General features: G+C 72.6%; 39 protein-coding genes and 1 pseudogene. 18 read left to right on the top strand and 22 right to left on the bottom strand.

The features are described 5' to 3' along the window. Nucleotides 1-575: 575 nt before the first annotated feature. The 4 genes from ACWGKT_RS39820 to ACWGKT_RS39805 form a co-directional block, all read right to left on the bottom strand. The gene (locus tag ACWGKT_RS39820; protein WP_453277513.1) at nucleotides 576-1304 is read right to left on the bottom strand and encodes a T4 family baseplate hub assembly chaperone; all 729 of its coding nucleotides are present in this window, start codon (nucleotides 1302-1304) and stop codon (nucleotides 576-578) included. Nucleotides 1305-1336: 32 nt separating this feature from the next. After that, nucleotides 1337-1861, bottom strand: a complete 525-nt coding sequence (locus tag ACWGKT_RS39815; protein WP_004003113.1) for a phage tail protein — start codon at nucleotides 1859-1861, stop codon at nucleotides 1337-1339. 34 nt (nucleotides 1862-1895) lie between these two features. Continuing rightward, the gene (locus ACWGKT_RS39810) at nucleotides 1896-3755 is read right to left on the bottom strand and encodes a phage tail sheath family protein (RefSeq protein ID WP_453277512.1); all 1860 of its coding nucleotides are present in this window, start codon (nucleotides 3753-3755) and stop codon (nucleotides 1896-1898) included. A 728-nt stretch (nucleotides 3756-4483) separates the two neighbouring features. After that, nucleotides 4484-4906: a secondary thiamine-phosphate synthase enzyme YjbQ gene (locus tag ACWGKT_RS39805; protein WP_356152428.1), complete on the bottom strand. Its 423-nt coding sequence runs from the start codon at nucleotides 4904-4906 to the stop codon at nucleotides 4484-4486. Between the two features lie 89 nt (nucleotides 4907-4995). Here ACWGKT_RS39805 and ACWGKT_RS39800 point away from each other — a divergent pair, with 89 nt between their 5' ends. After that, a complete protein-coding gene (locus tag ACWGKT_RS39800) occupies nucleotides 4996-6078 on the top strand; it encodes an NAD(P)-binding domain-containing protein (RefSeq protein WP_453277511.1) in 1083 nt (360 codons plus the stop codon). A gap of 12 nt (nucleotides 6079-6090) precedes the next feature. Here the strand turns inward: ACWGKT_RS39800 and mltG are convergent, their stop codons facing one another. Then, nucleotides 6091-7023 carry an endolytic transglycosylase MltG gene (gene mltG / locus ACWGKT_RS39795; RefSeq protein WP_453277510.1) on the bottom strand — a complete coding sequence of 311 codons (933 nt, stop codon included), beginning with the start codon at nucleotides 7021-7023 and terminating at the stop codon, nucleotides 6091-6093. 146 nt (nucleotides 7024-7169) lie between these two features. Beyond that, nucleotides 7170-9017 carry an ABC transporter ATP-binding protein gene (locus ACWGKT_RS39790; RefSeq protein WP_356152433.1) on the bottom strand — a complete coding sequence of 616 codons (1848 nt, stop codon included), beginning with the start codon at nucleotides 9015-9017 and terminating at the stop codon, nucleotides 7170-7172. A 115-nt stretch (nucleotides 9018-9132) separates the two neighbouring features. Here ACWGKT_RS39790 and ACWGKT_RS39785 point away from each other — a divergent pair, with 115 nt between their 5' ends. Continuing rightward, a complete protein-coding gene (locus ACWGKT_RS39785; protein WP_235454434.1) occupies nucleotides 9133-9582 on the top strand; it encodes a MarR family winged helix-turn-helix transcriptional regulator in 450 nt (149 codons plus the stop codon). Between the two features lie 97 nt (nucleotides 9583-9679). Here the strand turns inward: ACWGKT_RS39785 and ACWGKT_RS39780 are convergent, their stop codons facing one another. Together ACWGKT_RS39780 and ACWGKT_RS39775 are read right to left on the bottom strand one after the other, a co-directional pair. Further along, entirely contained in the window at nucleotides 9680-11362 is a 1683-nt protein-coding gene (locus tag ACWGKT_RS39780; protein ID WP_453277509.1) for a peptide-N4-asparagine amidase, read from the bottom strand. A gap of 54 nt (nucleotides 11363-11416) precedes the next feature. Then, nucleotides 11417-12220 (bottom strand): L,D-transpeptidase family protein, encoded by an 804-nt coding sequence (locus ACWGKT_RS39775; protein WP_453277508.1) that lies wholly within the window; start codon nucleotides 12218-12220, stop codon nucleotides 11417-11419. A gap of 182 nt (nucleotides 12221-12402) precedes the next feature. Here ACWGKT_RS39775 and ACWGKT_RS39770 point away from each other — a divergent pair, with 182 nt between their 5' ends. The 4 genes from ACWGKT_RS39770 to ACWGKT_RS39755 all read left to right on the top strand — a co-directional run bounded on the left by ACWGKT_RS39770 (nucleotide 12403) and on the right by ACWGKT_RS39755 (nucleotide 17225). Next, a complete protein-coding gene (locus tag ACWGKT_RS39770; RefSeq protein WP_453277507.1) occupies nucleotides 12403-14280 on the top strand; it encodes an ABC transporter transmembrane domain-containing protein in 1878 nt (625 codons plus the stop codon). Continuing rightward, nucleotides 14277-16058 (top strand): ABC transporter ATP-binding protein, encoded by a 1782-nt coding sequence (locus tag ACWGKT_RS39765; protein WP_453277506.1) that lies wholly within the window; start codon nucleotides 14277-14279, stop codon nucleotides 16056-16058. Before ACWGKT_RS39770 ends, ACWGKT_RS39765 begins: the two co-directional genes overlap by 4 nt. 372 nt (nucleotides 16059-16430) lie before the next feature. Next, complete coding sequence (locus tag ACWGKT_RS39760; protein WP_235454429.1) at nucleotides 16431-16901, top strand: DUF5709 domain-containing protein; 471 nt, start codon at nucleotides 16431-16433, stop codon at nucleotides 16899-16901. 45 nt (nucleotides 16902-16946) lie between these two features. After that, nucleotides 16947-17225 (top strand): type B 50S ribosomal protein L31, encoded by a 279-nt coding sequence (locus ACWGKT_RS39755; protein WP_453277505.1) that lies wholly within the window; start codon nucleotides 16947-16949, stop codon nucleotides 17223-17225. 59 nt (nucleotides 17226-17284) lie between these two features. Here ACWGKT_RS39755 and ACWGKT_RS39750 read toward each other — a convergent pair whose 3' ends face one another. Continuing rightward, nucleotides 17285-18079, bottom strand: coding sequence for a metal-dependent hydrolase (locus ACWGKT_RS39750; protein ID WP_356152443.1), 795 nt, complete (start codon nucleotides 18077-18079; stop codon nucleotides 17285-17287). A 145-nt stretch (nucleotides 18080-18224) separates the two neighbouring features. On the opposite strand from ACWGKT_RS39750, the gene ACWGKT_RS39745 reads away from it, so the two are divergent. Beyond that, the gene (locus ACWGKT_RS39745) at nucleotides 18225-20738 is read left to right on the top strand and encodes a DEAD/DEAH box helicase (RefSeq protein WP_453277504.1); all 2514 of its coding nucleotides are present in this window, start codon (nucleotides 18225-18227) and stop codon (nucleotides 20736-20738) included. 19 nt (nucleotides 20739-20757) lie between these two features. After that, nucleotides 20758-21624 (top strand): acyl-CoA thioesterase, encoded by an 867-nt coding sequence (locus tag ACWGKT_RS39740; RefSeq protein ID WP_453277503.1) that lies wholly within the window; start codon nucleotides 20758-20760, stop codon nucleotides 21622-21624. 10 nt (nucleotides 21625-21634) lie between these two features. On the opposite strand, the gene ACWGKT_RS39735 is transcribed toward ACWGKT_RS39740, so the two are convergent. Together ACWGKT_RS39735 and ACWGKT_RS39730 are read right to left on the bottom strand one after the other, a co-directional pair. Continuing rightward, entirely contained in the window at nucleotides 21635-22612 is a 978-nt protein-coding gene (locus ACWGKT_RS39735) for a DUF6397 family protein (RefSeq protein WP_453277502.1), read from the bottom strand. Between the two features lie 125 nt (nucleotides 22613-22737). Then, nucleotides 22738-23151 (bottom strand): roadblock/LC7 domain-containing protein, encoded by a 414-nt coding sequence (locus ACWGKT_RS39730; RefSeq protein ID WP_356152451.1) that lies wholly within the window; start codon nucleotides 23149-23151, stop codon nucleotides 22738-22740. A gap of 93 nt (nucleotides 23152-23244) precedes the next feature. On the opposite strand from ACWGKT_RS39730, the gene ACWGKT_RS39725 reads away from it, so the two are divergent. Then, entirely contained in the window at nucleotides 23245-23673 is a 429-nt protein-coding gene (locus ACWGKT_RS39725; RefSeq protein ID WP_235454422.1) for a PPOX class F420-dependent oxidoreductase, read from the top strand. Nucleotides 23674-23686: 13 nt separating this feature from the next. Here the strand turns inward: ACWGKT_RS39725 and ACWGKT_RS39720 are convergent, their stop codons facing one another. The 5 genes from ACWGKT_RS39720 to ACWGKT_RS39700 form a co-directional block, all read right to left on the bottom strand. Continuing rightward, nucleotides 23687-24292, bottom strand: coding sequence for a GTP-binding protein (locus ACWGKT_RS39720; RefSeq protein WP_235454421.1), 606 nt, complete (start codon nucleotides 24290-24292; stop codon nucleotides 23687-23689). 198 nt (nucleotides 24293-24490) lie between these two features. Beyond that, nucleotides 24491-24904: a DUF742 domain-containing protein gene (locus tag ACWGKT_RS39715; protein ID WP_356152455.1), complete on the bottom strand. Its 414-nt coding sequence runs from the start codon at nucleotides 24902-24904 to the stop codon at nucleotides 24491-24493. Between the two features lie 22 nt (nucleotides 24905-24926). Continuing rightward, the gene (locus ACWGKT_RS39710) at nucleotides 24927-25364 is read right to left on the bottom strand and encodes a roadblock/LC7 domain-containing protein (RefSeq protein ID WP_453277501.1); all 438 of its coding nucleotides are present in this window, start codon (nucleotides 25362-25364) and stop codon (nucleotides 24927-24929) included. Continuing rightward, nucleotides 25361-27904 (bottom strand): sensor histidine kinase, encoded by a 2544-nt coding sequence (locus tag ACWGKT_RS39705; RefSeq protein WP_453277500.1) that lies wholly within the window; start codon nucleotides 27902-27904, stop codon nucleotides 25361-25363. The genes ACWGKT_RS39710 and ACWGKT_RS39705 overlap by 4 nt, the downstream gene beginning before the upstream one ends. Nucleotides 27905-27955: 51 nt before the next feature. After that, nucleotides 27956-28732, bottom strand: coding sequence for an MHYT domain-containing protein (locus tag ACWGKT_RS39700; protein ID WP_453277499.1), 777 nt, complete (start codon nucleotides 28730-28732; stop codon nucleotides 27956-27958). 152 nt (nucleotides 28733-28884) lie between these two features. Between ACWGKT_RS39700 and ACWGKT_RS39695 the strand changes: the two genes are divergently transcribed. Then, nucleotides 28885-29484 carry a class I SAM-dependent methyltransferase gene (locus tag ACWGKT_RS39695; RefSeq protein ID WP_453277498.1) on the top strand — a complete coding sequence of 200 codons (600 nt, stop codon included), beginning with the start codon at nucleotides 28885-28887 and terminating at the stop codon, nucleotides 29482-29484. A 135-nt stretch (nucleotides 29485-29619) separates the two neighbouring features. On the opposite strand, the pseudogene ACWGKT_RS39690 reads toward ACWGKT_RS39695, so the two are convergent. Further along, nucleotides 29620-30281 (bottom strand): annotated as a pseudogene (locus tag ACWGKT_RS39690) (alpha/beta fold hydrolase). Between ACWGKT_RS39690 and ACWGKT_RS39685 the strand changes: the two are divergent. The 3 genes from ACWGKT_RS39685 to ACWGKT_RS39675 all read left to right on the top strand — a co-directional run bounded on the left by ACWGKT_RS39685 (nucleotide 30265) and on the right by ACWGKT_RS39675 (nucleotide 32294). Continuing rightward, entirely contained in the window at nucleotides 30265-30831 is a 567-nt protein-coding gene (locus ACWGKT_RS39685; protein ID WP_453277497.1) for a hypothetical protein, read from the top strand. The pseudogene ACWGKT_RS39690 and the gene ACWGKT_RS39685 overlap by 17 nt on opposite strands. A gap of 136 nt (nucleotides 30832-30967) precedes the next feature. Next, nucleotides 30968-31264, top strand: a complete 297-nt coding sequence (locus ACWGKT_RS39680) for a hypothetical protein (RefSeq protein ID WP_356152464.1) — start codon at nucleotides 30968-30970, stop codon at nucleotides 31262-31264. A gap of 142 nt (nucleotides 31265-31406) precedes the next feature. Next, nucleotides 31407-32294 (top strand): hypothetical protein, encoded by an 888-nt coding sequence (locus ACWGKT_RS39675; RefSeq protein WP_356152466.1) that lies wholly within the window; start codon nucleotides 31407-31409, stop codon nucleotides 32292-32294. A gap of 21 nt (nucleotides 32295-32315) precedes the next feature. Here the strand turns inward: ACWGKT_RS39675 and ACWGKT_RS39670 are convergent, their stop codons facing one another. Together ACWGKT_RS39670 and ACWGKT_RS39665 are read right to left on the bottom strand one after the other, a co-directional pair. Beyond that, the gene (locus ACWGKT_RS39670; protein ID WP_453277496.1) at nucleotides 32316-35732 is read right to left on the bottom strand and encodes a hypothetical protein; all 3417 of its coding nucleotides are present in this window, start codon (nucleotides 35730-35732) and stop codon (nucleotides 32316-32318) included. A gap of 246 nt (nucleotides 35733-35978) precedes the next feature. Next, nucleotides 35979-36161: a hypothetical protein gene (locus tag ACWGKT_RS39665; RefSeq protein WP_054228918.1), complete on the bottom strand. Its 183-nt coding sequence runs from the start codon at nucleotides 36159-36161 to the stop codon at nucleotides 35979-35981. 259 nt (nucleotides 36162-36420) lie between these two features. Here ACWGKT_RS39665 and ACWGKT_RS39660 point away from each other — a divergent pair, with 259 nt between their 5' ends. The 3 genes from ACWGKT_RS39660 to ACWGKT_RS39650 all read left to right on the top strand — a co-directional run bounded on the left by ACWGKT_RS39660 (nucleotide 36421) and on the right by ACWGKT_RS39650 (nucleotide 42158). Further along, nucleotides 36421-39333 carry an SNF2-related protein gene (locus ACWGKT_RS39660; protein WP_453277495.1) on the top strand — a complete coding sequence of 971 codons (2913 nt, stop codon included), beginning with the start codon at nucleotides 36421-36423 and terminating at the stop codon, nucleotides 39331-39333. Next, entirely contained in the window at nucleotides 39330-40631 is a 1302-nt protein-coding gene (locus ACWGKT_RS39655) for an SWF or SNF family helicase (RefSeq protein ID WP_453277494.1), read from the top strand. The genes ACWGKT_RS39660 and ACWGKT_RS39655 overlap by 4 nt, the downstream gene beginning before the upstream one ends. A 183-nt stretch (nucleotides 40632-40814) precedes the next feature. After that, entirely contained in the window at nucleotides 40815-42158 is a 1344-nt protein-coding gene (locus tag ACWGKT_RS39650) for an esterase-like activity of phytase family protein (RefSeq protein WP_453277493.1), read from the top strand. A 9-nt stretch (nucleotides 42159-42167) separates the two neighbouring features. Here ACWGKT_RS39650 and ACWGKT_RS39645 read toward each other — a convergent pair whose 3' ends face one another. Further along, nucleotides 42168-42443, bottom strand: coding sequence for a hypothetical protein (locus ACWGKT_RS39645; protein WP_453277492.1), 276 nt, complete (start codon nucleotides 42441-42443; stop codon nucleotides 42168-42170). A 330-nt stretch (nucleotides 42444-42773) separates the two neighbouring features. Further along, nucleotides 42774-43940 (bottom strand): xylose isomerase, encoded by a 1167-nt coding sequence (gene xylA / locus ACWGKT_RS39640; RefSeq protein WP_453277491.1) that lies wholly within the window; start codon nucleotides 43938-43940, stop codon nucleotides 42774-42776. Nucleotides 43941-44141: 201 nt separating this feature from the next. On the opposite strand from xylA, the gene xylB reads away from it, so the two are divergent. Both xylB and ACWGKT_RS39630 read left to right on the top strand, forming a co-directional pair. Next, nucleotides 44142-45587, top strand: coding sequence for a xylulokinase (gene xylB, locus ACWGKT_RS39635; RefSeq protein WP_453277490.1), 1446 nt, complete (start codon nucleotides 44142-44144; stop codon nucleotides 45585-45587). Nucleotides 45588-45642: 55 nt separating this feature from the next. Then, on the top strand, nucleotides 45643-46848 hold the full coding sequence (locus tag ACWGKT_RS39630) for an ROK family transcriptional regulator (RefSeq protein WP_356152482.1): 1206 nt from the start codon (nucleotides 45643-45645) through the stop codon (nucleotides 46846-46848). Between the two features lie 27 nt (nucleotides 46849-46875). On the opposite strand, the gene ACWGKT_RS39625 is transcribed toward ACWGKT_RS39630, so the two are convergent. Further along, nucleotides 46876-47231, bottom strand: a 356-nt coding sequence (locus ACWGKT_RS39625; protein ID WP_453277489.1) for an alpha/beta fold hydrolase, incomplete at its 5' end; no start/stop codon positions are given.

Here is a 47231-nt window from a genome sequence, read left to right as displayed (position 1 = left end):
CCCGGGGGGGCGGCGGGGGCGGCGGGGGGGGGCGGGCCGCCGGGGGGGGGGGGGGGGGGGGGGCGGGGCCCCCCCCCCCGACGGTGGGGGGAGCGGCGCCCGTGCCGGGGGGGAAGGGCACGGGTGCCGCGGCCCGGTCCACGCCCGGTTCCGGGCGACCTCGCCCGGACGTGCGCGGCCCGGTCCGGGGCGCCGACAGCGGTCCCGGCGCCAGGGGCGCGACGGGACGCAGCAGCGGCGCGGCCGGCGTGACGGGCGCAGCGGGGCGCGCCTGGGACTCGGCCGCCGCGCGCTCGGTGTGTACGACGGTCCGCTCCCGTTCCGTGTGCCGCCGGACCTCGGCGGCGGCCCGGCGCGGCGCGTCCCGGTCCGGTACGGCGGTCGGCGGGGCGGACGGCCGGGCCACCGGGTCGGTGGCGTCGGGGTCAGGGGTCCGGGACCGTACCGCCTCCACCCGTTCGAACGGGCCGGGCAGCCGAGGGCGTACCCGCACCGCGTCCGGACGAGGGGCGGTGTGCCGGGCGATCAGCCGGTCCAGGAAGTCGGGCTCCGCCGACGGCGCCCCCGAGGAGGAGTCAGACATCCGCACACAGCTCCAGGTAGTAGCGGCGCCGCAGCGGGCTGAGCGCCAGGATCTCCGGCTCGCTCCAGCCGTAGGCGGTGGCGAGCAGGTGGACGTCGAGGAGCACGTCGCGTGCCCAGGTGTCCAGTTCGGTCCACAGGTAGGAGGCGATGTCGAGTTCGGCGCGGGTGGCCGTGCCGCACTCGGGGCAGCCGACGTTGAGCGTCACGTCGGCGCCCGGGTCGGCCGCCTCGACGGCGTCGGCGATCCGCCGCTGGACCGGCGCCGGGAGGGCGTCGGCGGTCACGGCCGTTCCGTCGCGGACGGCCGAGACCAGGCAGCCGGCGAGCAGCGCGGCGCGCGGGTCGGCCGCCCGGGCCGCCGCCGTCAGGTCGGCGGCGGCGGGGAGCCGGAACGCGAGGTCCCAGCCGTCCTCCGACAGCCGGACGACCGACTCCCCCGCCGCGCCCAGCGACTTGGCGAACTCCCCGGCGTCCAGGTCGAACTCCATGTCCGCACTGCATGCGTGGCACTCCATCCGCACCTGCATGCGCTCGCCGAACAGCGCCCGGCGCAGTGCGAACAGGTCGGACTCGCGCTCGCCCACCGGCACCGTCAGCAGTGCGGCGGGGTCGAGGTCCGGACGCGCCGTGCCGTGCAGCAGCACGGCGCGTCCGGCGGGCGCCTCGGCGAGTCCCGCCTCCCAGGTGGCCAGCAGACCGGCCGCCCCGGTGATCGCCATGTCTTCCCCCGATTTCCTCGACTACCGCCCTTTCACGCCGGGTTGAGGAAGGAGGGCTCCTCGGGCTCGGGGACCTCGTAGTCCCGCTCCCAGCCCTCGCACTCCAGCTTCAGCGACTGGATGGCCACCGCGTTGGCGTTGGCGTCGAGTTCGCCGAGCACCTGGTACTCGCTCGGCCAGGTCCGGTAGAGCTTGTGCGAGACGGCGACCTGGCCGGCCTCGTTGAGGACCTGGATCACGATGTCCTTGCGGAAGTCGGCGAGGGACACCTCGGAGCCGAGCCCGGCGCCGACCTGCCAGACCTTGTTGGCCCAGCGGTCGAACTCGGGGTCGTGGGTGACCCCGCGCTCCAGGGTGATGCCCTCGAACTCGGAGCGTCCCGGCGACTTGCGCGGGGAGGACGGGTCGCCGCCGTGGCGGTGCTTGACGACCTCGGTGGTCCGCTTCAGTGGACTGATCTTGCTGATGCCGGCGACCGTGCGACCGTCCCACAGGACCAGGAACTTGAAGTTCTTGTAGGGGTCGAAACGATGGGCGTTGACGGTGAACTCTGCCATCGGATTCCTTCAGCTCTCCAAGATTCCCGCGGGCCTACAGCTCGAACTGCCCGGACGTCTGCTGGATTTTGACGATCACGAACTCCGCCGGGCGGACCGGTGCGATGCCGACGAGCACGTTGACGATCCCGTTCGCGACGTCCTCGTCGGTCGTGGTGTCGCTGTCGCACTTGACGAAGTAGGCCTCGCGTGGAGTGCCGCCCTTGAAGGCGCCCTGGCGGAAGAGCGTGTGCAGGTACGAGGAGGCGCTGAGGCGGATCTGCTGCCACAGGTTCTCGTCGTTGGGCTCGAACACGACCCACTGCAGGCCGCGTTGGAGGCTCTCCTCCACGTGCAGGGCGAGGCGCCGCACGGGCACGTACTTCCACTCGCTGTCGAGGGCGTCGGTGCCCTCCAGGGTGCGGGCGCCCCACACCACCGGGCCGGTCAGCGGGAAGCCGCGCAGGCAGTTGACGCCGAGGGGGTTGAGCAGGCCGGTCTCGCGGTCGGTCAGGTTGACCGTGAGCGAGTGCACGCCCGCGAGCCGCGCCTCGGTGCCGGCCGGTGCCTTCCACACGCCGCGCTCGGAGTCGGTGCGCGCGATGACGCCCGCGACGGCGCCGGACGGCGGGAAGGAGCGCAGCCGTCCGGTGAGCGGGTCGGTGAGCTGCAGGTGCGGGAAGTACAGGCCCGCGTGGTTGCCGCGTACGGCGTCGAAGGCGGCGATCCCGGCCCGTGCCGTGTCGACGCTGACCCAGGTGCCGGGCGCGTCGACGAGGAGGAAGATCCGCCGTTCCTGGCAGAGCCGCTGGGCGGCGGACACGACCGTGATCGCGTCCTCGGCCTTCTCGTACGCCGCGAGCTCGGGCAGCACCAGGAGGTTGACGTCGGCCACCGAACGCAGCGCCTGGATACCGGTCTTGTCGGCCTCGGAGCCGATGAGGTCGCCGGGACCGGGTGCCTCGCCGTCCTCGCCACCCGCCAGCGGGAAGACCGGCGGGTTGACGGAGGCCTCCAGGCCGAGGTCGTTGGCGCACTCGCCGAGGAAGCGGACGACGTCCTCGGGGTCGGTGGAGCCCGCGACGACCTGGATGCGGCGGCCGAAGGCGGTGACCTCGGCGCCGGCGAAGGCGTGCTTGCCGGGCGCGTCGGGCAGGGCGCGCAGCTTGCGTTCGAGCAGCAGCGCCAGTTCGGCCACGGAGCACAGGGCCTCTCCGTCGCAGTCGGGGTCGTAGAGCGTGAACTCGCGCTCCACGTCACCGATCTTGACGGTGAGGTCGACGGCCAGGTCGGGCAGGTCGTGGCCGAAGGGCTTGGAGACGGTGCCGGACGGGTCGGGGCGGCCCTCGCCGACCACCTCGACGCGGATCAGCCGGGAGCCCGCGTTGACGACGGTCTGCGCGTAGCGGCCGTTCGAGGGGTCCATGGACAGGCCGGTGAAGCTCTCCCGGGCCTCGCCCCGGGCGTCGTACACGCGCAGGTTGAAGGTCTCGTCGGGGCAGGGCGTGTCGTGGTCGACGGCGACGCGCAGGCCGTTGCCCCAGAGGCCGGGCTCCTTGGCGTGCACCTCGAGGACCGGGCTGTCGCTGTGGCCCTCGGTGGACTTGAGGGTGACGCAGGCGGCCTTGCCGCTGCCGGTCTTGGTGACCCGGACGATGACGGCGACCGTGCCGCCGTTGCCGAAGAACTGGTGGACCGCGTAGCCGACGGCGCTGCGTGCGCTCAGGCCGCCGAAGCGGCGTTCGAACTCCGCGAAGCTGGTGACGCGTACCGGCTCGTTCAGCGGACCGCGGCGGGTGTGCCCCACGAAGGCGGTCACCGAAGTGGTCAGGGTCGAGATGGTGCGGGTGCTGCTGGGAAGCTCTTCGACGTAGACGCCGGGGTACGTCGGCTTGGCGGCGCTCACCGCGCTCATCGGCTTTCCCCCTCCTAATCACTGTCTCGGGCACCGGACGAAGGCACCAAGAGAAAGACAGCGGAGGGACGTTGTTCCGGATCGGCGCGACAGTCGGGCCCCGTACGCGTGAACGACGTGGCCGAGCGCACCGCAACAGTTCCCCCGTCAGTGCCCGGACGGTCGGTGTCCGGGTCAAGCAGCGCGCTTGTGACTCCTGATGCTCAAGTGCTCAACCCACCTTGGTGCTTGTGAAGTTGAGCGAACAAGGCACCTTCTGGCCAGCCCACGAGAAGGTTTCGTGAAGGTCGATCACCGGTATTCCCACACCTCACCCGCGCGCCCCCGACAGAGGGTCCACACCTTCTGCACACGCCACGTCGGCAAAGAACGAAAGCCGAACCCCGGCACACCCCGGGGCCCAGCAGCCACCGCACCTCCGACCTCGTGCGACCCTTCGCGCGCCCTCCAGGACTTCTCCAGCCGCACACAACCCACCGTGGCCGGTTCCGCCCGAACGCACCCACACCTGGCGGCTGGGGTCGCGGCGGCGTCCCGGATCACCGAGGACGGCCCGGTCACCCCTGGCACTGACGCCGACACCTACGAGCGGCCTCGTCGCGGGAAGCCCCCCGGCGGCACGGTCAGGCACACGGGGCCTGGGGGCGTCCGCCATTGACACCACACCGGTCGATGAAGAGGACACGCAAGGTACGGAGATCCGGCGGCCGCCCCCAGGGCGATCTTGCTCAGCCGAGGAAACTCAGCCGCACCTGGCGGTCGGGGTTGTCGCGGTTCGTGTCCACCAGGCAGACCGACTGCCAGGTACCCAGTTCCAGTTGTCCATGCAGGACGGGCAGCGTGGCGTGGGGTGGTACGAACGCCGGGAGGACGTGGTCGCGGCCGTGGCCGTGGCTGCCGTGGCGGTGCTGCCAGCGGTCGTCGGCGGGCAGGAGGGTGTGCAGGGCGGCCAGAAGGTCGTCGTCGCTCCCGGAACCCGTCTCGATCACGGCGATGCCGGCGGTGGCGTGCGGGACGAAGACGTTCAGGAGGCCGCTGCGGCCGGCCGCCGCCTCCCGCAGGAAGGCCTCGATGTCGTCGGTGAGGTCGACCACCCGCTCCCGGGTACCGGTGGCGACGTGCAGCACTCGTGTGGTGAAGGCATCTGACATACCCCCATCCTGGCCCCAGTGAACCCCCGCCTGCCGGGGTCGGCGCACCGCGCGGGAAGATCCATGGGCGTGGCGCTGTTGGTGGAAGCGTGAACAACACGCGCGCGGTCGAGGTAGTGGTCATCGGCGCTGGTCAGGCGGGTCTGTCCAGCGCCTATCACCTGCGCCGCACCGGTTTCGAGCCGGACCGCGACTTCGTGGTCCTCGACCACGCCCCTGCCCCGGGCGGAGCCTGGCAGTTCCGGTGGCCGTCGCTGACGTACGGCAGGGTCCACGGAATGCACTCGCTGCCGGGGATGGAACTGACGGACGCGGATCGGGCCAGGCCGTCCGCCGAGGTCATCGGCGGGTACTTCGCCGCCTACGAGCGCGCCTTCGACCTGCGGGTACGGCGGCCCGTGGACGTCCGCACGGTCCGCGAGGGCGACGGCGGGCGGCTGCTGGTGGAGTCCTCGGACGGGACCTGGTCGACGCGTGCGCTGATCAACGCCACCGGCACCTGGGACCGGCCGTTCTGGCCGCGCTACCCCGGACAGGAGACCTTCCGCGGGCGCCAGTTGCACACCGCGCAGTACGCGGGGCCGCAGGAGTTCGCCGGCCTGCGGGTGATCGTGGTGGGCGGGGGCGCTTCCGGCACGCAGCACCTGCTGGAGCTCGCCCCGTACGCGGCAGCCACCACCTGGGTCACCCGGCGCCCGCCGGTCTTCCGCGAGGGGCCGTTCGACGAGAACGTGGGCCGCGCGGCGGTCGCCCTCGTGGAGGAACGGGTGCGGCAGGGACTCCCGCCCAGGAGCGTGGTCTCGGTCACGGGGCTGCCGCTGAACGACGCGATCCGACAGGGGCTGCGGAACGGTGTCCTGGACCGGCAGCCGATGTTCGACCGGATCACTCCGGACGGAGTGGAGTGGAGGGACGGTAAGCGCGTCGAGGCCGACGTCATCCTGTGGGCGACCGGGTTCCGGGCCGCCCTGGACCATCTGACGCCGCTGCGACTGCGCGAGCCGGGCGGCGGGATCCGTGTCGAGGGGACCCGTGCGGTCGCCGATCCGCGCGTCCACCTCGTCGGCTACGGCCCCTCGGCGAGCACCGTCGGGGCCAACCGGGCGGGCCGCGCGGCCGTACGGGACATCAGGCGGCTGCTCGCCGGGGAGCCGCTGCCCGCCGCCGCGTGACGTCCCGTCGGGTCACCTCGGCGTCGCCGTCTGGGCCTGCCGGGACTGAGCGGGGCTCTGCTGGGACTGCGTGGGGTTCTGCGGCGCGGTCTGCGCCGGACTCCGGCTCGGCTGGGTCGGGGACTTCTGCAGGGCGTTGAACTCGGCCACATTGCGCTGGTGCTCCGCGTAGTCGGAGGTGAAGCGGGTGTCGCCGGGCTTGACGGTGACGAAGAACAGCCAGTCGCCCGGCGGCGGGTTGATCGCGGCGCGCACGGCGTCCTCGCCCGGGTTGTCGATGGGCGTGGGCGGCAGCCCCATGCGCTGGTAGGAGTTGTAGGGGCTGTCGATCCGGGTGTCGTCCATGCTCGTCCTGAGCGTGTTCCGGTTCAGCGCGTAGTTGATGGTGGAGTCCATCTGCAACGGCATGCCGCGGTTCAGCCGGTTGAAGACGACCCGGGCCACCTTCCCCATGTCGGCCTTGCCGGCGGCCTCGGCCTGGACGATGCTCCCAATGGTGACCGCCTGGTAGATGTTCATCGCGTTGCGCTGCGCACCGGCCGCGATGGGCGCCCCGTTGAACCTCTTGTTCGCGGTGTCGACCATGCTCTGCAGCACCGACTGCGGGGTCGCCCCCTCGGGGATCGGATACGTGGCCGGGAAGAGAAAGCCCTCGGGGTTGCCCCCGGCGTCGCCCGGCAGCCTCAGACCGGCTTTGGCGATGGACATACGGGTGGTGCCCGTCGGCACGGCGAGGGCCTTGTCGATGGCGTCGTACACCTGACTGGCGCGCCAGCCCTCCGGGATCACCAGGGTCTTGGGCTTGGTGTCCTTGCCGCCGGCGAGGTGGTTCAGCAGCGGCACCGCCACGGCGGTGCCGGCCACGACGGCGCCGGTCACGACGAGGGCGAGCTTGCCCCGGCGCGTCAGTCGAATCGTGCTCCGTGGCGGAGTGTTCATCTGCATGCGGGCACGTTAACCCGCATAACTCCGCAAATCCGGCATATCGTCAGCTTGTCGACGCAGTTGCGCGTCGCCGCGCCCGGTCGCGCGTCAACTGTCCGGTCGTGCGGCACCGCGTCCGGTCGTGCGGCACCGCGTCCGGTCCTGCGTCATCCCGTCGGTTCCAGTCGCGCGTCCCGGCGGACCAGGGCCGCGTACCGCCCCTCGCGCTCCAGCAGCTCCTCGTGCGTACCCCGTTCGGCAACCTGCCCGGAGTCGAGGACCACGATCTGGTCCGCGCCGCGGACGGTGGACAGCCGGTGCGCGATGGTGAGCGTCGTCCGGTTGGCCGACAGGGCGTCGATGGCCTCCTGGACCGCGTGTTCGGTGCGCGTGTCCAGGGCGCTGGTGGCCTCGTCGAGGATGAGGACCGGCGGGTCGCGCAGGATCGTGCGGGCGATGGCGAGGCGCTGCTTCTCGCCACCCGAGAAGCGGTGGCCGCGTTCGCCGACGACCGTGTCGTAGCCGTCGGGCAGCGCGGCGATGTGGTCGTGTATCTGGGCCGCCTTCGCGGCCGCGTGCAGTTCGTCGTCGGTGGCGTCCGGCTTGGCGAAGCGGAGGTTGTCGGCGACCGAGGCGTGGAAGAGGTACGTCTCCTGGGAGACGACGCCGACCGCGCGGGCGAGGGTGTCGAAGTCGAGGTCGCGGACGTCGACGCCGTCCAGGGTGACGCGGCCGCCGGTGACGTCGTACAGCCGGGGCACCAGGTAGCCGAGCGTGGACTTGCCCGCGCCGGTGGGCCCGACGACCGCCAGGCTGCTGCCCGCCGGGACGGTGATGTCGATCCCGTCGAGCACGGGACGAACAGGGCGCACGGCGCGGACGGAACCGGCCTTGTCGGCAGTGTCCTCGCCGTTCTCGTACCGGAACTCGACGCCCTCGAAGCGGACCTCGCCCTTGACCTGGTCGAGGTGGACCGGCTGGTCCCGCTCGGTGATGTCGATGGGCAGGTCGAGGTACTCGAAGATGCGCTGGAAGAGCGCGAGCGAGGTCTGTATCTGCACGCCGGTCGACAGGAGGCTCACGGCCGGGCGGAACAGGCCCTGCTGGAGCGAGACGAAGGCGACGATGGTGCCGAGCGACACCTGGGGGCCGCCGAGCTGGAGGGCGACACCCGCGGTCCAGTAGATGACGGCGGGCAGGGCGGCCATGACGATCGTGATCACGGCCATCCGCCAGCGGCCGGCCATGCTCGACCTCACTTCGAGGTCGACGAGCTGCTCCGACTCCTCGGCGAAGGACCTGGTCAGCGAGTCGGAACGGCCCATGGTGCGGCCGAGCAGAATGCCGCTGACCGAGAGCGACTCGGTGACCGTGGCGGCCATCGCGGCCATCTGCTTCTGGCGCTGGGTGGTGATCTTCTTGCGCTCGTCGCCGACGCGGCGGCTGATCCACACGAACACCGGCAGCAGGACCAGCGAGACGACGGTCAGCCGCCAGTCGAGGGCGACCATCGCGACGATCGTGGCGACGACGCTGGTGACGTTGGAGACCAGGGAGGTGGCGGTGGAGGTGACGGTGGCCTGCATGCCGCCGATGTCGTTGGCGATGCGGGACTGCACCTCGCCGGTGCGGGTGCGGGTGAAGAAGGCGAGCGACATGCGCTGCAGGCGGCCGTAGACGGCGGTGCGCAGGTCGTGCATGACGCGCTGGCCGACGGTCGTCGAGATCAGCGTCTGCAGGACGCCGAAGACACTGGTGAGGACGGCACTGAGGATCATGCCGAGCGCGAGCAGGCTCAGCAGGCCGGTGCGGCCGTCGGGTATCGCGACGTCGAGGATCTCCTTGAGGAGGAACGGCGTGGCGACCGAGACCAGCGACGAGGCGCCGACCAGCAGGCCGACGACACCGAGCCGGCCGCGGTAGGGGCGGAAGAGGCGCAGGATGCGGCGCACCTGCCGGGGCTGTTCCTTCGCCTCGGCGGGCGGTGTCCAAGAGGGTTCACGGTCGGGATGCATGGGCTCCTACGGAGGTGAGCGGGCGTCGGCACGGAGGCCGGCCGACGATGACTGACGGATCGTAGCTCATTGTGAGTATAGGTAACAATGAACTAGGTCCTGATATTGTTCCCGCATGACCTCCCCCGATCCCGAGGGCCTGCTCGCCGAGCAGTTGCTGCGGCTCACCCGCCGGGTGCACCGCATCCAGAAGCGCCATCTGGAGCGGCGCGGCCTGGGCGTCACCCCGGCCCAGTCGCGCCTGCTGCGCACCCTCGCGCACTACGGCTCCCCGCCGCGCATGGCCGACCTCGCCGAGCGGCTGGAGGTGGTGCCGCGGGCGGTGACGACCCTGGTCGACGGGCTGGAGGCGAGCGGCAAGGTGCGGCGGGTGGCCGATCCGACCAACCGGCGGGTGACCCGGATCGAGCTCACGGACGAGGGCCGGACGACCCTGCGCGAGTTGCGCGGGGCGCGCCGGTCGGCGGCGGAGGAGATCCTCGCCCCGCTCACGGAGGAGCAGCGCGAGCTGCTCGGCGGCCTGCTCGACACGCTCGTGGACGGAGCGGCGGCCGAGCGCTGCTGAACGCGCGGCGAGGGGGCGATCCGCCGTCCGGCTGCGGTGCGCGGCAAGTGTGCGGCGCGTCGCGGCGGGGCCGGGGACGCGTCGCACACCCGTCGGCTCAGCAGCCGGCGCGATCCTCGGTGAGCATGCCCTGGACCGTGGTCAGGGAGCGGTCGTAGCAGCCGCCCGAGCCGTACAGCCGGTAGCGCTCGCCCGTCGTGCCGACCGCGTGCCGCTGATCGCGCGGCACGTTCAGGGTGTACGAGGCGTCGCCGGTGTAGGTGTCGTCGAGCCGTGACCACGCGGTGCGCCGCCCGCCACGGGTCTCCACGACGGCCGCCCGGTCCCCGAGGGTGAGGGTGGTGCGCAGCCGGTCGCCCGCGCTGAGCGTCGTGGCACCGTCCATCGTGTACGTCCGGTGCGTGTGCGTCGTCCGGGCCGGTCCGTGGCCGTCGACCGTGACGGTCTCGTCGTCCGTCCAGGTGGCGTCGAGTCCGTCGGTCGTCTCACCCTCGGTCCAGCGATGCGCGGAGGTGTGGGCCAGCGTCCGGCGGACGGTGGTCGTCACGCGACCGTGCGAGGTGTCGACGTATCCGGAGACGGTCAGCCGGTGACCGGCCTCGGCGTCGACCCGGTGCTCCTCGGAACCGTACGTGTACGTCGCCGAGTTGGCCAGGTCGGTGGCCTTGTCCACGGTGAGCCCGCCGGTGACGTGCGCGCGATGCTCGTCCTGCCAGACCAGCACGTTCACCGGAGCGCTCCACCCTGCCTGCCCCTCGGGGACGCCGGCGACGGAGACCTCGACCTTGTGCGGGTGGCCGTCGTTGAGGATCCCGGCGAAGGGGGTCAGGTCGTACTCGATCGGCTTGACGTCGAAGGCGCGCGGCGCCGGGACGACATACCAGAGGAACGGGTTGGACCAGCCGCCGGTCCACACGTTCGGGAACGGGGCGGCGATTCCAGCCAGTTGCCCGTCGACCTTGATCTGCACCTCGCGATAGGGGCCCTTGTCGGCCTTGCAGGAGTACGGTGCCGGGTCGGGCGCGGTCAGGTACCAGAACTCCTCGCAGCCGCCGCCCGATCCGGTGGCGTACACCTCGGCGACGATGCGCTCGCTGTTGCCCGGCGTGGTGAGGGTCGTACCGGACAGGGGCAGGACGCGGTCGGGGACGGCGCCGGAGAGGCTTCGACCGATCGCGGAGTCGCCTTGGCCGGCCTCGGAGTTGGCCCGACCGACGGTGAGACCGCCTTGGTGGAGCACGGGGTCGGCCCGGTAGAAGGTCAACGTCACCTTGACGTCGATGACGCCCGTGTACGTGTCGTCGACGACGTTTCCGATCAGCATCTCGACGTCCTGCGCCCGGCGGAAGGTGTCGCTGTAGCGAGTGACGTCCTTCTCCACCGACCACTCGACGCCGTCCGGGGACGGCTCCGGCGTCGACGTGCGCAGGACCTCGACGCCACCGACGTGCAGATAGCCGAGCCGGTCGTACTGGCGCCCCTTCACCTTGCCGTCGAGGCGTAACACCACCTTGCTCCAGCGATCCCCGCAGCCGTCCGGCGGTGTGTACGCGCCCTTGTACGGCGTGAAGTCACGGAACTGGGCCTCGGCGAGGGTGACGCGGCAGGACTTGGCGTCCGGCTTGGCGATCGGCGGGGCGGCGGTCACCGGGTCGTGCCAGTCGGTGCCGAACTCGGCGGGGGCGTCGGCGGATCGGGCCGGAGCGGCTGTCGCTCCGAGGAGGGTGCCGGCCAGGAGGGTCACTCCGGCAAGCATGGACATGACTATCCGGCTTCTCATGGACCGCTGTTCTACGGGCACGGACACGCTCCCCGCAACGACGCCACGCGCCAATCAGGCCGTCAACTCCGCCCTGTCCCCCATCACCACCACGGGATGCCGGTCCGGATCCAGCGTGCGCAGCAGGTACTCCATGTCGGACTTGGACATGCTGACGCACCCCGACGTACCGCTGCCATGGTCCATGTGCAGCCAGATGCTCCCGCCCTTCTCCTCTCCCCGGGGGCGCGTCGGGTCGTTCGGCGGTGTTCCCGCGACCCGGTTGTAGTCGATGGCGATGACGTAGTCGAAGTCGTGCCAGTGCGTCGCGGGCCACCAGCGCGGTGCGGCGAAGGCGGAGTCCCGGGTGTACGGCAGTCGGGCACCCGGATCGTCGAGCACCCCACCCGCGTCGGTGAGGGTGAACACGCCGACCGGGCTGCGCCGGTCGCCCGAGCGGTGATAGGTGGTCCAGCCCCTCTTGCCGTTGTGCGCCGGCCAGGCGCGGACGCGCCGCCAGTTCGCGCCGTACTTGGCGTACAGCACGACCGTGGAGTCCGCCGAGTCCCTGCCGTCGCCGTAGACCGCCACCACCTGGCCGGAGTCGACCGGAATCCGCCGCTGCAGACGGTCGCCGACGTCCGGAATGCGGGTCGGGTCCTGAGGGCCGGGGCTGGGCGATCCAGGGCGGGGGGATCCGGCATCGGGTGATCCGGCTGGGCCGCCGGGCTCGGCGCCGCTGCCTCGGTGTCCCGTCGCGTCGGTGTCGCGGTGCTGCGCCGAGCCGCAGGCGGTCGGGCCTGCCAGGAGGATGCCGAGGGCCGCCACCGCGAACGCCACTCTCCGCACACCGTCGATCCACACCCCGTCGATCCGCATCCGGACATCCTGGCACCACGTACCACCGCATTGCGCGAACTTCCGGACATCGCCCCGAACGGCGCACCGAAGCCCGCCGATTCTCGCCGTCCAGGAAAACCGTTTGATTTCGACCACGCTCCGACGCGAACCTTTCACGGCTTGTTGCCGCTTCCCCGCCTGACGAGAGCCGCTGGGACGTCATGCAGATTCAAGACCTTCCGTATCCCGACCCGGGTGTGCCCGACGCACGCTCGGGTCCCCGATTCCTGTGGTGGCTGGGGCGGAACCAGTTGGGCGGACAGCTGAAGGCACTGGCCTGGGGCCTGCTGCACTTCGTGTCCGTCTCCGCCCTGCCGTTCTGTGTCGGCCTCGCCGTCCAGGCCGTCGTCGACCGCTCCGGCACCCGGCTGGTCCGGACCGGCGCGCTGATGGCGCTGTGCGGCGTGGCCATCGCCGTGGGCGACACCTTCCTGCACCGGACCGCGGTCACCAACTGGATCACCGCCGCCGCCCGCGTCCAACAACTGCTGGCCCGTCAGTCCGCCGAGCTGGGCTCCGCGCTGACCCGGCGGGTCGCGGCCGGTGAGGTGGTGGCCGTCTCGACCGGCGACGTGGAGAAGATCGGCTGGTTCGTCGAGGCCGTGTCGCGCTTCACCGCCGCCGCGCTGACGGTCGTCGTGGTCTGCGTCGGCCTGGTCGTCTACCAGCCGGCGCTCGGCGTCATCGTCGCGGTCGGGCTGCCCGTGCTGGCGCTCGCCGTCCTGCCGCTGCTGCCCCGGGCGACCCGGCGCGCCGACTTCCAGCGCGAGAAGGCGGGCCGGGCGACCGAGCTGGCCTCGGACACCGTCGCCGGTCTGCGGGTGCTGCGCGGCATCGGCGGCGAGGAACTGTTCCTCGACCGCTACCGCCGCGCCTCCCAGGAGGTACGGCGCGCGGCCGTCCGCAGCGCCCGGATGTGGTCCCTGATCTCCGCGATCCAGGTGTCGCTGCCGGGGCTGCTGCTGATCGCGGTCGTCTGGCAGGGCGTCCATCTCGCCCGCCAGGGCCGGATCACCGTCGGCGAACTGGTCACCGTCTACAGCGCGGTCATGGTCCTCACCTACCCGCTGCGGCACTTCGAGGAGATCGCCATGGCGTACTCCTTCTCGCGCCCGTCGGCCAAACGTGCCGCCCGCGTGCTGTCCCTGCGCCGGACCACCGACGCCGGAGGATCGCGCGAGGCCGACGCCCCGAGCGGCGACCTGTACGACCCGGCCACCGCTCTGCTCGCGCCCAGCGGCAGCCTCACCGCCGTGGTCTGCGGCGACCCGGACGCGGCGGGACGCCTCGCCGAACGCCTCGGCGGGCATCCCTCCGAGGCCGGCCCGTCGGTCCTGCTAGGCGGCGTGCCGCTCGACGAGCTGCCCCTCGACACCGCCCGCACCGCCGTCCTCGTCCAGGACAAGGACCCGGTCCTGCTGTCCGGTTCGCTGCGCGAGCTGCTCGACGTCCCCGCGTCCGGCGGGGTCGGGGCCGAGGAGGCGCTGGCGGCCGCGCAGTGCGGGGACGTCCTGGACGCGCTCGTCCAGGGGGCCCTGGACGAGGGGGATCCGATGGACGCCCGCATCACGGAGCGCGGGCGCTCGCTGTCGGGCGGCCAGCGCCAACGGCTCGCGCTCGCCCGGTCCCTGATCACCGACCCGGAGGTGCTCGTCCTGGACGAGCCGACCTCCGCCGTCGACTCGCACACCGAGGCGCGGATCGCGGAGGGGGTGCGGACGCTGCGGACGGGACGCACCACCGTGGTGTTCACCTCGTCCCCGCTGCTCCTGGACCGCGCGGACCGGGTCGTCATGGTGCACGAGGACGAGGTCGTCGCGGTCGGCACGCACCGCGAACTGGTGCACACGGATCCCCTGTACCGGGCGGTCGTCACACGTGAGACCGATGACGAAGCCGCCCTGCGGACCAGGTTGGACGACCACGAGGCAGCTCTACGGAAGACGCGGCACGACGACCGGGCAGCCCTGCGCAACGGGCTGGACGACGAGGCCGCCAACCGGCTGGACACGTTCGAAGAGATCGAGGAGAGCGCATGATCGGCGTTGCGCCACCGGCGTACGACCCGGCGGCCCCGACGACGGCCACCACCCTGCCCGTCGGCGCCACCGCGACCGTGCGCGCCTACGTGGCCGAACTGTTCCGGCGCCACCGCCGCGCCTTCCTGCTCCTCATCGCCGTCAACACCGTGGCCGTGGTGTCCTCCATGGCGGGCCCGTACCTGCTGGGCGGGCTCGTCGAGCGGGTGTCCGACGGAGCACGGGAGCTGCATCTCGGTCTGACCGTCGGGCTGTTCGTGCTCGCGCTGGCCGTGCAGGCCGTGTTCGTGCGCGAGGTGCGATTGCGCGGCGCGATGCTCGGCGAGCGGATGCTGGCCGACCTGCGCGAGGACTTCCTCGTCCGGTCGGTGGGACTGCCGCCGGGTGTCCTGGAAAGGGCGGGCACCGGCGACCTGCTGTCCCGGATCACCACGGACATCGACCGGCTCGCCAACGCCATGCGCGAGGCGGTGCCGCAGCTCGCGATCGGTGTGGTGTGGGTCGTGCTGTTGCTGGGCGGCCTCGTGGTCACCGCGCCCCCGCTGGCGGCTGCGGTGCTGCTCGCCGTACCGGTGCTGGTCGTGGGCTGCCGCTGGTACTTCAAGCGAGCGCCGTCCGGCTACCGCTCGGAGTCCGCCGGATACGCGGCCGTTGCCGCCGCGCTGGCCGAGACGGTCGACGCGGGCCGGACCGTCGAGGCGCATCGTCTCGGGGCCCGCCGCGTCGCCCTGTCGGAGCGCCGGATCAAGGAATGGACGGCCTGGGAGCGCTACACACTGTGGCTGCGCTCGGTGCTCTTCCCCGTCATCAACGCCACGCACGTGGTGGTGCTCGGCTCGGTGCTGATGGTCGGCGGTGTCTTCGTCCTGCACGACTGGATCGACGTGGGACAGCTGACCACCGGGGCGCTCATCGCGCAGTTGCTGGTCGACCCGGTGAACCTGATCCTGCGCTGGTACGACGAGGTGCAGGTCGCCCAGGTCTCGCTGGCCCGCCTGGTCGGCGTGCGCGACATCGAGCCGGACGCCGGGGACAGTTCGCTCGCCCCCGACGGGCGCACCGTGCGCGCGGACGCGGTGCGATTCGGCTACCGCGAGGGCGTCGACGTCCTGCGCGAGGTGTCCCTCGAGGTCGCGCCCGGCACCCGGGTGGCGCTGGTCGGCCCTTCGGGTGCGGGCAAGTCCACCCTGGGCCGTCTGCTCGCCGGTATCTACGCGCCCGGGGCCGGCCGCATCACGCTGGGCGATGCCGAACTGTCCCGGATGCCCGCCGAGCGGATCCGCTCCCACGTGGCCCTGGTCAACCAGGAGCACCACGTCTTCGTGGGCTCCCTGCGCGACAACATCCTGCTGGCCCGGGCGGACGCCGTCGACGCCGAGCTGTGGGCGGCCCTGGGCGCGGTCGACGCGGACGGCTGGGCGCGGGCACTGGACGACGGCCTGGACACCGAGGTCGGCTCGGGCGGACTCGCGCTCACCCCCGCCCAGGCCCAGCAGATCGCGCTGGCCCGCCTGGTGCTGGCCGACCCGCACACGCTGGTCCTGGACGAGGCGACCTCGCTCCTCGACCCGCGCGCCGCGCGGCACCTGGAGCGCTCCCTGGCCCGCGTCCTCGACGGCCGCACCGTGGTCGCCATCGCGCACCGCCTGCACACCGCCCACGACGCGGACGTCATCGCGGTCGTCGAGAACGGTCGTATCAGTGAGCTCGGCAGCCACGATCAGCTGGTCGAGGCGGACGGCGCCTACGCGGCACTGTGGCGTTCCTGGCACGGGTGACCGGCCGGAACCGACACCGGCGGGTGGCTCGGTCCGCGGGACCGGGCCCCGGCGGGCGGGCGTGTCGGTGGGGGCCTGGCGGGCCTCGGCCTGCGGCGCCGCAGGGCTGGGCGGTGGGCCGTGCGTGATCGTGGCCGGGGCGGGTACTCGCGCTGCCGGGACGCGGAGGGGACCCGAGACGGGCCGCGCACCCGCAGGCCAGTGCCCGTGCCGTTGCGCAGTGCCGATCAGGGGTGGAAGGCTGGATAGCGGCACCGGTTCGGGGGACGCCCGGAAACCGTCCGGTTCGAACCGGGTGACACCCGTGCCGCGCGCGCCGGCGGACCTTCGCCGACCGCGGTGAGAACGGGCCGTCTTCACCAGGAGGTACCCGTGGACAGCGCCGACGGATGGGGAGACGACGTCTACCAGCCCGATGGATCCGAGATCCGGGAGGACTCGGGGCTGCTCGACGCGGAGGACACACTGGTCGACGACGGTGTCGACGATCCCCTGGACCGCGGCTGGTCCCCTCCCGAGCGGCCGTGGGCAGTGGAGCACAGCGGTGTCACGGCGGCGGAGCGCCACCAGGGCGAGAGCTTGGACCAACGCCTGGCCGAGGAGTTGCCCGATCTTGTCGTGCCCGACGGCGACGGCATCGGTGACTGCCAGGGCACCGACGGCGAGGCGCTGGACAACGAGGTCGGCGCCCTCCGCTCCGGCCGCCTGGTGGCCCCCGACGAAGGGGCGCACGAGGACGAGGAGAGCGCCCTGGTCGCCACGGACGTGGGCATCGACGGCGCGGCCGCCTCCGCCGAGGAGGCCGCGATGCACATCGTGGACGAGGACACTTTCTACAGCTGACCCCGCAGTCCCCTGCCCGCCGACCGCCCCGTGCGAGGAGCAGCCATGCAGCAGGACAAGCACCCCGACTACCACCCCGTGGTCTTCCGTGACCGCTCCGCCGGATACGCCTTCCTGACCCGGTCCACGGCGGCCAGCGACCAGACCATCGAATGGGACGACGGCGCGACGTACCCGGTGGTCGACGTGGAGATCTCCTCGGAGAGCCACCCCTTCTACACCGGCAAGGCCCGCACGGTCGACTCGGAGGGCCGCGTCGCCCGCTTCGAGCGGCGCTACGGCGGGGCCGCGCAGGACTCCGGGGGAGGCGGCGGGCCCGCCTGACCCGGGCCCGCCCGCCGGAGGCCGACCCCGGCCGCCCGCCGGACGACGAGGCCCGTCCGTCAGATCACGTTGAGCGCGGCCGCGCAGCCCACTCCGCCGAGCAGCATGAACACCGGCATCAGCACCTTGAGCTCGACCCAGCTGCCCGCCCGGAACCGCATGACCTTCGGCGGACCCACCGGGTACCAGCGCTTGCGGCCGATCGGGATCGGCCACAGGACCGGGCAGCCGGAGACCGTCAGCGCGTCCCCGAGGTCGTGCACCAGCGCGCCCAGCACGATCGGCAGCCCCAGCCACAGGTACTGCTGCCCGGGCTCCGTGAACAGCCAGTGCGAGCCGTTGCCCGGCTTGTCCAGCACACCCGCGAGGATCCAGGCGCTGGTCGCCGCCAGCAGCCAGACCAGGACATCGCTGCTGGAGCCGCGAGCCGCCCGCCACAGCAGACCCTCGATCGCCAGCACCATGTGCACGAAGAGGATCGCCAGCACCGCCCAACGGCCCCCGGCGATCGCCAGGGCCGCGGTCCCCGCGCCGATGAGGACCGCCCACAGCCAGGTGTGGGTCAGGGTGCGGTGCCCGCCGGAGCGCCGCGGGTCGCCCTGCTTCCTGGTCGCCTTGTAGACGGCGTAGGACAGCTTGTCCACGATCTCGCAGACCCAGCGCGACAGCGGCCCGAAGGCGCGCGAGATGGTGGCCGCCTTGTGGTCCAGGTCGGGGGCGAGTGCCGCGCCCGCGCAGATCAGCGCGCCGGACAGAACCACCGGCCAGGGCATCGCATGCCCCGCCGCGGCGGCCGCCGCCCCTACGCCGAGCCAGGCCGCGGCCCCCGACAGTGAGTGTGCTGGTCCCATCATGGCCGTTCCCCGCCCCATTCCTCGTGTGCCGCTGTCCAGTTGACCGGGTGCATTGACGCTCCGTCGGCGACACAGCGTAGCGGCCATGATCTTCGTACTCGCAGCCGATTCCCCCATAGGCCGGGACGCCAGGCAAGATGGGTGCGTGACCCTCATCGATCAGCTGCCGCCGACCGCCGACCCCGACGCCCTCTACGAAGCCTTCGAGTCGTGGGCCCAGGAGCGCGGTCTCACGCTCTACCCCCATCAGGAGGAGGCGCTGATCGAGGCGGTCTCGGGTGCGAACGTGATCGTTTCGACGCCCACCGGCTCCGGTAAGAGCATGATCGCAGCGGGCGCCCACTTCGCCGCGCTGGCCCGCGACGAGGTCACTTTCTACACGGCTCCCATCAAGGCGCTGGTGTCGGAGAAGTTCTTCGAGCTGTGCAAGCTCTTCGGCACCGAGAACGTCGGCATGCTCACCGGCGACGCGTCCGTCAACGCGGACGCGCCCGTCATCTGCTGCACCGCCGAGGTGCTCGCGTCCATCGCGCTGCGCGACGGCAAGGACGCGGACGTCGGCCAGGTCGTCATGGACGAGTTCCACTTCTACGCGGAGGGCGACCGCGGCTGGGCCTGGCAGATCCCGCTGCTCGAACTTCCGCAGGCACAGTTCATCCTGATGTCGGCCACGCTCGGCGACGTCTCCTTCTTCGAGAAGGACCTCGCCCGCCGCACCGGCCGCCCCACCGCCGTGGTCCGCTCGGCCACCCGTCCCGTGCCGTTGTCCTACGAGTACAAGCTCACCCCGCTCACGGAGACGCTCACCGACCTGCTGGAGACCAAGCAAGCGCCCGTCTACATCGTCCACTTCACCCAGGCGCAGGCCGTGGAGCGGGCGCAGGCGCTGATGAGCATCAACATGTGCTCGCGCGAGGAGAAGGACCAGATCGCCGAGCTGATCGGCAACTTCCGCTTCACCACCAAGTTCGGCCGCAACCTCTCCCGTTACGTCCGCCACGGCATCGGCGTCCATCACGCGGGCATGCTGCCCAAGTACCGGCGCCTGGTGGAGAAGCTCGCGCAGGCCGGCCTGCTGAAGGTCATCTGCGGCACGGACACGCTCGGCGTCGGTGTCAACGTGCCGATCCGCACCGTCCTGTTCACCGCGCTGACCAAGTACGACGGCAACCGTGTGCGCACCCTGCGCGCCCGTGAGTTCCACCAGATCGCGGGGCGGGCCGGCCGGGCGGGCTTCGACACGGCCGGGCTCGTGGTGGCGCAGGCGCCCGAGCACGTCATCGAGAACGAGAAGGCGCTCGCCAAGGCGGGCGAGGACCCGAAGAAGCGCCGCAAGGTGGTCCGCAAGAAGGCTCCGGAGGGCTTCGTCGGCTGGACGGACAACACCTTCGAGAAGCTGATCGCCTCCGAGCCGGAGCCGCTGACCTCCCGCTTCCGCGTCACGCACACGATGCTGCTGTCGGTGATCGCCCGGCCCGGCAACGCCTTCGAGGCCATGCGGCACCTGCTGGAGGACAACCACGAGCCGCGCAAGCAGCAGCTCAGGCACATCCGGCGGGCGATCGCCATCTACCGGTCGCTGCTGGACGGCGGCATCGTCGAGAAGCTGGACAAGCCGGACGCCGAGGGGCGCATCGTCCGCCTCACCGTCGATCTCCAGCAGGACTTCGCGCTCAACCAGCCGCTGTCCACGTTCGCGCTGGCCTCGTTCGAGCTGCTCGACCCGGATTCGCCGTCCTACGCCCTGGACATGGTCTCCGTCGTCGAGTCCACGCTGGACGACCCCCGCCAGATCCTCGTCGCCCAGCAGAACAAGGCGCGCGGCGAGGCCGTCGCCGCGATGAAGGCGGACGGGGTCGAGTACGAGGAGCGGATGGAGCGCCTCCAGGACGTCACGTACCCGAAGCCCCTGGAGGAGCTCCTCTTCCACGCGTACAACACCTACCGCAAGAGCCACCCCTGGGTCGGCGACCACCCGCTGTCCCCGAAGTCCGTCATCCGGGACATGTACGAACGGGCCCTGTCCTTCACGGAGCTGGTGTCCTTCTACGAGCTGGCCCGCATCGAGGGCATCGTGCTGCGCTACCTCGCCAGCGCCTACAAGACGCTCGACCACACCATCCCGGACGATCTGAAGTCCGAGGACCTCCAGGACCTGATCGAGTGGCTCGGTGAGATGGTGCGCCAGGTCGACTCCAGCCTGCTGGACGAGTGGGAGCAGCTGGCCAACCCGGAGGAGATGACCGCCGAGGAGGCCCAGGAGAAGGCCGACGAGGTCAAGCCGGTCACCACCAACGCGCGCGCCTTCCGCGTCCTGGTCCGCAACGCGATGTTCCGGCGCGTGGAGCTCGCCGCCCTCGACCAGGTCGACGAGCTGGGCGAGATGGACGCCGAGGCCGGCTGGGACGCCGAGGCCTGGGGCGAGGCCATGGACAAGTACTGGGACGAGTACGAGGACCTGGGCACCGGACCCGACGCGCGCGGCCCCAAGCTGCTCGTCATCCAGGAGGAGCCGCAGAACAAACTGTGGCGCGTCCGCCAGATCTTCGACGACCCGAACGACGACCACGACTGGGGCATCAGCGCGGAGGTCGACCTCGCGGCCTCCGACGCCGAGGGCCGCGCCGTCGTCCGCGTGACCGACGTCGGCCAGCTGTGAGGACAGGAGAGTCCCCCGCATGACGAACCCGGCCGAAAAACTCGTCGACCTGCTCGACCTTGAGCAGATCGAGGTCAACATCTTCCGTGGCCGAAGCCCGCAGGAGTCGTTCCAGCGGGTCTTCGGCGGCCAGGTGGCGGGGCAGGCGCTGATCGCCGCCGGGCGTACCACGGACGGCGAGCGACCGGTGCACTCACTGCACGCGTACTTCCTGCGCCCGGGGCGGCCGGGCGTGCCGATCGTGTACCAGGTGGAGCGGATCCGCGACGGGCTGTCGTTCACCACGCGCCGGGTCACCGCCGTGCAGCACGGCCGCACGATCTTCAATCTGACCGCCTCCTTTCACAAGCCTGAGGAAGGACCTTTCGAGCACCAGTTGCCGCCGGCCCGCGAGGTGCCGCACCCGGAGTCCCTACCGACGCTCGCGGACGAGATCCGCAAGCACCTGGGCGCGCTGCCCGAGCAGTTGGAGCGGATGGCACGCCGGCAGCCCTTCGACATCCGTTACGTCGACCGACTGCGGTGGCACCCCGAGGAGATCGACGGCTGCGAGCCGCGCAGCGCGGTGTGGATGCGTGCGGTCGGACCACTGGGCGACGACCCGCTGGTGCACACCTGCGCGCTCACCTACGCCAGTGACATGACGCTCCTGGACGCCGTCCGGATCCCCATCGAACCCCTGTGGGGTGCGCGGAACTTCGACATGGCGTCGCTGGACCACGCCATGTGGTTCCACCGGCCGTTCCGCGCGGACGAGTGGTTCCTGTACGACCAGGAGTCCCCGGTCGCGACCGGCGGGCGCGGTCTGGCGCGGGGCCGCATCTATGACCTACAGGGCCGGCTGCTCGTCTCGGTCGTCCAGGAAGGTCTGTTCAGGGCCCTGTAGACCGGCCGGTTCAGACCGCCGCGCGAGCGGATGCTTCGGAGCACGGCGGCCGGGGGCTTCTGCGGCGCAGCCAGCCCAGCAGACGGCGGGGCTGCTCCGGTGCCACGGACGCCTCCGGCGCGGAGGCCCTGCGTGCGGCCGCGGGGGCGCGGTGCTGAGCCAAGGGGGCGCTGTGCGGGGTCGCTGGGGCCTCACCGCGTGGGGCCGGGCTCGGCGCGGGCCGGTGCCCGCGAGCTTCCTCCACGGCCCGGGCCAGGTCGTTCCTCAGCCAGCCGATCTCGTCCTGGTCGCTCGCCGTCATGATCTCCTGGGCTAGGTGTGCGGAAGGTGATCCCGGTGCCCCGTGGGTGGGTGGCGCCGGGCGGAACCGGTTGAGATGGGACCGTTCGTGGGGGTCCCTCACGACGTCCGCGACATGAGCGGGGTCGAGAAAGGCCGCCACGGCCCCCGCCCGTTGCCACGGTTCCTCGGCCAGACGCAGCAGAAATCCCAGATGACGTCCGCGCCAGTTGCGGGCTCGCAGATCCACGCCCGCCGTCAGTTGGGCCCGCAGTACCTCGGGCGTACGTCCCGTCAGCAGAAAGGAGTTCTTCTCGTCGTCCGCGAACTCCTCCAGTTCCTGGGCGAGATAGAGCCACACCACGGCGCGGTAACGGTTGAGGTAGTACTTCACCGGCACCACCAGCCCCAGCCGCGCGAGCCGGGTGAACCGGGTGGCGGGCACGTTCATGATCTTCGCGCCCTCGGTGGTGCCGACGGCCCGGACACCGTCGCGGAGCACTTCGGGGAAGCCGTCCTGTGCACGCAGCCGGTCGATCTCGGCGTGCTCGATCCTGCGGCCCCCTCCTCCTCCCTCGTCGGGCATGGTGCGGATCCGGCCGAGGTGCACGGCGAGGTCGAACTCTCCCCGTTTGAGTTCCAGTTCGCGTGCGGCGCGGCTGGGCGCGCAGGTGAGGGGGCGGGGTTGCGTGATGGTGGTGCCCGACATGGTCGTCTCCCCCGTGGAGTGGGTGGCTCACGCCGTGTGCGCTCGCCGTGAAAAAACCGTAGCCGGTCCGGCGAATCGCGTGGCGAGCCTGTGGATAACTCCACGGGCAAGGACAAAACGGCAGGTCAGAGGTCTGCCGGGGAAGTACGCTCGGGGTGCCGGGCGTCGACGCCGAGGTGCTCGCCGACGCGGTTGACCAGCAGGGTCATCTCGTAGGCGATCTGGCCTATGTCAGCCTCCGCGCCGCTGAGCACGCACAGACAGCTGCCGGTGCCGGCCGCGGTGACGAACAGGACCGCGTCGTCGTACTCGATCATCGTCTGGCGCACCCTGCCCGCGCCGAAGTGGCGTCCCGAACCCTTGGCCAGGCTGTGTAGTCCGGAGGCGACGGCGGCGAGATGCTCCGCGTCCTCACGGCGCAGGCCCGTGCTCGAACCCGTCACCAGCCCGTCGTTCGACAGGACCAGCGCGTGCCGTACGTGTTCCACGCGCCCGGTCAGGTCGTCGAGCAACCAGCCGAGTCCCTGGTTCTGCGCCATGCTCCCGCTCCCCGTGTGATGTCTCCTCCCTGGCCGGAGGATCTGTCCGCCAGCCTTCCCCACGACCGCCGTCCGGGCAAGGAGGATGGGGCCATGGCACAGAAGATGACCGATGAGCAATGGCGGGAGTTCGTCTCGCACGGCACCCGCACCGGCAAGTTGTCGACCGTACGCGCCGACGGGAGCCCGCACGTGGCGCCGGTCTGGTTTCTGCTGGACGGGGACGAGGTGGTCTTCAACACCGGAAAGGAGACGGTGAAGGGGCGCAATCTGGCCCGCGACGAGCGGGTCGCCCTGTGCGTGGACGACGACACGCCGCCCTTCCACTTCGTGGTCCTGAACGGCCGGGCCCGCCTGTCCGAGGATCTCGGCGAACTCCGGCACTGGGCGACCCGGATCGCCGCACGGTACATGGGCGAGGAGCACGCCGAGGCGTTCGGTGCCCGCAACGGCGTTCCGGGCGAGCTCCTGGTCCGGGTCGCCATCGACAATGTCGTGGCGCTGACGGATCTCACGGGCTGAGAACCGCCGCCGGTCAGCTCACGGAGTCGAGGAGCCGGGCGGTGTGCATCCGTCCGGCGTACTCGACGAGACGGATCAGCACCTCCTTGCCCGAGGCCCGGTCGCGGGCGTCGCACAGGACCACCGGCGTTCCCGGGTCGAGGTCGAGGGCTCGGCACACCTCGTGGGCGCTGTAAGCGCGGGCACCGGCGAAGCAGTTGACAGCCACGACGAACGGTATGCGCCGGTGCTCGAAGTAGTCCACCGCCGGGAAGCAGTCCTCCAACCGCCGGGTGTCGGCCAGGACCACGGCACCCAGGGCCCCTTGCGACAGTTCGTCCCACAGGAACCAGAACCGGTCCTGGCCGGGTGTGCCGAAGAGGTAGAGGGAGAGGCCGGAGCGGATCGTGATACGGCCGAAGTCCATGGCGACGGTCGTGGTCACCTTCTGGTCCACGCCGTCGGTGTCGTCGACCAGTTGACCCGCCTCGCTGAGCAGCTCCTCGGTGCGCAGAGGGCGGATCTCGCTGACCGCGCCCACCAGCGTGGTCTTGCCCACGCCGAATCCGCCGGCGACCAAAATCTTCAGCGCCAGGGCGGACGGATCGCCATCCGCGGCAACGGAGTGCTCGGATACCATGATCACTTCTCTCGGGAGTGCCGGGTACGGTCGACGTCCGGGAGCACGTCGGGGTGCGAAGTCAGCATCATGACAATTCCCTCCCCCTTCCGGGTGATTGACCCGATATCCGCGCGATGTGACCGACTGGAGTCCGGTTGTTTCCGGAAAGGTGTGCGACCGTGTGCCGTGCTCGTCCGGTTGGTTCTGAACCCTCGTCTACAGCGCCCGCAATCCCTCGATGACCTCGCGCAGAATGCGCTCGTCGGGCAGCTGCGCCGGAGGCACCGGGCTGCTGACCGTGACGCAGCCCAGCTCCAGGAGGTCGCCGAGGAGCACCCGGACCACTCCGACGGGAAGGTCGGCGTCCGCCGCGAGTTCGGCGACGGACTGCGTTTCCGTGCGGCACAGGTCGATGAGCGTGCGGTGCTCGGGTCCGAGCGCGGTGTCGTCGTCGACGACGGGGGCGCCGGGGTCGAGCGCGACGAGCGCGATCAGGTCGAATCGCACCCCGGTGGGGCCCGGTCTGGTGCGGCCGCCCGTCATCGCGTAGGGGCGGACCAGAGGTCCCGCCTCGATGTCGTACCACTGGCTGCCCTGATCGCGCGGGGCGCCGACCCTGTCCTCGATCATCCGTGCCGACCGCTCTCTCGGCTCAGCCCACGACGGGTGGGCGAGCACCGACGCGCGGCGCCGTGCGGAGGTGCTCACCGACACGCTTGACCAGCCGTGCCATCTCGTACGCGACGAGTCCGATGTCGACGGTCACGGCGGTGAGAAGCGTCAGGCAGGAGCCGTCCCCGGCGGCCGCCACGAAGAGGAAACCGTCGTCCATCTCCACCATGGTCTGACGCACGCCTCCGGCTCCGAAGTGCCGGCCCGCGCCCTTGGCGAGGCTGTGGAAACCGGAGGCGACGGCGGCCAGATGCTCGGCGTCCTCGCGTTTGAGGTCGGTGGAAGCGCCGACCGCGAGGCCGTCGTTGGAGAGCACCACGGCGTGCCGCACGTCGCTCACGCGTGCCACCAGGTCGTCCAGCAACCAGTCGAGTTCACCGGATCGCTGGGCGGCCCGCAAGCCCGGGTCGTGGATCATGCATAGTCTCCTTCGCTGCTGTGACTGCCCGATTCGGTGTCCGGAGCGGCTGCGCGGCCGGGCTGCCTTCCGCTGCCGCGCGCCCAGCCGTCGCGGTAGGCCGCCATGCGGTCCCGTACGAGTTCGGGAGTCCGCGGATCGTCGCCGCTGGAGGCCGGTGGGCGGTCCCGCTCCTCGCGGCGCTGCTCGCGCAGTTGAGGGGCGAGGTTCGCCTGGCGTACCCGGCGCGGGAGGTCTTCGGAGCCTTCGGAGTCGTTCGACGGGCGGTGCGGCCGCAAGGTGGTGACTCCTGGGGGCGGGGTGTCGGGCCGGGCGTCTGCCGATGGCTGTGCGGTCGCCGCGAGGGCGGGCCTGTCTCCGGGCGCGCCGACGGACTCCTGGGGCGGGCCGGCACCGGGCACGCGGGCGTGGGCGCCGGGCACGCGTGCGTACTCGCGTTCCGCCGCCGGTTCGGCGTCCGCCGACGAGCGAGGGGAACGTTCCGCCACCCCGTTGTGCAGCAGCGCGGTGGGCAGCAGGACCACGGCGGTGGTGCCGCCGTAGGGCGAGGTGCGCAGGTGCACCTTGATGCCGTGGCGCGCGGCGAGCCTGCTGACCACGAAGAGACCGAGGCGGTCGCTGTCGAACAGGTCGAGTGCCTCGGACTGCTCGATGCGCCGGTTCGCCTCGGCGAGCGTGTCCGCCCCCATGCCCAGGCCCCGGTCCTCGACCTCCATGGCGTAACCGTTGCCGACGGGCTCGCCGGTGATCCGCACGCGCGTGTGGGGCGGGGAGAACTGGGCGGCGTTCTCCACGATCTCGGCGAGCAGATGGGTGAGGTCGGCGACGGCCGCGCCGATGACAAACGCCTCCGGGAGTCGGCGCACCTCCACGCGCGCGTAGTCCTCGACTTCGGAGACGGCCGCGCGCACCACGTTGGTGAGGGACACCGGAATGCGCCAGGCCCGTCCGGGTGCGGCGCCGGACAGGATGATCAGGCTCTCGGCGTGGCGCCGCATACGGGTCGTCAGGTGGTCGAGCCGGAAGAGGTCGCTCAGTTCGTCGGGGTCCTCGGAGCGGCGCTCCATGCTGTCCAGCAGGCTGAGCTGGCGGTGGACCAGGACCTGGCTGCGGCGGGCGAGGTTCACGAACACCCCGGAGATGCCGCTGGCGAGTTCGGCACGCTCCACGGCGGCGCGCAGGGCCGCGCGGTGCACGGTGCCGAGGGCCTCGGCGACCTGTCCGGTCTCGTCCTCGGCGGGCGGTCCGGGGGGTGTCTCGGCGCGGATGTCGATCTCCTCGCCCGCGCGCAGCCTCCGCATGGCCTCGGGAAGTTTGCGGCCGGCGATCTCCAGGGCGCTGTTGCGCAGGGTGACCAGCTCGACCACAAGGGCACGTCCGATGCGTACGGAGATGACGAGCGAAGCGGCCACGGCGGCGAGTCCGAAGAGGACCGCGGCCCCGGCCGGGGTGAGCAGACCCCGGGTGAACGGTTCGGCACGCCCCGCGACGGCACGGCCGGCGCCGGTCTCGATGCCCCGCATGCCGTCCTGCACGCGCGCGTGTGCCGGGTCCCAGGTGGCTTGCGGAGCGGCGGCGATCGCACGGGCGCCCGGGGCACTGGCGAGGACCTTGTCCTCGACGGCGCCGACGGAGGTGTAGGCGCTGCCGTCGGCGAGGCGCTGCCAGGCGGCGCGTTGGGCGCCGGGCAGGTCGGCGACGGCGGCCTCGGTGAGCGTGCGGCGTGTCTCGACGGCGCCCGTGAACTGCCGTAGCCGTGCGCCCTGGAGGCCCCCGGCGAGGCGAGCGCTGGTGAGCAGCACGTCCTCCTGGGCCAGGGCCTCACGCGCGCGGGAGAACTCCAGCAGCACGCGCGCGCCGGAACCGACGTCGTCGGCCTGGACACCGGTGAGGGCGCCGTCCACGCCGAAGCCCGAGGCGATGGTCCTGGTGTACTGCCCGTACACCTCGGCCCAGCCGGTCCGGCGGTCGAGCAGCGCCGTGCGCAGTGTCCGCAGGTGCTCGGCGTCGGCGACGAAGACCTCCAGCCGCGCGGCGACGCCACGCGGTAGGTCGCCGCTGTCGGCGACGGTGTGGTCGTCCCCGAGCCGCAACCGTGCCACGGCACGGTCGGTGCGCGCCGCGAGCGTCCTGAGGTCGTCGCTCTGTCCGGCGGCCGGGTCTGTCGCTTGACGCACCGCGGCCGTCCGCTCGGCCTGCAGGGCGGAGACGGCAACGGAGACGGGTGCCCGTAGCTCGGCGTCTACGCGCTGGGACTGCCGCAGCCGGGACACGTCCTGGGCGGTGCTGACGGTGGCGTACGCCCACAGGGCGAGCAGGGAGACCACGGGCACCATCAGCAGGCAGACGACCTTGGCCCGCACCGTCCGGGGCCGGGTCCGCCATCGTCCCGCGCGCGCGGGCGCGAGGTCGGCCGCCGGGCCCACGGGTTCGTCCGCGGGCTCGTCGGCGGGTGGTCCGGCGTGCGCACGACGGCCGCGCACGGGCGGTGGGGACGGCGTCTTCGCGCCGGCCGTGGGGGTCCTCCGGGGTGTATGCATGGCCTCCTCGCTCGGTAGTGGTTCGGGGCGGAGCGCTCTGCCGGGCCCCGGCTAGTGGGCGGTGGCGCTCTCGACCGGCCGTTGGGCCGAGGCGGTCGCCTCGCGCTCCCCCGCTGTCGGCGAGAGCGCGACGAAGGCCGAGGTGAGGAAGAGGTAGGACCCGAGGCCGACGGCGAGGGGGAAGATGAACTGCATCGCCGTGGCCCCGGGCAGGACCGAAGCGGAGGGCGTGACGCGCACGCTCACCGCGAACATTCCGGTGTAGTGCATGCTGCTGACGGCCGCTCCCATGACGAGGGAGGCGACGGTGACCGCGACGGGCGACTTGATGTTCAGCCCCGCCCACAGAGCCGCCGTCGCCGCGACGACCGCGATCAGGACGGAGATCCCGACGAGCACCGGGTCGTAGCGGACGTCGCCGTGCAGGCGTACCGCTGCCATGCCGAGGTAGTGCATGCTCGCCACCCCCAGCCCGGTGGTGAGGCCGCCGAGGAAGAGTGCTCGGGTGCGGTCACGGCTGTAGCCGACGGCGAAGACGCCGGCGCAGACGACGACCATGGCGACGAGGAGGCTGAGAATGGTCAGCGGTACGTCGTAGCGGATGTCGGTGCCGCTGACGCTGAAGCCGAGCATGGCCACGAAGTGCATGGTCCAGATGCCGGTGCCGATCGCGGAGGCCGCAGTGACGAGCCAGTTGCGGCGCGACCGGCCGGTGGTGCCGAGCGCGCGGACGGTGCAGCGCAGACCCAGCGCGGCGCCTGTACAGGCCATCGCGTACGACAGTACGGGGGTCAGCCAGCCGAAGGCGGCATGGTCCAGGTGTCCCATGGCCCCGGGACGCTAGCCGGAGCAGGGGCGCACGCAGGGGGCGCATTTCGAAAGGTGTCGCAATGTGACGCGGAGATGCGCTGGAACGATCGCGTCCCGCTCGAACGTGCGCGCAGCGGCAGCCCCCGTGCCGGTGAGGGATCATGCGGAGCATGAGCGACGACCACACGCACGTCCAAGAGTTCTTCGGCGCCCGGGCGGCCGACTGGGACAGGCGGTTCCCCGACGACGGTCCCGCCTACGCGGCAGCCGTGGCCGACCTGGGGCTGCGCCCCGGGGACCGCGTGCTCGACGCGGGCTGCGGCACGGGCCGGGCCTTGCCGCCGCTGCGCGCGGCCGTGGGGCCGGCGGGCGTGGTCGTAGGGGTCGATCTGACCCCGGAGATGCTGCGGGCAGCGGTACGGGCCGGGAGGGACCGGGACGGGCGGCTGCTGCTCGCCGACGTGGCCGCCCTGCCCCTGCGGTCGGAGGCCCTCGACGCCGTGTTCGGCGCGGGCCTCATCGCGCATCTGCCGCGCCCCTCCGAGAATCTGCGGGAGTTGGCGCGCGTGGTACGGCCCGGCGGCACACTGGCGCTGTTCCATCCGATCGGCCGGGCGGCACTGGCGGCGCGCCAGGGCCGGCAGATCACCCCGGACGACCTGCGTGCCGAGGGCAACCTCCGTCCGCTGCTGGCCGGTTCCGGATGGCGTATGACGTCGTACGTGGACGAGGACTCCCGCTTCCTCGCGCTGGCCGTTCGCGAGGACTGACGACGGCCTCCGGCCACGCGCGCGGGCCCGTGCCGCGGGACCTCCGCGCAGACCGGGGTCCGTACCGGCGGACCATCGCGTAGGTGGGGGTACGTGCCGACGGACCGCCGCCCGGCCGTGCGCACGCGCGGCCCCTCACCCCTGTCCGGCCACTGCCGCGACGAAGGCGTCCGGCTGGTCGAACATGACGTTGTGTCCGGCACCGGGCACCGGGCACCGGGCACCGTCACCACACGCACGCCGGCCGCCTCCAGGCCCTCCTTGCCCGCCAGTTCACCGCTGAGCTCGCCCTGCAGGTACACGCGGTCGATCGGCAGCCCTTCCAGGAGGGTGCGCATGGCGGGGTTCGAGCCGCGCACGAGCCCCCGGCTGGTGCGGTGCAGCGCACGCGGGTCGGCCAGTCGCATGGTCGCCGCCCACAGGGGACCGACACGCTCCAGCACGCGCGCGGGGCCGAATGCCAGGAACTCGTCCGCCTCGTAGGAGGCGATTTCGCGGCTCGCCGCGGACTGCGGCGGGAAGGCGTCGAGGTTGGCCTCGGTGAGGACCAACCGCGAGACGAGGTCGGGCCGCCGGTGGGCGAGCACGATGGCGACCGAGCCACCCATGCTGTGCGCGACCAGTTCGGTGCCGGTCAGCCTCGCAGCATCCAGGGCCGCCGCGAGGGCGTCGGCGTGGTCCTCCAGTGCGTAGCCGAAGTGTGCAGGCCGGTCGCTGATGCCGTGTCCGGGCAGGTCGACGAACAGGCTTCGGCGGCCCGCGAGTTCGGGGCGGGCCACGATGTGGGCGTGGTACACGGCCGACATCGACCCCAGTCCGTGGACGAACACGCGCGCGGGTTCCTCGCCGGGCGTCTCCGTCCACCGGATCCGGCTTCCCTCACCGTCGAACTCGGCCTTCTGCATCGCGTTCCTCCTCGGTGGCGTTGGTGCCGCGATCGGGCACGCGCTGAAGAAGGCGGATCTGCCGGCCCGGACCACCGAGCCCGGTGCGGTGGCCGCGCCGCGTCACGTGCTGACGCTCACCGGCGACGGGCGGCGCGAGCTGCGGCGTCGGCTGGCCGAACCGGCGCAGCGCGACATCACCGACGAGAACCGCTGGTTCACGGTGCTCGGCTTCCTCAGGCACCTGGACGACCCCGCGGTCCAGGCGGCGGTGCTGCGGCGCAGACTGGCGTTCCTGGAGGAGCCGGCGAGCTTCTTCTACGAGGGCGACCGGCCGCTGAGCGCCGAGGAACCGGACGACCCGTTCCGGCGCGGCATCCTCACCATCGCGCGTGCGACGAGCCGGGCCGAGCTCACCTGGCTGCGCCGGACGATCGACTCACTGGACGACAGCGCCCACTGACACGGCCACCGGTTCCGTTCGAGCCGCTCGAACCGGTTCACCGCGACGTCCCCCTTCTGTCGCCACAACTCCAACTCTACGTTGAATGGGGACAGATGAACGATCAGCACCGAAGCCACACAGAGAGAAGGTTCCCGTGTTCGACAGGGTTCGCGCACACATCGCCCGATTTCGCACGTCCACGCGCGCGGAGGCAGCCGGCGGCGGCGAGAAGCGGGCACACAACTTATTCGAAGCCGCGTCGGACTATGTCTCGGCCCGCGCCGAGGACGACCAGGACCGGATGGACGAGGCCTCGGGCTGGGTGTCACCGGAGGCACTGTCGTTCGGGGTGAGCGAGCTGGCCTGCCGGGCCGTCATCGCCCTGGCGCGGGAGCGCGACGAGTCGCCGCGCACGGTGGCGCGTGACCTCCTCGGGCTTCCCGTCGCCTGACCCGCCCGGGCGTCGGCGGATCGGGGCGATTCGCCCCTGTCCAGGCGGAAAACTGCAGCTCCGGGTGTCGTGCGAGTCGTGACAAGGGGCTTCCGCTCGCACTAGGGTGCGCGCCGTTGGACGAACCATTGGGGAGGCTGGGATGGCCGAGACGGACGAGGAGGTCGTCGCCACCGCGGACGATGCGCTGTACGTGCTCACGGCAGTGCTGCTGACGCCGGCGCAGTTCCCGAGCGTGCTGGGCGACGACTATCCGGAGGCCTGCGCCGCGCTGGACCTCGCGCCGCGTGCCGACGGGTACGGTCTGGTGCTCGGGCAGGACGGCGACGGGGCGCGCTGGACGGTGGTCATCGACGACGTCTCGCTGGTCGCGGTCGCGATCGCCTCCTGGGACTGCGGCATGGAGTACGACCTGTCGCCCGACGAGCGCACGGTTGTCGCCGCCCTGCCGGGCTGGCCCCTCGCGGTCGCCGTGGCGGCCCCGGGCGTGCCCGAGCCGCACGATCCCGGCCCCGATGTGGCGGAGGGTCCCCCGCTGGCCCCGCCGGACACGAGCTCCTGGGGCCCGGCCCAGCGGCGCCTGGGCGCCGACGAGATCGCACAGCAGTGGGCCGTCTGGCGCGAGCAGATCGACGACGGCGACTTCTCGGCGGCGGGTGCCCCTGCGAAGGAGGCGGAGGCCTCGTCGGACGGCGAGCAGGGCTCTGCGGACGACGGGGAAGGCAGGGACGGCAAGGAAGGCGTGCAAGGCGCTCCGAAGGGCCACCAGGGAATCCGGCGCGTCCTGGCGGAAGCCCGCGCCTACGTGGATACGCCGCCGCCCCTCGGCCGGGTCCGCTCGTCGTTCGCCCCGGGCGACGCCCGGACACTGCGCGCCGACGGTCCCGGCTGGTCCATGGTCGCCCGCACCGACGACATCGCGTTCGTGCTGCTCGACGACGAGCCCGGCGAGGTCTTGCCGGTGGGCCGGGGTCCGGAGCTCCCCGGTCTCCTGGCGGCGCTCGACAAGCTGGCCGTACGACCCAGCTGAGCCCGCGCGGGGCGAACTCCGTCACCCGCGCGGGGCGGGGTCGACGAGCAGGGCTGCCATGGCGGTGTCCGGGTCGTCGTGCGCCCGGAGGGCATCGAGTTCGTCCCGCCATGGTGTCGCCCAGTCCGTGCCCCTGCCGCCGGCCCTGACGAGCGCCAGTGCCAGTAGCCCGGACACGGGCGTCGCGTGGGCGCGCAGGCTCCGCGCGGCGGCGAGCAGCGCCGCACGCTCGCGTGCCCGACGGAGATCCAGGGGCGCGTAGGCGGTCGTCCCTGGCATGCGCCCCGGCCCCGCCTCGCACAGGCGCGCCAGTCGCTCCCACCGGTGCTCTTCGTGCCGGCCGCGGCGTACGGCGTCCAACGCGGCCTCCCAGGTGAGTTGGGCGGCATCGGCCTTCAGCCCGACGGCAGCCAGCGTGTCGGCCAGCGCGTCCAGGAGGTGCAGCGCCCTTCCGACGGCGGCACCGGGCTGCACGACGCCGGAGCATGCGTGGAGCCGCCGCAGGGCGGCGACGCGGACCCGGGGATCCTCCGAGCGGGCACGCTCCGCCAGTGCCTCGAAGGCGGCCCGGGCGGCGTTCTCGGCGCCGGGTCCCGACGGGAACCAGGCCAGTTGACCGGCCGCCGCCTCCCACACGCGACGGGACCTGTCCGGGTCCACCAGCGCCTCGGCGATCACCTCGGTCGCGTCGGTGGCTTCGGGAGTCAGCCAGATCGGCAGGGCCCGGACGGCGGCGACAGCGGCGTCCTCGCCGCCCTCCCGCACGAGCCGCACGAGGAACGCCGTGTACGGCTCGCCCTTCGTGTCGGGCACCACCCGCACGCGCGCGTGCACGACCGCGTCCCGTACGGCGGGTTCGTCCGCCGCCGCGAACAGCCGGTCCGCGATGCCCGGGCGGTCGATCGCGGGAAGGAGCGCACGGGCCAGGACGGCGCGAACGTCGGGGTGCTGCCCCGGAGCGTCCCAGGCCGCGACGAGCGCCTCGAAGGCGTTGTCGGCGTCGGCGTCGTGCAGGGCGCCGAGCGCGCGGGCGGCTTCCTTGCGGGCACCCACGGACAGGTCGGTGGCCGCCGCCACGGGCGCCAGCAGGGCGACGGCGTCGCGGTCGGGCACCCGCTCCAGGAGCCGTCGCAGCGCGGCCAGCGCGGCCCGTCCGCGCACGCCGCCGGTCGCGGCATGCCGCAACAGGAAGTCACGCACCTCCGCCTGGCCCGTGGTCCCTGGCCGGTCGGTGACCTCACCGAGCGCGACGAGCGCCGCCGCGGCCACCGGCTGCGGGGCCCCGTCGGCGAGTGCAGTCAGCCGTGCCGGATCCCGCAGCAGCGCCGCCGCGTCCGCGCGGGCCCGCAGCGAGGCCGTCTCGTCCATGGCCACGCGCGTGTGGTGCGCGGACCAGGCGTCCCGCTGCCGGGGCAGCCAGCGCCCGGTGCGACCGAGGTGCACCTTGGGTGCCCAGGGGACGGCACGGGGCCGTACCCGCCCGGTGAACCCCTCCCGCACGGCACTGCGCACCAGGTCCAGGAGGTCCGTGCGGCGGGCCGCGACGGTCGCCAGGACGAGGGGGACGGTCGCGAACGTGGCGTCCAGGGCCAGCAGTTCCGCACAGCGCCCCTCCCGCACGTGTGGCGGCCGGACCCAGGCGGCCGCGGCCCGGGCGGCGAGGTCCGGGTCGTCGCCCGTCAGCGCGACCTCGCGGATCCGTGCGTCCAGGTCGGGCAGGTCGGCGAGGTGGGGGGCGAGGAGTTCGGCGAGCGCCGTGGTCACGTCCGGCCGGTTCCGCGCCGTCTCGGACATGGCCTCCCAGATGGCGGCCGCCGCTGTCCCGTCCACGCTCAGGGCGGTCACCGGGCGCGCAGGCCGTGCCGTCAGGACGACTTCGCCGAGCAGTCCGGCGGCGAACGCGGCGCGGTCCGGGCGGCCGGCCCGGGCGGCGTGTTCGACCACGCGGCGCAGCAGCCGTTCGACGGCGGCCAGAGAGGCGCGCGTACTGTCGCGGGACTGGAGCGTGGTGAGCGCGGCGTCGCGCAGCACCCGGTCGGGCAGGGCGACGAGCAGCCGCGGTGCCGCGCCGGCGAGTTGCCGGAGCGCTCCGAGGCGGACCTCGTCCTGGTCGTGCCAGGCCCGTTCACAGTCGACCGCGATCCGGGCGAACTCGTCCGGTCTGCCTTCCAGTTCCGCGCACGCCAGCAAAGCGGGCCAGGCCACGGCTCTGTGGTGGGAGCGGTGGTTCGCCACGAGTTCCCGCAGCACGGGCTCGCCGTCGGCCAGGGGCAGGGCCGCGGCCAGCCGGGCCCTGGTCCAGGGGCTCCCCCTGTGCTTCGCCAGCCACGGGACGACGAGGTCCACACGGTCGGACGGGGCGAGTGCGGCGAGCGTGGTGAGCGGCGCGCTCCGCAGCCGCCGACCGCCCACGACACGGCTCTCGACGACGCGCCGTCGCTCCGTGGGCGGCAAGAGGCCCAGCAGACCGTCGGGGTACACCTCGCGGCGTTCCGGCCCGCGGTCGCGGCTCCCGGCGGCCGGGCAGCGCTCGGCGAGGAACGCCAGGTCCTGGACGGGCAGTTCGAGCAGTGCCGTGCGCACGGACGGCGGCAGCGGCCCGGCGGGAACGGAGTGTTCCGCCCGCCACCCGTCGTCGGCGGCCCGCACCGTCCGCAGGACGGCCAGCGCCTCGCCGGGGCGGCGCAGCGCCGAGAGGACCCCGGCCGGGGTGAGGAGCGACGGGGCCCGTTCCAGGAGGACGAGCGCCGCTGCGGGGTCGCGCCGCGCGGCGACCGATGCGACCGCGCGATGACGGCGGACGAAGCGCCCCCCCTCCTGCTGTGAACTTCCCTCGTGACGTGCCGCCAGGTACTCGGCCACGGCGTGAGGTGCGGTACGGGCCAGGGCGTTGAGCGTCCCCGGCGGCGGATCGACGCGAGGCAGCCAGGCCTGTGCCGTCTCGGCGGGGCAGGCGGGCAGCAGCGCGCCCGCGTCGCGCGCGCCGTGCCGTTCGTACACCTGGGGCAGCAGCCGGGCGGCGAGCGCATGGCGGCGGCTGAGCCGGAGGAGCCGGAAGGTCTCGTGGCGGGTGGCCCTGATGTCGCTCAGGGCCAGGCGTTCCAGGGCCTGTTCGGGAACGGGCAGTCGGAGGGCGGCCGAGCGGGCACGGCGTCCCAGCAGGGGGTCGGCCAGCGCCGCGGCAACCCGGTCCAGGTCACGGCGCACGACGGCCAGGAACAGGGCGGTGTGCCGCTCGTCGGGTTCACCGGCGTCGAGGGCATGGTGGAGCGTCTGGTACGCGTGCGGGGTGAGGGTGCGGGCGTAACGTGCCAGGGCGCCCATGCGTGCCGGGAACGGCAGGGGATCGAAGTGGGCCCTCAGCCAGGCGGGCGTCAACGGCGCCGGCGGGCTCTGGGGCTGTCGGGACGGCGTCTGCGACGCCTCGTGTCGGGCCATCAGCGCTCACCGTGGAGTCGCTGGGCCTCCTTTCCATACGTCATGCCGGTCATGGTGGTGCTCCGGAGTTCTTCGGCGCAAACGATTTGTGCCGCACGGGGAAGTCTGGGCGGGGACGTCGTCGCGCTGGAGCGGGCAAGAGATGCCGGACGCCACGCCGCCCCGGGCCGTACCGTCGGCAGGCCCGTGGGCGGCGATGTGGTCGGCTTCTGCGCGCTCGGCGCGGACACATCGGGGGGTAACGCCTCAGCGGCCGAGTTCCTTGCGCGTGACGCGACGCAGCCTGCGCCGCTGCGAGGGGTCCAGCGTGAGGTACGCCGCCGCCGGAACCCCTACCACGATCAGGAACGACACCCACCAGGGCAGCCATATCAGCAGGATGAGTCCGACCGCCACACCTCCTGCGGCGATCTTCGCGTTCTTCGACATGTGCGTCGCCTCCTTCGCGGCCACTGCCGCTCTCTGATCTGAAAACGGGCCCGCGCTTCCCGCGGTTCCGGACCGCAACCCTGAGACGTCCCTGAGGCGCGACCCCTACTCGCCCCCGAGGCCGACGCCCGCAGTACACATTCGAACACTCGGTGAAGTGGCTCAGGTCACAGCCTAGCCATTCGAGGCCGTCCGTCCACGTGCTGTACCGTCGGCGGCTCCGGATCCAGTAGTCAAATTTGAGGAGTGCGGCAGAGCTGTGCAGAGGATCTCCACGGCACCACCCTTCGAGTTGTCCGAACTGGCCCACTGCTGCGCTGTGTTCCTACCGGCCGACCCCGCTCGCGCCGGGCGCGTCGCCTTCTGGCGACCCGACGGTACGACCCCGCCTGCCGTCGCGTCGGCAGCCCTCGACGAGCTGACCGTCCTGCTGCCGGGCGAGGACGGTGTCGAGCGGATGCGCGTGCCCGCGGTCCTGCTGCCGGTGCGCACGGCCCTGCCGTTCCTCACACGCGCGCGTGCCGTCCCGCACCCGCATCGGGCCACCTCGTTCTGGGGCACGGCGGCCGTGCTGGCTCTGCACTTCCTGGCCCGTGGCCTGCTGCTGCCCGGCCTGTCCCAGGGTGATCACGACGCATGGCGGGTGGGGCCGCTGTCCGCCCGGGACGCCGAACTCGTCCGCGAACTCGCCGCCGCCATGCCGCCCGAGGCCCACGCGGTCCCGATGACCGACGCCGCCGCGGTGGCTGACACCGAAGCGGTGGCCGATGCCGACGGGCCGCTTCGGATGCCGGAGCCGGAGCGACTGCTGCGCGCCTTCCTCGACGCCGTCGCCGACGCGCTCCCCCGCTCCCCCGCCGCACCCCTGGTGACGGGCGGACCGGCCTACGCGACGCCGGAGCCGCAGCACATGCCCGGGCAGCGGGCGTGGGCCGACGACGTCGCCGCGGGCCACGACGCGGGCGTACGGCTGTCGCTGCGCGTCGAGGTGCCCGGTCTCGAAGACGCGGTGGACGGCGTGGACGGCGATGTCCCCCTCCGTTTCCGGGCCGTGCTCCAGGTGCACCACACGAGCGGGCTCGCCGTCGTCGCGGACGCGGCCGAGGTCTGGGCCGGATCCGGTCCCTCGGGCTCCGCCTTCGGCCCCCGCGCGCGGATGGACGTGCTGCTGGCGCTGCGCCGTGCGGCACGCGCCTGGCCGCCACTGACGCCCCTGCTCTCGGCGGAGGTGCCGCGGTCCGTCGAACTCGTCGACGAAGAGGTGGCCGAACTGCTCGGGACGGGCGCCCGGGCCCTCGCCGCGGCGGGCATGGACGTGCACTGGCCGAAGGAGTTGTCGCGCGGGCTGTCCACCCACGCGGTCGTCGGACCACCACAGGAAGGCCCGGGACGGGACAGCCATCCCGCGCCCACCCCGTCGTTCCTGTCGGCCGCTGCCCTGCTCGGTTTCACCTGGCGGTTCACGCTGGGCGGGGAGGACCTCTCGCGTGCGGAGCTGGACCGCCTCACGGAGGCCAGGCGTCCCCTGGTGAGGCTGCGCGACCGCTGGGTCCTGCTCGACCCCCAGGAGGCGCGCGATGCCCGCGCGCGGCAGGACCGCCGACTCACTCCGGTCGAAGCGCTGGGCGCCGCGCTGACGGGCTCCGCGGAGGTCGACGGCCACCGCGTCGACGTCAAGGCCTCGGGCTGGCTGGCGGATCTGCGGGAGCGGCTCACGGACCCGCAGGCGCAGGAGGCGGTGGAACCGCCCGCCACGCTCGACGCCACGCTGCGCGACTACCAGCGGCGGGGCCTCGACTGGCTGGCCCGGATGACCTCCCTCGGCCTGGGCTGCTGCCTGGCGGACGACATGGGCCTCGGCAAGACCGTGACACTGATCGCGCTGCATCTGCACCGGCAGACGGACCCCACAGCCGCCGGTCCCACGCTCGTCGTCTGTCCGGCCACCCTCCTCGGCAACTGGCAGCGTGAGATCGAGAAGTTCGCGCCCGGCACGCCGGTGCGTCGCTACCACGGCGCCGGACGCGGCCTGGACTCACTGGCGGACGGGGAGTTCGTCCTGACGACGTACGGCACGATGCGCCTGGACGCCCCGCGGCTCGGCCAGGTGCCCTGGGGCATGGCCGTCGCGGACGAGGCCCAGCACGTGAAGAACCCGTACTCGGCGACGGCCCGGGCGCTGCGGTCGATCGAGGCACGCGCGCGTGTGGCGCTCACCGGCACGCCCGTGGAGAACAACCTCTCGGAGCTGTGGGCGATCCTCGATTGGACAACCCCCGGACTGCTGGGCCGCCTGGGCACCTTCCGCGCCCGGTACGCGCAGGCGGTAGAGGGCGGCCGGGATCCGGACGCGGCGCGGCGGTTGGCCCGCCTCGTGAGGCCGTTCCTGCTGCGCCGGCGCAAGTCGGACCCGGGCATCGCGCCCGAACTGCCGCCGAAGACCGAGACCGATCGCCCGGTGTCGCTGACCCAGGAACAGGCCAGCCTGTACGAGGCGTTGGTGCGCGAGACGCTGGAGGCGATCTCCGCCGCCGACGGCATGGCACGACGGGGCCTGATCGTGAAGCTGCTGACCGGCCTGAAGCAGATCTGCAACCATCCGGCGCAGTTCCTCAAGGAGGGCGACCCGAGGATCACCGGACGCTCGGGCAAACTGGAGCTGCTGGACGAGCTGCTCGACACGATCCTCTCCGAAGGGGCGGGCGTGCTGGTCTTCACGCAGTACGTGCGCATGGCCCGCCTCCTGGAACGGCATCTGACGGCCCGCGGGGTGCCCTCGCAGCTGCTGCACGGTGGCACTCCCGTCGCCGAGCGGGAGGAGCTCGTGCGGCGGTTCCAGGACGCTGAAGTGCCCGTCTTCCTACTCTCGTTGAAGGCAGCGGGCACGGGCCTGAACCTCACCAGGGCCGAGCATGTGGTGCACTACGACCGCTGGTGGAACCCCGCCGTGGAGGCACAGGCCACGGACCGCGCGTACCGCATCGGCCAGACCCGGCCCGTACAGGTGCACCGGCTGATCGCCGAGGGCACCGTCGAGGACCGCATCGCAGAACTGCTGGGCCGCAAGCAGGAGCTGGCCGACGCGGTACTCGGCTCCGGCAAGGCGGCGCTCACGGAACTGACGGACGCTGACCTGGCCGATCTGGTGGAGCTGCGCGGGGAGGTCCGATGAACCGGCACGAGGACGACAGGGAGCGCACGTTCGCCGCGCTGCCGCCCGCGCGCGGGCGGGGTTTCGCGCAGACGTGCTGGGGCCGCGCCTGGCTGCGGGCGCTGGAGGACACGGCGCTGGACGGCACACAGGTGAAGGCGGGACGCAGGCTCGCGCGGGCGGGCGCCGTGGGCGCGGTCTCGGTGCGCCCGGGCCGGATCACGGCTGTCGTGCGGGAGAAGGGGCGTACGGCGCACCGGGCGGACGTCCTGCTGCCCGAGCTGCCGCAGGAGCAGTGGTCCCGGTTCCTGGACGTGGCCGTCGAGCGCGCCGGACACCTCGCGGCGCTGCTCGACCATGAGATGCCCCCGCATCTGGTCGAGGACGCGGCGGCGGCCGGCATCGAACTCCTGCCGGGGCTCGGTGACCTGGAGCCGGAGTGCGACTGCGGGGCCTGGGACCACTGTGGGCACACCGCGGCGCTCTGCCACCAGGTGGCGCGCCTGCTGGACGAGGACCCGTTCGTCCTTCTGCTGCTCCGGGGCCGCGGCGAACGCGCCTTCCTCGACGCGCTCCACGCGCGCGGCACCACGCCCCTTCGGGCGCCCGATCAGGCTGCCCATCCGGCGACCGTCGAGCCGGAAGGCGTGGACGCCGCGGAGGCCTGGGCGGCCGCGGACATCCTGCCTTCGCCGCCCGCCCTGCCGGGTCTCCCCGACACGCCCGGCACACCACCCGGTCTGGACGCCGAGACCCCACCGGCGCCCGGAGTCGACCCGGCGGCCCTGGAGTACCTCGCCACGCAGACCGCCGCGGAAGCCCACCGGCTGCTCGCGGACGCGCTCAGCGCCGGTCCGGAGCCGGGGCCGGCCAAGCCGCAGTTGACGGCCGCTCAGGACGCCGTACGGCTGGCCACCGGCGGTCCTGAGAGGGCCGTCCGCGACCGGCTCGCCACGGGGTCGGGACGCGGCCGCGAGGGGCTGGCGACGGCCGTACGCGCCTGGCAGCACGGTGGCGCGGACGCGCTGGCCGCGCTCGACGAGGAGTGGCAGGTGACCGGCGAAGCGCTCGCACGCGCGCGTGCCGCCCTCGCAGCCGCCTGGGACGAGGACGAACGACCGACGCTGCGGGCGACGGGCAACAGGTGGACGCTCCCGGGAGCGGGGATCCAACTGCGCCTGGGGCGCGACGGCCGCTGGTGGCCGTACATCGAGGAATCCGGCCGCTGGTTGCCCGCGGGAGGTCCCGCACGGGATCCGGCGACGGCGTTGGCGGCGGCCGGGCTCACGCTGGACGGCGAGTCACCGGTGCGCAATTGACGCTGCGTCATCCCCGGACCTGGCGACTCGACGTCTCGTCACCCGGCGCCAACGGCTCGTCACGGTAGCCCCTCCACGACCGACGAGTGGAAGACGCCCCGCGTTCACCCGTCGGCCGTACACCGTTCCTCCGAGGGCCCAAATCTGGCCGCTGCCAACGCACTTGTACTCAAGGAGGCCCGAATGTCCCCGCACCCCACCGGTCGGAGCCGAGTCCACCGTTCCTTCGCGACGGGGCTGCCGCTGGCCCTGGCGGTCGCTCTCGTGGCGGCCGGTGCGGCCTCGGCGGCGCCGGCCGACGAAGCCGCGCACGTCACCCGCACGGCCACGCTCGGGGACATACCGCTGGGCACGTTCAGCAACGCCCTTCTGCCGGGCAGCGTCGACAACGACCGTGGCGTGGACCTGGGCGGTATCGGCAGCGACATCTACCCGGCCGGCCGCAAGGGCGAGTTCTGGACGATCACCGACCGGGGCCCCAACGGCCAGATCAAGGTGGACGGCAAGAAGCGCCGCACGTTCCCGGTGCCGGGCTTCGACCCGGCGATCGTGAAGATCCGGGTGTCCGGGGACCGTGTGGAGGTGATCGACGCGATTCCGCTGACCACCTCGTCCGGCAAGGGCGTCACCGGGCTGTCCAACCAGCAGGGCCGCGACGAGGCGCCGTACAGCTACGACGCGAAGACGCCGCTGTCGTACAACCCGAACGGCCTGGACACCGAGGGCATCGTGCGGGCCGCGGACGGGACCTTCTGGCTCGTGGACGAGTACGGCCCGTCGCTGATCCACGTCTCCGCGCGCGGGAAGGTCCTCACCCGTTACGTGCCCAAGGGGTTGAACCTCACCGGAGCCGACTACCCGGTGGTGGAGGCGCTGCCGTCGGTCCTGCTGCACCGGAAGATCAACCGTGGGTTCGAGGGGCTGGCCCAGCTGCCGGACGGTGACCTGGTGATGGCCGTGCAGAGCCCGCTCTCCCTGCCGAACGGGGACGCCGGGGACACGTCGCTCACGACCCGACTGCTGCGGTTCTCACCGAGGAAGCAGGCGGTCACCGCCGAGTACGCCTACCGGTTCGACCCGGTGAACGTCGTCGACCCGAGCGAGGGCGACACCTCCGAGCTCAAGATCTCGTCCGTGGTGGCCGTCGGAGCCAACCGGCTGCTGGTCGAGGAGCGCACCGACAAGGCGGCCCGGCTGCAGCTGGTGAAGCTGGGACACGGGTCGGACATCCTCGGCGGCTCCTGGGACGACGACACGACGTCCCCGTCCCTGGAGCAGCTGCCCGACCCGGCTTCCGCGGGCGTCCCGGTGCTCGCCAAGCGTCTCGTCGTGGACCTGGGCAAGGTGAGCGGTGTGCCGGGGAAGATCGAGGGCGTCGCGCGCGTGGACCACGACACGCTCGCCCTGATCAACGACAACGACTTCGGGATGACGGACGGCACGGGCGCCTTCGATGCCCAGGGCCGGCTGGTCGACAGCGGCATCGAGACAACCGTGACGTACGTGCGGCTGCCCGACTGCATCTAGGCGGCGCGGTCAGGGCAGTTCGCCCCCCAGGGAGGGGATGAGCGATTCGAGGTCGCTCGGCGCCTCGGTGGGCAGCAGGGACTCCCATCCGCTCGGCAGCCCCGACGGCAGCCTGCTGGGCAGCTTCGACGGCAGCTCGGTGGGAAGGCCGAGGGACGGCCGCGGAGAGCCGCTCGCGCTCGTGCTGCCTTGCGCGGGCGGCTTCTCGTCCGGTGAGTCGTGGTTCCCGGAGGACAGCAGCACCACCGTGAGGACGGCTCCCGCGACCGCGAGCACGGCCAGCACGGCAAACAGCGGGCCCCGGGGCCTTCTCGGCTCGTGAGGCTGCGTCGCCGTCCAGTCGACCGAGGTGGGCGGGCCGTAGTTTCCGGATCCTCCGTACGGCGGTCCGAAGCCGCCGCCCGGGGGCGGGGCGTCGGCCGGAGGTCCGGGCGGGCGAGGCGGTACGGGCGGCGTGGCCATACCTCCAGCCTCGCCCCCTGGCGGGCAGGTGGCGACCTCCGCACCGAAGTTGATACCGACTCATGCTCCGGATCGCATGATTCCGGAGCGTTCCGCGCGAGGGTCGGTCAACCGATCACCGAAGACCGGTCAATCGATCACCGTGCCTTGCGGTCAGCCCCGCGCACCCAGCAGGTGATCCATGGCCAGCTGGTCGAGCCGCTCGAAGGCCATCCCGCGCGCGGCGGTCGCCTCCGCGTCGAAGTCCTCGAAGGCCGTACGGTCGGCGAGCAGCGCCTGGAGTCCGTCGGCGGCGGTCGGCCGGGCGAGCTGGTCCAGCCGCGAGGCGCGCAGCGCCTCCTGGACCTCCGGGTCGGCACGGAAGGCGGCGGCGCGCTCCTTCAGGATGAGGTAGTTGCGCATGCAGCCCGCCGCCGACGCCCACACACCGTCCAGGTCCTCGGTCCGCGGCGGCTTGAAGTCGAAGTGACGCGGGCCGTCGTAACCGGCGCTCTCCAGGAGGTCGACGAGCCAGAAGGCGGCGCGCAGGTCCCCGGCGCCGAAGCGGAGGTCCTGGTCGTACTTGATGCCGGACTGGCCGTTGAGGTCGATGTGGAAGAGCTTGCCCGCCCACAGGGCCTGGGCGATGCCGTGCGGGAAGTTGAGCCCGGCCATCTGCTCGTGGCCGACCTCGGGGTTCACGCCGTACAGCTCGGGCCGCTCCAGACGCTCGATGAACGCCAGCGCGTGGCCGACGGTGGGCAGCAGGATGTCGCCGCGCGGCTCGTTCGGCTTGGGCTCGATGGCGAAGCGCAGGTCGTAGCCCTGGGTGGTGACGTACTCGCCGAGGAGGTCGAAGGCCTCCTTCATGCGGTCGAGAGCGACGCGCACGTCCTTGGCGGCGCCGGACTCGGCGCCCTCACGGCCACCCCAGGCGACGTACGTCTTCGCACCCAGCTCGGCCGCCAGGTCGATGTTGCGGATCGTCTTGCGCAGGGCGTAGCGGCGCACGTCGCGGTCGTTGGCGGTGAACGCGCCGTCCTTGAAGACCGGATGGGTGAAGAGGTTGGTGGTGGCCATCGGCACGCTCATGCCGGTCGCGTCCAGGGCCTGACGGAAGCGCTTGACGTGGGACTCGCGCTCGGTGTCCGAGGAGCCGAAGGGGATCAGGTCGTCGTCGTGGAAGGTCACACCGTAGGCGCCGAGTTCCGCCAGGCGCCGCACCGTCTCGACCGGGTCGAGGGCGCGGCGGGTGGCGTCGCCGAACGGGTCCCTCCCCTGCCAGCCGACGGTCCACAGACCGAAGGTGAACCTGTCCTCGGGGGTGGGCTGGTAACTCATGCGGCGGCTCCTCGCTTGCTCCGGTCGCGTGCCCCGACTATTTCGTCATGGCGATTTACAAATTAGTATGCGCTCGCGTCCCTGGGAAGGGACAAGATGTCCTCGTAGGGGTGACGTCCGGGTGGCCACTGCCTGGCCACACCGGAAAACACCAGGTCAGATCGCGTCTGATCGCGCGAGCCGCGGAAAAGGGAGTGCCCGATGTCAGCAGCCGAGGGTCCGCTCGTCGTCGGCGTGGACTCGTCCACCCAGTCCACCAAGGCGCTGATCGTCGACGCGTCCACGGGAGAGGTCGCGGCGAGCGGCCAGGCGCCGCACACGGTCTCCTCCGGGGCCGGCCGGGAGAGCGATCCGCGCCAGTGGTGGGACGCCCTGTGCGAGGCGCTGAGCCAGTGCGGTGACGCGGCGCACGAGGCGGCCGCCGTGTCGATCGGCGGCCAGCAGCACGGACTGGTCACCCTGGACGCGCAGGGCGAGCCGGTACGCCCCGCGCTGCTGTGGAACGACGTGCGCTCGGCACCCCAGGCCCGCCGTCTGGTCGAGGAGCTGGGCGGCCCGAAGGCCTGGGCGGAGCGCACCGGCAGCGTGCCCGGCGCCTCCTTCACGGTCACGAAGTGGGCCTGGCTCGCCGAGCACGAGCCGGATGCGGTCCGCGCCACCGCGGCCGTACGGCTGCCCCACGACTACCTCACCGAGCGCCTGACCGGCCAGGGCACGACCGACCGGGGCGACGCGTCGGGCACGGGCTGGTGGGCGTCCGCGACGGAGTCGTACGACGAGGAGGTGCTCCGGCACGTGGGCCTCGACCCGGCGCTGCTGCCCCGGGTCGCCCGGCCGGGTGAGGTGGTCGGGACCGTGCGCGACAGCCACGACCTGCCGTTCTCCAAGGGCACCCTGGTCGCACCGGGCACCGGCGACAACGCCGCGGCCGCGCTGGGCCTCGGGCTGCGCCCGGGCACCCCGGTGCTCAGCCTCGGCACGTCGGGCACCGTGTACGCCGTCTCCAGGCGCCGCCCCGCCGACCCGACCGGCACGGTCGCGGGCTTCGCCGACGCGCACGGCGACTGGCTGCCGCTGGCCTGCACCCTCAACTGCACCCAGGCGGTCGACCGCGTCGCGGCCCTGCTGGGCCTGGACCGCGAGGCCGTCGAGCCCGGCGGCTCCGTCACCCTCCTGCCGTACCTGGACGGCGAGCGCACCCCGAACCTGCCGCACGCCTCCGGGCTACTGCACGGGCTGCGCCACGACACCTCTCCCGGACAGCTGCTGCAGGCCGCGTACGACGGCGCCGTCCACTCACTGCTCGGCGCCCTGGACCTGGTGCTCGACGAGGACGCGGACCGGAGCACCCCGCTGCTGTTGATCGGCGGCGGGGCGCGCGGCACCGCCTGGCAGCAGACCGTGCGACGACTGTCGGGGCGGCCGGTACAGGTGCCCGAGGCCAAGGAGCTGGTCGCGCTCGGCGCCGCGGCACAGGCGGCCGGGCTGCTGACCGGCGAGGACCCGGCCGCGGTCGCCCGCCGCTGGAACACGGCCGCCGGGCCGGTGCTGGACGCGGTCGAGCGCGACGAGGCCGCGCTGGCCCGGATCTCCGGGGTACTCTCCGACGCGGCCCCACTGCTGGAGCGGGGGACGGACACCCGATGACCGACTCCCCGCGCCGAAGGCCCCTACGTGACGCCGACCGAGGACTGACGGAGGCATGACCGCACCGCACGAGTCCCGCCCGGCCGGTTCCGGCCGCGCCCTGCCCGACACCCAGCAGGGCATGCGCCGCCGCAACCTCGCCCGGGTGATGCACACCGTCAGCGCCGAGGGTCCGCTCTCGCGTGCCGCGGTCGCTTCCCACATCGGCCTGACGCGTGCCGCGGTGTCGACCCTCGTGGACGAACTGATCCGCTCGGGACTGCTGGAGGAGCTCGGCCCCGAGCGGCCCGGCCGGGTGGGCCGGCCCGGATCGGCGCTGGCCGTCAGCGGACACGGTCCGGCCGGGCTCGGGGCGGAGGTCGGGGTCGACCATCTCGCGGTGTGCGCGGTCGACCTGCGCGGCGAGATACGCGCGCGTGCCGTGCGGCACGGCGCGAACCGGGGCCGCGCCCCGGAGCCGGTGGTCGAGGAACTCATCTCCTTGGTCCGCCGGGTGGTGGCCGAGGCGGAGCGGGAGGGTCTGTGGCCGGCCGGACTCGCGGTCGCCGTGCCCGGCCTGGTGGCACGTGACGGCCGTACGGTCGTACACGCCCCCAACCTCGACTGGCACGACACGGACCTCGGTGCCCTGCTGTCCACGGGCCTCCCGCTGACCGTGGACAACGAGGCCAACTTCGGCGCCCTGGCCGAACTCTGGCTCGGCGACGGTACGCCCCGCGACTTCCTGCACGTGTCGGCCGAGATCGGCATCGGCGCCGCCGTCGTCGTCGACGGGCACCTGTTGCGGGGCACGCGGGGCTTCGCCGGCGAGCTGGGCCACGTGCCCGTCCACCCGGACGGTCCCGAGTGTCCGTGCGGCGGACGCGGGTGTCTGGAGCAGTACGCCGGCGAGGAAGCGGTCCTGCGGGCGGCCGGACTGGCGCCGGGTGAGGATCTGGTCGGTCTGCTCGCGCGGCGGGCCGTCGAGGGCGACGAGGCCGTACGGCGGGCGCTGCGCGACGCCGGTGCGGCACTCGGCATAGCCCTGACCGGGGCGGTCAACCTGCTGGACCCGGAGTCGGTCGTGCTGGGCGGCGCACTGGCCGGTCTCGCGCCCTGGCTCCTGCCTTCTCTGGAGAGCGAGTTGGAAAACCGGACGGCCGGACCCGCCTGTCCGGTGTCGGTGTCGCGGCTTGGTCCCCAGGGCCCGCTGCTGGGTGCGGCGCACTCGGTGGTGCGGGGGGTCCTCGACGATCCGGCGGTCGTGGCCGGACCGGCCTGATGACGGACCGACGGGGCGGGTGCCCCTTCAACCGAGGAACGTCATCGCCGTCGTGACGAAGCGTCCGGGATCGTCGAGCCAGGGGAAGTGGCCGGCGCGCGGCTGTACGACGTACCGGGCGTCGGGAAACAGACCGGCGAACTCGGCCATCGCGGGTGGTGGGGAGTTGAGGTCGTACTCTCCGGCGAGCAGCAGCACGGGCTGCCCGAACGCGGCGAGCGCCGAACGGGTGAGGTCGGAATCGAAAGCGCCATCGGCGCCGAAGACGGCCGCGGCCTCGTCGTTGCGCTGCCCGTCCTCCGCCGCCCGGTGGTCGCGCGCCCTACCGAACCAAACCCCCGATATCAAAGGGCGGAAAGCGCGCCCCCAGGAGGCGGGGCCGC

It is taken from the genome of Streptomyces sp. NPDC054794, from assembly GCF_053611585.1.
Note: the sequence above shows the minus strand (reverse complement) of the source record. Positions and strands in the feature narration are given on the sequence as shown.

What these genes read in the sequence shown, in the direction of transcription:
- ACWGKT_RS39700 (WP_453277499.1), bottom strand. Translation starts at nt 28,732, where the DNA reads ATGGGACACCTGGACCATGCCGCCTTCGGCTGGCTGACCCCCGTACTG.
- xylA (WP_453277491.1), bottom strand. Translation starts at nt 43,940, where the DNA reads ATGAGTTACCAGCCCACCCCCGAGGACAGGTTCACCTTCGGTCTGTGG.
- ACWGKT_RS39820 (WP_453277513.1), bottom strand. Translation starts at nt 1,304, where the DNA reads ATGGCGATCACCGGGGCGGCCGGTCTGCTGGCCACCTGGGAGGCGGGA.
- ACWGKT_RS39730 (WP_356152451.1), bottom strand. Translation starts at nt 23,151, where the DNA reads ATGGCGCAGAACCAGGGACTCGGCTGGTTGCTCGACGACCTGACCGGG.
- ACWGKT_RS39805 (WP_356152428.1), bottom strand. Translation starts at nt 4,906, where the DNA reads ATGTCAGATGCCTTCACCACACGAGTGCTGCACGTCGCCACCGGTACC.
- ACWGKT_RS39770 (WP_453277507.1), top strand. Translation starts at nt 12,403, where the DNA reads ATGCAGATTCAAGACCTTCCGTATCCCGACCCGGGTGTGCCCGACGCA.
- ACWGKT_RS39710 (WP_453277501.1), bottom strand. Translation starts at nt 25,364, where the DNA reads ATGATCCACGACCCGGGCTTGCGGGCCGCCCAGCGATCCGGTGAACTC.
- ACWGKT_RS39815 (WP_004003113.1), bottom strand. Translation starts at nt 1,861, where the DNA reads ATGGCAGAGTTCACCGTCAACGCCCATCGTTTCGACCCCTACAAGAAC.
- ACWGKT_RS39725 (WP_235454422.1), top strand. Translation starts at nt 23,245, where the DNA reads ATGGCACAGAAGATGACCGATGAGCAATGGCGGGAGTTCGTCTCGCAC.
- ACWGKT_RS39665 (WP_054228918.1), bottom strand. Translation starts at nt 36,161, where the DNA reads ATGTCGAAGAACGCGAAGATCGCCGCAGGAGGTGTGGCGGTCGGACTC.
- ACWGKT_RS39740 (WP_453277503.1), top strand. Translation starts at nt 20,758, where the DNA reads ATGACGAACCCGGCCGAAAAACTCGTCGACCTGCTCGACCTTGAGCAG.
- ACWGKT_RS39785 (WP_235454434.1), top strand. Translation starts at nt 9,133, where the DNA reads ATGACCTCCCCCGATCCCGAGGGCCTGCTCGCCGAGCAGTTGCTGCGG.
- ACWGKT_RS39735 (WP_453277502.1), bottom strand. Translation starts at nt 22,612, where the DNA reads ATGTCGGGCACCACCATCACGCAACCCCGCCCCCTCACCTGCGCGCCC.
- ACWGKT_RS39715 (WP_356152455.1), bottom strand. Translation starts at nt 24,904, where the DNA reads ATGATCGAGGACAGGGTCGGCGCCCCGCGCGATCAGGGCAGCCAGTGG.
- ACWGKT_RS39775 (WP_453277508.1), bottom strand. Translation starts at nt 12,220, where the DNA reads ATGCGGATCGACGGGGTGTGGATCGACGGTGTGCGGAGAGTGGCGTTC.
- ACWGKT_RS39675 (WP_356152466.1), top strand. Translation starts at nt 31,407, where the DNA reads ATGGCCGAGACGGACGAGGAGGTCGTCGCCACCGCGGACGATGCGCTG.
- ACWGKT_RS39780 (WP_453277509.1), bottom strand. Translation starts at nt 11,362, where the DNA reads ATGAGAAGCCGGATAGTCATGTCCATGCTTGCCGGAGTGACCCTCCTG.
- ACWGKT_RS39655 (WP_453277494.1), top strand. Translation starts at nt 39,330, where the DNA reads ATGAACCGGCACGAGGACGACAGGGAGCGCACGTTCGCCGCGCTGCCG.
- ACWGKT_RS39695 (WP_453277498.1), top strand. Translation starts at nt 28,885, where the DNA reads ATGAGCGACGACCACACGCACGTCCAAGAGTTCTTCGGCGCCCGGGCG.
- ACWGKT_RS39790 (WP_356152433.1), bottom strand. Translation starts at nt 9,017, where the DNA reads ATGCATCCCGACCGTGAACCCTCTTGGACACCGCCCGCCGAGGCGAAG.
- xylB (WP_453277490.1), top strand. Translation starts at nt 44,142, where the DNA reads ATGTCAGCAGCCGAGGGTCCGCTCGTCGTCGGCGTGGACTCGTCCACC.
- ACWGKT_RS39650 (WP_453277493.1), top strand. Translation starts at nt 40,815, where the DNA reads ATGTCCCCGCACCCCACCGGTCGGAGCCGAGTCCACCGTTCCTTCGCG.
- ACWGKT_RS39810 (WP_453277512.1), bottom strand. Translation starts at nt 3,755, where the DNA reads ATGAGCGCGGTGAGCGCCGCCAAGCCGACGTACCCCGGCGTCTACGTC.
- ACWGKT_RS39670 (WP_453277496.1), bottom strand. Translation starts at nt 35,732, where the DNA reads ATGGCCCGACACGAGGCGTCGCAGACGCCGTCCCGACAGCCCCAGAGC.
- ACWGKT_RS39685 (WP_453277497.1), top strand. Translation starts at nt 30,265, where the DNA reads ATGTGGGCGTGGTACACGGCCGACATCGACCCCAGTCCGTGGACGAAC.
- ACWGKT_RS39630 (WP_356152482.1), top strand. Translation starts at nt 45,643, where the DNA reads ATGACCGCACCGCACGAGTCCCGCCCGGCCGGTTCCGGCCGCGCCCTG.
- ACWGKT_RS39755 (WP_453277505.1), top strand. Translation starts at nt 16,947, where the DNA reads ATGCAGCAGGACAAGCACCCCGACTACCACCCCGTGGTCTTCCGTGAC.
- mltG (WP_453277510.1), bottom strand. Translation starts at nt 7,023, where the DNA reads ATGCAGATGAACACTCCGCCACGGAGCACGATTCGACTGACGCGCCGG.
- ACWGKT_RS39705 (WP_453277500.1), bottom strand. Translation starts at nt 27,904, where the DNA reads ATGCATACACCCCGGAGGACCCCCACGGCCGGCGCGAAGACGCCGTCC.
- ACWGKT_RS39720 (WP_235454421.1), bottom strand. Translation starts at nt 24,292, where the DNA reads ATGGTATCCGAGCACTCCGTTGCCGCGGATGGCGATCCGTCCGCCCTG.
- ACWGKT_RS39765 (WP_453277506.1), top strand. Translation starts at nt 14,277, where the DNA reads ATGATCGGCGTTGCGCCACCGGCGTACGACCCGGCGGCCCCGACGACG.
- ACWGKT_RS39750 (WP_356152443.1), bottom strand. Translation starts at nt 18,079, where the DNA reads ATGATGGGACCAGCACACTCACTGTCGGGGGCCGCGGCCTGGCTCGGC.